The 57,671-nt window shown below is 45.2% G+C and carries 53 protein-coding genes, 2 tRNA genes and 4 pseudogenes (1 of these 59 running past the window's edge); 30 read left to right on the top strand and 29 right to left on the bottom strand.

Translation table 11 applies throughout. The features are described 5' to 3' along the window. Positions 1-637: the beginning of a gluconeogenesis factor YvcK family protein gene (locus QUA34_RS12345; protein ID WP_333081488.1), read on the bottom strand. 764 nt of this gene lie to the left of the window's left edge; 637 of the gene's 1,401 nt are visible here — the first part of the coding sequence; its start codon is at positions 635-637; its stop codon lies beyond the left edge, outside the window. Between the two features lie 170 nt (positions 638-807). Here QUA34_RS12345 and QUA34_RS12340 point away from each other — a divergent pair, with 170 nt between their 5' ends. From QUA34_RS12340 to QUA34_RS12310, 7 genes are all read left to right on the top strand, one after another. Next, positions 808-1,590: an ATP-binding cassette domain-containing protein gene (locus QUA34_RS12340; protein WP_333066584.1), complete on the top strand. Its 783-nt coding sequence runs from the start codon at positions 808-810 to the stop codon at positions 1,588-1,590. A 62-nt stretch (positions 1,591-1,652) separates the two neighbouring features. After that, positions 1,653-2,033 carry a four helix bundle protein gene (locus QUA34_RS12335; protein WP_333325816.1) on the top strand — a complete coding sequence of 127 codons (381 nt, stop codon included), beginning with the start codon at positions 1,653-1,655 and terminating at the stop codon, positions 2,031-2,033. Positions 2,034-2,151: 118 nt separating this feature from the next. Further along, a complete protein-coding gene (locus tag QUA34_RS12330; RefSeq protein ID WP_333386933.1) occupies positions 2,152-3,630 on the top strand; it encodes an MlaD family protein in 1,479 nt (492 codons plus the stop codon). Positions 3,631-3,823: 193 nt separating this feature from the next. Continuing rightward, on the top strand, positions 3,824-4,600 hold the full coding sequence (locus QUA34_RS12325; protein ID WP_333386930.1) for a Uma2 family endonuclease: 777 nt from the start codon (positions 3,824-3,826) through the stop codon (positions 4,598-4,600). 115 nt (positions 4,601-4,715) lie between these two features. Beyond that, positions 4,716-4,868: a hypothetical protein gene (locus QUA34_RS12320; RefSeq protein ID WP_333081485.1), complete on the top strand. Its 153-nt coding sequence runs from the start codon at positions 4,716-4,718 to the stop codon at positions 4,866-4,868. 135 nt (positions 4,869-5,003) lie between these two features. After that, positions 5,004-5,474 (top strand): tetratricopeptide repeat protein, encoded by a 471-nt coding sequence (locus QUA34_RS12315; RefSeq protein ID WP_333386927.1) that lies wholly within the window; start codon positions 5,004-5,006, stop codon positions 5,472-5,474. Positions 5,475-5,600: 126 nt separating this feature from the next. After that, positions 5,601-8,231 (top strand): glycosyltransferase, encoded by a 2,631-nt coding sequence (locus tag QUA34_RS12310; protein ID WP_333386925.1) that lies wholly within the window; start codon positions 5,601-5,603, stop codon positions 8,229-8,231. Between the two features lie 24 nt (positions 8,232-8,255). On the opposite strand, the gene QUA34_RS12305 is transcribed toward QUA34_RS12310, so the two are convergent. From QUA34_RS12305 to QUA34_RS12290, 4 genes are all read right to left on the bottom strand, one after another. Beyond that, a complete protein-coding gene (locus QUA34_RS12305) occupies positions 8,256-9,422 on the bottom strand; it encodes a glycosyltransferase family 2 protein (RefSeq protein ID WP_333386923.1) in 1,167 nt (388 codons plus the stop codon). A gap of 50 nt (positions 9,423-9,472) precedes the next feature. After that, on the bottom strand, positions 9,473-11,692 hold the full coding sequence (locus QUA34_RS12300) for an O-linked N-acetylglucosamine transferase, SPINDLY family protein (RefSeq protein ID WP_445242816.1): 2,220 nt from the start codon (positions 11,690-11,692) through the stop codon (positions 9,473-9,475). 157 nt (positions 11,693-11,849) lie between these two features. Beyond that, the gene (locus QUA34_RS12295) at positions 11,850-12,398 is read right to left on the bottom strand and encodes a type IV pilin-like G/H family protein (RefSeq protein WP_333081480.1); all 549 of its coding nucleotides are present in this window, start codon (positions 12,396-12,398) and stop codon (positions 11,850-11,852) included. A 106-nt stretch (positions 12,399-12,504) separates the two neighbouring features. Next, positions 12,505-13,827, bottom strand: a complete 1,323-nt coding sequence (locus QUA34_RS12290) for a methyltransferase domain-containing protein (protein ID WP_333386920.1) — start codon at positions 13,825-13,827, stop codon at positions 12,505-12,507. Positions 13,828-14,071: 244 nt separating this feature from the next. Between QUA34_RS12290 and QUA34_RS12285 the strand changes: the two genes are divergently transcribed. The 4 genes from QUA34_RS12285 to QUA34_RS12270 all read left to right on the top strand — a co-directional run bounded on the left by QUA34_RS12285 (position 14,072) and on the right by QUA34_RS12270 (position 18,621). Next, on the top strand, positions 14,072-14,260 hold the full coding sequence (locus tag QUA34_RS12285; protein ID WP_333081478.1) for a hypothetical protein: 189 nt from the start codon (positions 14,072-14,074) through the stop codon (positions 14,258-14,260). 81 nt (positions 14,261-14,341) lie between these two features. Continuing rightward, complete coding sequence (locus QUA34_RS12280; protein WP_333386918.1) at positions 14,342-16,516, top strand: O-linked N-acetylglucosamine transferase family protein; 2,175 nt, start codon at positions 14,342-14,344, stop codon at positions 16,514-16,516. A gap of 131 nt (positions 16,517-16,647) precedes the next feature. Continuing rightward, complete coding sequence (locus QUA34_RS12275) at positions 16,648-17,265, top strand: Uma2 family endonuclease (RefSeq protein ID WP_333386989.1); 618 nt, start codon at positions 16,648-16,650, stop codon at positions 17,263-17,265. Between the two features lie 180 nt (positions 17,266-17,445). Next, positions 17,446-18,621, top strand: a complete 1,176-nt coding sequence (locus QUA34_RS12270; protein ID WP_333386914.1) for an AI-2E family transporter — start codon at positions 17,446-17,448, stop codon at positions 18,619-18,621. Between the two features lie 97 nt (positions 18,622-18,718). Here the strand turns inward: QUA34_RS12270 and QUA34_RS12265 are convergent. Next, a pseudogene (locus QUA34_RS12265) lies at positions 18,719-19,369 on the bottom strand (Uma2 family endonuclease). A 303-nt stretch (positions 19,370-19,672) separates the two neighbouring features. On the opposite strand from QUA34_RS12265, the gene QUA34_RS12260 reads away from it, so the two are divergent. Then, the gene (locus QUA34_RS12260) at positions 19,673-20,848 is read left to right on the top strand and encodes a homocysteine biosynthesis protein (protein WP_333036886.1); all 1,176 of its coding nucleotides are present in this window, start codon (positions 19,673-19,675) and stop codon (positions 20,846-20,848) included. Positions 20,849-21,093: 245 nt separating this feature from the next. Here QUA34_RS12260 and QUA34_RS12255 read toward each other — a convergent pair whose 3' ends face one another. Continuing rightward, complete coding sequence (locus QUA34_RS12255) at positions 21,094-22,341, bottom strand: hypothetical protein (protein ID WP_333325794.1); 1,248 nt, start codon at positions 22,339-22,341, stop codon at positions 21,094-21,096. Between the two features lie 583 nt (positions 22,342-22,924). On the opposite strand from QUA34_RS12255, the gene QUA34_RS12250 reads away from it, so the two are divergent. The 6 genes and pseudogenes from QUA34_RS12250 to QUA34_RS12225 all read left to right on the top strand — a co-directional run bounded on the left by QUA34_RS12250 (position 22,925) and on the right by QUA34_RS12225 (position 29,288). Then, complete coding sequence (locus QUA34_RS12250) at positions 22,925-23,833, top strand: tetratricopeptide repeat protein (RefSeq protein ID WP_333386910.1); 909 nt, start codon at positions 22,925-22,927, stop codon at positions 23,831-23,833. A gap of 73 nt (positions 23,834-23,906) precedes the next feature. After that, positions 23,907-24,149: pseudogene (locus tag QUA34_RS12245) on the top strand (Uma2 family endonuclease); the annotation flags it as partial. 65 nt (positions 24,150-24,214) lie between these two features. Then, positions 24,215-24,472 carry a hypothetical protein gene (locus tag QUA34_RS12240; RefSeq protein WP_333386907.1) on the top strand — a complete coding sequence of 86 codons (258 nt, stop codon included), beginning with the start codon at positions 24,215-24,217 and terminating at the stop codon, positions 24,470-24,472. 51 nt (positions 24,473-24,523) lie between these two features. Next, entirely contained in the window at positions 24,524-24,715 is a 192-nt protein-coding gene (locus QUA34_RS12235) for a hypothetical protein (protein WP_333386904.1), read from the top strand. Positions 24,716-24,747: 32 nt separating this feature from the next. Then, the gene (locus tag QUA34_RS12230; protein WP_333386902.1) at positions 24,748-25,794 is read left to right on the top strand and encodes an AAA-like domain-containing protein; all 1,047 of its coding nucleotides are present in this window, start codon (positions 24,748-24,750) and stop codon (positions 25,792-25,794) included. After that, the gene (locus QUA34_RS12225; protein ID WP_333386900.1) at positions 25,791-29,288 is read left to right on the top strand and encodes an AAA-like domain-containing protein; all 3,498 of its coding nucleotides are present in this window, start codon (positions 25,791-25,793) and stop codon (positions 29,286-29,288) included. Before QUA34_RS12230 ends, QUA34_RS12225 begins: the two co-directional genes overlap by 4 nt. 26 nt (positions 29,289-29,314) lie before the next feature. On the opposite strand, the gene QUA34_RS12220 is transcribed toward QUA34_RS12225, so the two are convergent. The 4 genes and pseudogenes from QUA34_RS12220 to QUA34_RS12205 all read right to left on the bottom strand — a co-directional run. After that, positions 29,315-31,042 (bottom strand): succinate dehydrogenase/fumarate reductase flavoprotein subunit, encoded by a 1,728-nt coding sequence (locus QUA34_RS12220; protein ID WP_333386897.1) that lies wholly within the window; start codon positions 31,040-31,042, stop codon positions 29,315-29,317. 134 nt (positions 31,043-31,176) lie between these two features. Further along, on the bottom strand, positions 31,177-31,491 hold the full coding sequence (locus QUA34_RS12215) for a hypothetical protein (RefSeq protein ID WP_333056259.1): 315 nt from the start codon (positions 31,489-31,491) through the stop codon (positions 31,177-31,179). Between the two features lie 352 nt (positions 31,492-31,843). Beyond that, complete coding sequence (locus QUA34_RS12210) at positions 31,844-32,857, bottom strand: pentapeptide repeat-containing protein (protein ID WP_333386988.1); 1,014 nt, start codon at positions 32,855-32,857, stop codon at positions 31,844-31,846. Positions 32,858-32,887: 30 nt separating this feature from the next. After that, positions 32,888-33,004, bottom strand: a pseudogene (locus QUA34_RS12205) (IS630 family transposase); the annotation flags it as partial. A gap of 286 nt (positions 33,005-33,290) precedes the next feature. Between QUA34_RS12205 and QUA34_RS12200 the strand changes: the two are divergent. Beyond that, the gene (locus tag QUA34_RS12200) at positions 33,291-34,016 is read left to right on the top strand and encodes a lysophospholipid acyltransferase family protein (protein WP_333325780.1); all 726 of its coding nucleotides are present in this window, start codon (positions 33,291-33,293) and stop codon (positions 34,014-34,016) included. Positions 34,017-34,123: 107 nt separating this feature from the next. Continuing rightward, on the top strand, positions 34,124-34,945 hold the full coding sequence (locus QUA34_RS12195) for an alpha/beta hydrolase (RefSeq protein ID WP_333325777.1): 822 nt from the start codon (positions 34,124-34,126) through the stop codon (positions 34,943-34,945). 173 nt (positions 34,946-35,118) lie between these two features. Here the strand turns inward: QUA34_RS12195 and QUA34_RS12190 are convergent, their stop codons facing one another. The 9 genes from QUA34_RS12190 to nadA form a co-directional block, all read right to left on the bottom strand. Further along, on the bottom strand, positions 35,119-35,826 hold the full coding sequence (locus QUA34_RS12190) for a DUF2996 domain-containing protein (RefSeq protein WP_333386894.1): 708 nt from the start codon (positions 35,824-35,826) through the stop codon (positions 35,119-35,121). A 183-nt stretch (positions 35,827-36,009) separates the two neighbouring features. Then, positions 36,010-36,897 (bottom strand): hypothetical protein, encoded by an 888-nt coding sequence (locus QUA34_RS12185; RefSeq protein ID WP_333325772.1) that lies wholly within the window; start codon positions 36,895-36,897, stop codon positions 36,010-36,012. Positions 36,898-37,035: 138 nt separating this feature from the next. Next, a complete protein-coding gene (locus QUA34_RS12180; protein WP_333325769.1) occupies positions 37,036-37,590 on the bottom strand; it encodes a hypothetical protein in 555 nt (184 codons plus the stop codon). A gap of 337 nt (positions 37,591-37,927) precedes the next feature. Further along, entirely contained in the window at positions 37,928-38,044 is a 117-nt protein-coding gene (locus tag QUA34_RS12175) for a photosystem I reaction center subunit VIII (RefSeq protein ID WP_333042098.1), read from the bottom strand. Between the two features lie 57 nt (positions 38,045-38,101). Further along, entirely contained in the window at positions 38,102-38,611 is a 510-nt protein-coding gene (locus QUA34_RS12170; RefSeq protein ID WP_333081456.1) for a photosystem I reaction center protein subunit XI, read from the bottom strand. Between the two features lie 113 nt (positions 38,612-38,724). Continuing rightward, positions 38,725-39,441, bottom strand: a complete 717-nt coding sequence (locus QUA34_RS12165; protein WP_333325767.1) for a TIGR04283 family arsenosugar biosynthesis glycosyltransferase — start codon at positions 39,439-39,441, stop codon at positions 38,725-38,727. Between the two features lie 149 nt (positions 39,442-39,590). Continuing rightward, a complete protein-coding gene (locus QUA34_RS12160; RefSeq protein WP_333325764.1) occupies positions 39,591-40,796 on the bottom strand; it encodes a transposase in 1,206 nt (401 codons plus the stop codon). A gap of 392 nt (positions 40,797-41,188) precedes the next feature. Next, on the bottom strand, positions 41,189-41,809 hold the full coding sequence (locus QUA34_RS12155) for a TIGR04282 family arsenosugar biosynthesis glycosyltransferase (protein ID WP_333386889.1): 621 nt from the start codon (positions 41,807-41,809) through the stop codon (positions 41,189-41,191). Positions 41,810-41,965: 156 nt separating this feature from the next. After that, positions 41,966-42,934 carry a quinolinate synthase NadA gene (gene nadA / locus QUA34_RS12150; RefSeq protein WP_333386886.1) on the bottom strand — a complete coding sequence of 323 codons (969 nt, stop codon included), beginning with the start codon at positions 42,932-42,934 and terminating at the stop codon, positions 41,966-41,968. A 211-nt stretch (positions 42,935-43,145) separates the two neighbouring features. On the opposite strand from nadA, the gene QUA34_RS12145 reads away from it, so the two are divergent. Both QUA34_RS12145 and QUA34_RS12140 read left to right on the top strand, forming a co-directional pair. Then, positions 43,146-44,063: a TIGR04168 family protein gene (locus QUA34_RS12145; RefSeq protein WP_333386883.1), complete on the top strand. Its 918-nt coding sequence runs from the start codon at positions 43,146-43,148 to the stop codon at positions 44,061-44,063. A 34-nt stretch (positions 44,064-44,097) separates the two neighbouring features. Continuing rightward, positions 44,098-44,184, top strand: a tRNA-Ser gene (locus QUA34_RS12140). A 108-nt stretch (positions 44,185-44,292) separates the two neighbouring features. Here the strand turns inward: QUA34_RS12140 and QUA34_RS12135 are convergent. The 6 genes from QUA34_RS12135 to QUA34_RS12110 all read right to left on the bottom strand — a co-directional run bounded on the left by QUA34_RS12135 (position 44,293) and on the right by QUA34_RS12110 (position 48,797). Next, entirely contained in the window at positions 44,293-45,696 is a 1,404-nt protein-coding gene (locus QUA34_RS12135; RefSeq protein WP_333386879.1) for a transposase, read from the bottom strand. Positions 45,697-45,714: 18 nt separating this feature from the next. Next, the gene (locus QUA34_RS12130) at positions 45,715-46,569 is read right to left on the bottom strand and encodes a KilA-N domain-containing protein (protein ID WP_333386876.1); all 855 of its coding nucleotides are present in this window, start codon (positions 46,567-46,569) and stop codon (positions 45,715-45,717) included. Between the two features lie 180 nt (positions 46,570-46,749). After that, positions 46,750-46,835: transfer RNA gene (locus QUA34_RS12125), tRNA-Arg, on the bottom strand. A gap of 115 nt (positions 46,836-46,950) precedes the next feature. After that, a complete protein-coding gene (locus QUA34_RS12120; protein ID WP_333386873.1) occupies positions 46,951-47,550 on the bottom strand; it encodes a hypothetical protein in 600 nt (199 codons plus the stop codon). 185 nt (positions 47,551-47,735) lie between these two features. Further along, positions 47,736-48,185 (bottom strand): translation initiation factor, encoded by a 450-nt coding sequence (locus QUA34_RS12115; RefSeq protein ID WP_333308544.1) that lies wholly within the window; start codon positions 48,183-48,185, stop codon positions 47,736-47,738. Between the two features lie 108 nt (positions 48,186-48,293). Then, positions 48,294-48,797, bottom strand: coding sequence for a hypothetical protein (locus tag QUA34_RS12110; RefSeq protein ID WP_333386870.1), 504 nt, complete (start codon positions 48,795-48,797; stop codon positions 48,294-48,296). Between the two features lie 654 nt (positions 48,798-49,451). Here QUA34_RS12110 and QUA34_RS12105 point away from each other — a divergent pair. After that, positions 49,452-49,703: pseudogene (locus QUA34_RS12105) on the top strand (pentapeptide repeat-containing protein); the annotation flags it as partial. Positions 49,704-50,001: 298 nt separating this feature from the next. Here the strand turns inward: QUA34_RS12105 and QUA34_RS12100 are convergent. Next, positions 50,002-50,124 carry a hypothetical protein gene (locus tag QUA34_RS12100; protein ID WP_006633228.1) on the bottom strand — a complete coding sequence of 41 codons (123 nt, stop codon included), beginning with the start codon at positions 50,122-50,124 and terminating at the stop codon, positions 50,002-50,004. A 20-nt stretch (positions 50,125-50,144) separates the two neighbouring features. On the opposite strand from QUA34_RS12100, the gene QUA34_RS12095 reads away from it, so the two are divergent. Together QUA34_RS12095 and QUA34_RS12090 are read left to right on the top strand one after the other, a co-directional pair. Next, positions 50,145-50,756 carry a DNA-3-methyladenine glycosylase gene (locus QUA34_RS12095; RefSeq protein WP_333325737.1) on the top strand — a complete coding sequence of 204 codons (612 nt, stop codon included), beginning with the start codon at positions 50,145-50,147 and terminating at the stop codon, positions 50,754-50,756. Between the two features lie 49 nt (positions 50,757-50,805). After that, entirely contained in the window at positions 50,806-51,105 is a 300-nt protein-coding gene (locus QUA34_RS12090) for a hypothetical protein (protein WP_333081447.1), read from the top strand. A gap of 143 nt (positions 51,106-51,248) precedes the next feature. Here the strand turns inward: QUA34_RS12090 and QUA34_RS12085 are convergent, their stop codons facing one another. Then, entirely contained in the window at positions 51,249-52,745 is a 1,497-nt protein-coding gene (locus QUA34_RS12085; protein ID WP_333386866.1) for a glycosyl hydrolase family 57, read from the bottom strand. Positions 52,746-52,925: 180 nt separating this feature from the next. Between QUA34_RS12085 and QUA34_RS12080 the strand changes: the two genes are divergently transcribed. From QUA34_RS12080 to QUA34_RS12070, 3 genes are all read left to right on the top strand, one after another. Then, positions 52,926-53,654, top strand: a complete 729-nt coding sequence (locus QUA34_RS12080) for an AIM24 family protein (protein ID WP_333386862.1) — start codon at positions 52,926-52,928, stop codon at positions 53,652-53,654. 90 nt (positions 53,655-53,744) lie between these two features. Beyond that, on the top strand, positions 53,745-53,873 hold the full coding sequence (locus QUA34_RS12075) for a hypothetical protein (RefSeq protein WP_333386859.1): 129 nt from the start codon (positions 53,745-53,747) through the stop codon (positions 53,871-53,873). Positions 53,874-53,929: 56 nt separating this feature from the next. Then, a complete protein-coding gene (locus tag QUA34_RS12070) occupies positions 53,930-54,229 on the top strand; it encodes a hypothetical protein (RefSeq protein ID WP_333386856.1) in 300 nt (99 codons plus the stop codon). Between the two features lies 1 nt (position 54,230). Here QUA34_RS12070 and QUA34_RS12065 read toward each other — a convergent pair whose 3' ends face one another. Next, the gene (locus tag QUA34_RS12065; protein ID WP_333325730.1) at positions 54,231-54,380 is read right to left on the bottom strand and encodes a hypothetical protein; all 150 of its coding nucleotides are present in this window, start codon (positions 54,378-54,380) and stop codon (positions 54,231-54,233) included. Between the two features lie 181 nt (positions 54,381-54,561). On the opposite strand from QUA34_RS12065, the gene QUA34_RS12060 reads away from it, so the two are divergent. Both QUA34_RS12060 and glgA read left to right on the top strand, forming a co-directional pair. After that, the gene (locus QUA34_RS12060; RefSeq protein ID WP_333325728.1) at positions 54,562-55,806 is read left to right on the top strand and encodes a transposase; all 1,245 of its coding nucleotides are present in this window, start codon (positions 54,562-54,564) and stop codon (positions 55,804-55,806) included. Between the two features lie 103 nt (positions 55,807-55,909). Further along, complete coding sequence (gene glgA, locus QUA34_RS12055; RefSeq protein WP_333386853.1) at positions 55,910-57,385, top strand: glycogen synthase GlgA; 1,476 nt, start codon at positions 55,910-55,912, stop codon at positions 57,383-57,385. The last annotated feature ends 286 nt before the right edge of the window (positions 57,386-57,671 follow it).

The following is a 57,671-nucleotide window of genomic DNA, read 5'->3' as shown; positions in this document are numbered from 1 at the left end:
TTTCCTCATCTGCCAAAGCCGCCAAACAATTGCGAATGTCTCCGGGTGGCAATACCCCAATTTCCCGCCGCAGCCGGCCGGAAGACCCCCCATCATCCGCCACCGTGACAATAGCAGTGATTTTGGCACTGTAATCCTTCAATCCCCTGAGCAAATTAGAAAGACCGGTACCGCCCCCAATTGCCACAATTTTCGGGCCGCGGTGCAAGCGGCGGTGGTTGAGAAGTCGATCGACCAATTCCTCATTCCCTTCGGGCATCAGCACTTGAGTAATAGAGTTCAAACTGCGAGTTTGCCCCCACAGAATTAACAAAATCCCGCCAGCAATGATGATCGGCCCCGACACGTAATTGGGAATAACTTCCGCAATCCACGCCAAAAAATTTCTCAACAATTGCAATAAGAAGAAAATGGGAGTCATCCCAGTCCAAATTGCTAAACCCAAAGTGGCAAGTACCACGCCGCTGGCACTGATCAGCAGCCACCGTTTCACTAACAGCCCGGGGGCTAACCACTTAAACCACTGGTGAACTCGCCCGTTCCGCAAAGAAGGGGGGTAAGGATTTCTGGATTGGGCAAAAACCTGCTTGGCTTTAGCCAAGACGCGGAGGGCTTTAGGAAGTGAACTAATTGACATGGTTAATTAGTCTTAATGGTATTGGAACAGATCGATCTGACAAATTTACAATACAAGAGAGTTTTGATTTGCCAGTCAATTTTAGTTATTAGTCATTAATCATTAGTCAGGAGTCATTAGTCATTAGGTAGACTGAGGACTGAGGACTGATAACTTATTGATAACATTTTATGGCTGAGCCACTAATCGAACTCAAGGGGGTAAGTAAGTCCTTCGGCCAGAACCCGATCCTCGATCGAGTCGATCTGAGGATTTATCGGGGAGAGGCCCTGGCAATTATTGGCCCTTCCGGGACGGGGAAATCTACGATTCTGCGGATAATTGCAGGTTTGTTGGCCCCGGATGCCGGTGAGGTTTTTGTTCAGGGACAGCGCAGGGTCGGATGGGTGGACGACGTGGCAGATCCGATCGGAATTGGGATGGTGTTTCAGCAAGCGGCTTTGTTTGATTCGCTGACGGTGGAGGAGAATGTCGGTTTTTTACTTTACCAGCATTCTAAGCTGCCGCGCCGCCGCATTCGGGAATTGGTGGAGGAAAAGTTGGAGATGGTGGGTTTGCCGCGAATTGGCGAACGCTATCCAGCGCAGTTGTCTGGGGGAATGAGGAAGCGGGTAAGTTTTGCCCGCGCGATCATGGCGAATCCTGATAATGACAGGGATAATCCAGAGGTTTTGCTGTACGACGAACCGACGGCGGGTTTAGATCCGATCGCTTCGACGGTAATTGAAGATTTAATCAGGGACTTGCAGGCGGCCCAAGGTGTTTGCAGCACTTATGCGATCGTCACTCACCAAGACAGTACCATCCGCCGCACCGCCGATCGCATCGTGTTTCTCTATCGAGGCAAAGTGCAATGGGAGGGAACTGTCAATGACATTGCATCGACAGATAATTTGCTGATCAGACAATTTTTTAGTGGCAGTGTTACTGGGCCAATTCAAGCGCTTGGATAGTCAATTGTCATTATTCCTTAGTCATTAGTCATTAGTTATTAGTCATTAAGGTCGAGGGTAATATGGCAACAAAAAGTTTTCAGGAATTGCGAGTTTATAAATTATCAGAACGACTAGCAGATGAAATTTGGCAAACTGTTAAGACTTGGGAGCCATTTGCCAAAGATACGATCGGCAAACAAATTGTCCGTTCAGCCGATAGCGTCGGTGCTAACATAGCAGAAGGAGTGGGACGAGGCAGTTATCAAGACAACAGACGCTTTGTCAAGATAGCTAGAGGTTCTTTATATGAAACTCAACACTGGTTGAGACGAGCTTACACTCGAAACCTTTTAACCGTTCAACAAGTAAATACATTCACAGCAATCATTAATGACTTAGCCCCTCAATTAAACTCATACCTACAATCTATCGGGTCATCCCCTAAAAATGATGCTCAATGACCAATGACTAATAACTAATAACCCATAACTAATAACCCATAACTAATGACTAATGACCAATGACCAATGACTAATGACCAATGACTAATGACCAATGACTAATGACTAAGGAGGTAATATGCGATCGCGAACTGTAAGAGAAGGTTCTGTCGGGTTCTTAATTTTAGTAGGAATCGGTTTATTTGGTGGCTTAGTGCTCTGGCTGCGGGGCGTGCAGGTAGGGAACCGCAGCTACAAATTCGCCGTAGAATTTGGCAGCGCCCAAGGAATGCAAATCGGCACGCCCATCAGGTATCGCGGGGTGGCAGTCGGTAAAATTACCGCCCTCAAACCGGGTTCCAACGGCGTAGACGTGACGCTGGAGATTTCCCCCGGTACTTTAGTGATTCCCAGGGATGTTACGATCGAAGCGAATAAATCGGGTTTAATTGGCGAATCGTCGATCGACATTACCCCCAACTCGATTTTGCCAGAATCATTACTTACCGCCAATCCCGTTAGTGCCGACTGTCCCTCGGAGATTATCTGCCAAAATTCGCGCTTAAAAGGTCAAGCTGGAGTCACTATCGACGAACTAATTAAATCCACAGTCCGCCTAGCTAATTTCTACACCGACCCCGCGCTGTTCAACAATATTAAATCTCTTGCCGAGAATACAGCCAACACAGCTAAAGGTGCAGCTAAACTTACTCAAGATTTATCGACTTTAACTAAAACTGCCCAAGCGGAAATAAAAACTTTAAATCAATCAGTAAGGGGAGACATTGGGAGTTTAAATCAATCTGTTAAAACCGAAATAGCAAGTTTAAATCAATCATTAAAGGGGGAAGCAAGCACCTTAAATCAATCATTAAAGGGAGAAGCAAACACCTTAAATCAATCGCTCAAGACAGAAATATCAGCAGTCGCCGCTGATGTGTCTAAAGTGGCAGCTACGGCGGACACTTCCACAAAAGCCGTATCTGCCGCTGCGATAAATTCTGCTAATTCAGTAAGTCAAGCAGCCAATCAAGTTACATTAACAGCCAACCAACTCAATTCTTTAGTAACAACCAACCGCGCCAGTTTAGTCTCAACTCTGAATAACATCAATCAAAGCAGTCAGGAACTGCGCGTAGCTGTTAGCAGTTTGAGTCCGACAATAAATCGCATCAACCAAGGACAATTGCTGAACAATTTAGAAGTTTTATCAGCGAATGCTGCCCAAGCTTCTGGTAATTTGCGAGATTTATCCAGCCAGGTAAACAATCCCGCCACTTTGCTATTATTGCAGCAAACTCTAGATTCTGCACGAGCTACATTTCAGAACGTGCAAAAAATTACTTCCGACGTGGATGATTTGACGGGAGATCCGGCTTTCCGCAACAATATTCGCAGGTTGTTCAACGGATTAGGAGGCTTGTTAGGCTCGACAGAACAACTGCGACAGCAAGTTAAAGTCACTCAAACATTAGCTCCCCTTTCTGAGAAAGTAAATGCGAGTACGCCTGCCAGAAATCAATCAGTAGAGCCGGGATTTCCCAGCTTGCAAAAACAGCCCAAATTGCCTGTTATACCTTCTAAAACGGCCAGGTCAGCAGAAGCAGTAGATCCATAAAATACCCCTTAAAACAGGGTATCATTGAATAACCGCAATTGCACAAGATTCGCGAGCTACTCTAGTTAATAATCAGCGCAATACCCACCCCGATTACAGCTAGTTAATAAGGTGCGCCTTTCGCACCCTGCCTTAAAGTTATTGTCCAACTCCTATTAACAAAAAACTCTTTTACTCGAAACAAGGAAAACCAATGACGCAAACATTATCGAAACCGAACGCAACCAGACTTCAGTATATTGTGACTTGGGAAAAATTGCCAGACGACTTTAAATTACCCGACGAGCCTGTGGAAAACATCGACCAACCACTTTTAGCCGCCGCCCTCCGAGAAGCCTTGGATCTCGCAGGATTTATCCTAGCTTCAATGCTAATAGCTTCCAATTTTGGACTGTGTGCCAAAGTTAACGACAAAACAGTAGTAAAAGCCCCGGATTGGGTGTACGTTCCCTCGGTATTGCCAGCAGAACCAGGAGAAGTTCGCCGCAGTTATACGCGCAATGCTGAGGGAGAAGTACCTGCTGTAGTGATGGAGTTTTTATCGGATACTGACGGCAGTGAATATTCAAATAAACCGACATATCCTTACGGAAAATGGCGGTTTTATGAGCGAATTTTGCAAGTGCCGATTTATGTAATTTTTGAACCGAAATCGGGAGTAGTGGAAGTGTACAGACTCTCGACTTCGGGAGAATACGAACTGCAAGAACCGGATGCTAATCAGCGATTCTGGATAGAATCGATGGGTTTATTTCTGGGGGTTTGGGAAGGTGAAAAATCTCAGAGAACGGGTTATTGGTTGCGCTGGTGGGATGAGAATGGCAATTTGCTGTTGTGGGGTGCGGAACGGGTGGAACAGGAGCGCCAGCGTGCCGAAGAGGAACGCCAGAGGGCCGAAGAGGAACGCCAGAGGGCCGATCGACTAATGGCATACTTGAGAAGCCAAGGCATCGATCCTGATGGCATTTGAAGGTGTGAAAGGTCGATCGGCCTTTCGGCCCTTAATCCAATCCCATTTTGATTGCACAATCCAGTCAGCAAGGGCGTTTTAGATTAAAAATAACCATAATTAAGGAGCGATCGGCATGACTGCAACAAAATTAGAAGAAAAATTATATCGGCTTTCTGAGGAATTAGCCTCAGCACTAGAAGCGGAACGCCAGCGTGCTCCTGAACTCACATCTTTGCTACCGCGTTACCGATCTCGGTTTGGCGAAATGTCAGAGAGTAACGGCTAAAAAGTAAGGGTGCGATCGCGCTTCATCGATCTCGATCGTCCGCGTGTTATTGTCACCTAAATGTCCTTGACAAATATGAGATTTTGTGTGGGGCTAAAATTGGTTTCCAATTTTAAATGGTGAGGGGCGATCGTTTTGCGATCGAACTTGGGCATTCTAGACATAGGTGCTTTGGGAGTACCGGGAAAACAGCGAGGCCAAGAGTTAGCAATGGAAAGTACACAGAAAAAATCTAGCCCTCGTCCAGTTAATAAGGGCGATCGAACTAAGCAGATTTTTGCGTTTGTATCAATGGTTTCGTTTGGTGGTTCTGCGATTTTTGGTATTTTCAGTCTGTTCAGCAGCGGTTTGAGCAGCCAGCACCAGCAAAAATCTGCTCCAGTAGCTGTTTCCCAGGAATCTTTGCTGGGGGCCCAGGAACGGGGATATGAGACGGTTTTGCAGCGGGAACCGCAGAATCAGACGGCTCTGGAGGGGTTAGCAAATGTGCGGTTGCAGATGAATAATAAGGTGGGGGCGATCGAGCCTTTGGAGAAGTTGGTGAAGCTAAATCCCAACAGAGCTGATTATAAGGCGCTGTTGGGGCAGGCGAAGGGGAAAAAGTAAGAGGCAGGAGAATAGGGGGAGAGGAGGGCGATCTTTAAGGAAAGTTGAGTGATTCTAGTAGGGAAACATACCAGCTCCCTAAAAATAGAAAAGATAAAAAATTGTTATTCCAAAAAAGAAGAAATTATGAAGCAAAACGACAACTTAGTAAAGTTACATATTGGCTGTGGGACACACATCAAGGAGGGATACTCTAATATAGACCAATATGTTTATGCTTCAGGCGTTATTCAAATGGATATCTTTAATCTGTCCTTTGAAAGTGACTCTGTAGATGAAATTTTTACAGAACATATGCTGGAGCATATTGGAAAATTTGAAGTGCCACTAGCTCTTCAAGAATGGGCAAGAGTTTTAAAGCCAGACGGTAAATTGGTGATGAATTTACCAAATCTAGAATGGTGTATGCAGCAGTGGTTAGCTAAGCCAGAAGATGAACGATGGGGTTGGCAATTAGATACTATATTTGGGTTGCAGACCCACCCTGGCGAGTTTCACAAGACGGGCTTTACTGCGCCTCGACTGCAACAATTGCTGAAAGCCACAGGTTTTCAAAATATCACGATTAGTAATTACTGGTCTCATGCTCAGAGCTGCTTTTGGGTTGAAGCAAGTAAAGGTTACTTCACGAGTGCAGTTAAGTGTTTAGCGAGCATAGTTGTACCTTGGTGGGATCACAGTGAATTGTTAGAACTGTGGGAACAAAATCTCCAATACTTACCCGATACCGAAATAATATTTATTGATAATGGTAGCGCACCAAAAGGAAAAACAGCATTGGAAGAATTTTGCAGGCGACAGAAGATTAAGCTGCTACGAAATGAGACCAATAGAGGCTTTGCGGCAGCAAACAATCAGGGAGCGAAGGTAGCAAATGGTGAGTATATTATTCACCTAAATAATGACGTGGAAATAATAGATTCACCGATTGAATATTTGTGTAATTTGGCTGCCGAAGGTTTAGCTGGACCTTTAGCGCAAAATGAACTAGGAGAATTTTATTTAGAAGGTTGGGCGCTGTGTATTAAAAGATATTTGTTAGAGGCGTTGGGAGGATGGTGCGAAGACTATGGGCCTGGATATTGGGATGATGTGGACTTGTCTCATCGGGCAAGATTGGCAGGCTATTCATTGACCCCTGTTCCTGATGCAAATCGGTTAATTCGCCATATAACAAACGCTACAGGTCGAGACGGACGAATCGATCAACTTGCTTTACATTTTAAAAATAGAAAAATTTTTATAAGAAAGTATTATAATTCTTGTCCCAAAATCATTGTTGATGGCGTATTCTTCCAGCTTTACAGAACAGGGATAGCTCGTGTATGGTCCTCATTGTTAGAAGAATGGGCAGAAAATGGTTTTGCTAAGCATATTGTAGTTCTTGACAGGGCTGGAACAGCGCCCAAAATCTTGGGTATCAGATACCGTACTATAGCAGCTTATAACTACGGAACAACCGATGCTGATCGCGAAATGCTGCAAGCAGTCTGCGATGAAGAAGAGGCTGTTTTATTTATCTCTTCCTACTACACGACACCGCTATCAACACCTTCGGTGTTTATGGCATATGACATGATTCCAGAAGTTTGGTCGACGAATTTAGATGAAGCCATGTGGAGGGAAAAGCATCACGGTATCCGCCATGCTTCTGCATATGTTGCTATCTCAGAAAGTACAGCACGGGACTTAACAAGGTTTTTCCCAGCCCTTGCCCAAGAATCGGTAACTGTAGCTCATTGCGGAGTTAAAAATCTTTTCTCGTCAGCGAGTAAAGAAGAGATTAGTAGTTTTAAAACGAAGTACGGAATTTCAAAACCATATTTTATTTCGGTTGGTGGTGGAGCTGGTTATAAAAATTCTATTTTATTCTTCCGCGCATTTGCTCAACTTGCAAGTAAACAAGGTTTTGAAATAGTATGTACGGGGAGTGGAGTTTTATTAGAAGGAGAGTTTAGAAATTATACATTAGGTACTGTAGTTCACAAGCTTCAACTTGATGATGAGGAGTTGAGATTAGCTTATGCCGGTGCTGTTGCACTGGTTTATCCATCGAAATATGAAGGATTTGGCTTGCCTGTACTGGAGGCACTCTCCTGCGGTTGTCCCGTCATTACTTGTCCTAATGCCTCGATTCCTGAAGTGGCAGGAGAAGCAGCTTTATATGTGGATGATGAGGACGTTGAGGGTTTAGCCGATGCACTTTGCGAGGTACAAAAACCGAAGGTTCGCAACTCATTGATTGCGGCTGGGTTGGAACAAGCCAAAAAGTTCTCTTGGTCAAAAATGGCGAAAACGGTTAGTTCCGCCCTGATAGACGCAACTCTAGTGCGTTTAAACTTGAAAGAGATTAATCTAATTATTTTTCCAGATTGGACGCAGCCAGAAGAGTCTCTTGGTTTAGAATTGGAACGAGTAGTGAGGGCGATCGCAACTCACCCAGACAAAAGCAAGATGACTTTACTGGTAGACAATAGTAACATTTCTGACGAAGATGCTAATCTCGCTTTATCAAGCGTGGCGATGAATCTTTTAATGCAAGAAGATTTAGATGTTTCCGACGGCCCAGAAATTACACTGATTGGACAGTTGAGCGAAATTCAGTGGTTAGCTTTGACACGTCGACTTTACGGTCGAATTTTGTTGGAAAATGAGAATAAAGAAGCGATCGCACTTCTGGAAGCAAAAGGTATTAATTGTTGCGAACTAGAAAAATTTAACCAACAGGCATCAGCCCTAAAAGTAGAGGATAGCTAACCACTTCTCCACCTATCTCCATCCTTACACTTCTTGATTAAGCAAAGCCTTAATTCCCTCTAAATTTCTTTGAGCGTCTGTACAGTTTTCATCAAAATTAAGCGCTAGTTCAAAAGCATATATAGCGGCTTGCCAGGACTTCATCTGAATGTACGCAGCACCTAAACCACAGGCCGCATCAGTTGTCATAAAACTGATTTCAAAAGGCTCTCCTGTATAGTAACTGACATCTTTACCAAGTTGCAAGCACTTCTCAAAATAAGCAATAGCGCCCAGAGGAAATCCTAAACTAATTAAAGTCATTCCAGCTATGTAATTTATAGGCGGATAGTTGGCGCACCACTCCAGACCGCGCTGACAAATTAACCGTGCCGTTTCATAATCTTGATTCTGCAAGGACTGCCCCGCCAATGTAAAAATCAGGGAGGGAATAAAAGCAAAATCATCCGGCGGGTTCCCTTCCATCAAGTGTGGAAAAAGTCGCTCAAATGCTTCAGCGTAGCATTCTTGAGCTTTCTCAGCTTGCTGAGTAGCCCCGTAAACATTAGCAAGGCTGTAAAGAAGTCTTAAGCTAATACCTTCCTCTTGCTGGATTCGTTCCAAAATAGCAATGTCACGCTCTATCAATTCTTGCTGGATTTCTTCAGGAGCGGTTTTAGGATGGTGCAGAATTTTCAAACTTTCTAACTGACTTAAAAAGTTTGAACGATCGTACCATTTTTTTAAGTCTATATATTCGTGTAGGCGACTTACATATCTAAGTTCTGGAAGATTGCGAAATAGCCTGGGTGTGTGTAATGGGGTTGTCCCCTGTACAGCATTGGCTTCGCTTAGCATCAGTAAATAGGCTATGACTTCCCTTTTTGAAGTTAATTCCTCTTTCAACGCATCAGTATTAACAACTAATTCTTCATCAGCATCCAAAACTAAAATCCAGTCGCCCGATGCTAAGGAAAGAGAAAAATTTCGAGCGGCTGCAAAATCATCGCACCATTTGAAGTAATCGACTTTTGCTCCATATTGAAGAGCAATCTCCGGCGTACCATCCTGAGAGCCAGTATCTACCACTATCATTTCATCAACGTAAGGTTTAGCGCTCTCTAAGCATCTCGGTAAATTCTTTTTTTCATCTTTAACAATCATGCAAAGGGACAATCGAGGCGCAATCACCTCATCTAAAGCATCACTCACTTAACTATCCTCCACAGTTCAAGTTATGTCATACATTGCTATCAGTCGTTTTACGAATGATGTTTCTCCAGATACATTTGCCACATTTGTTGGTAAGCTTTCTCCATCTCTAGCGTAAAATGCTTAGCATTCCACAGGGGAGCAGTTTGCCTCGAATGTCGCAATTTCCAAGCAATTTGTTGCCTCATAGCCGTATCTTTCCCTAAGCGTATCCCCCACTCGACATATTCCTCATCCGTCCAAGCTATTCCCTCAGTTATACCAGCATTGATCATCATCGTGTAACTGTTGCGAGCCGCAAATTGCTGTCCTACCCGCGTCACGAGGGGAATGCCCATCCACAAAGTTTCTAGGGTAGTTGTAGCACCGTTGTAAGGATAAGTATCAAGAACTACATCTGCAATGCCTAAGTTTGCTCTATGAACAGATTCGGCTCCTACCTCTGGCAAAAAACGCAGGCGATCGCCCGCCACACCTTCTTCTTCTGCTAACTGAAAAAAGAAGTTTTTAATTGATTCTTCATCAGCAGAACCTTTGATTAAAAAGTAACTATTTGGTACTTCTGCAATAATTTTTATCTGTAGTCGCGCTGTATCTGGATGGCGTTTATAGCCCCTCTGAGCACTAAGATATACAACAGCATCACTCGGAATACCCAACCTATCGCGCCTCAAATCTGGAATACCCACCTCAAAACCATCCACAGCTATATAAGTTTGAGGCAAACGCCAAATTTTTTCACTGTAATATTCCTCAGCAGACTCCGGCAGAACATAGGGATCGGCAATAAAATAGTCAACCGCCGGCAACCCTGAAGCATCCCAACCCAGCCAAGTGACTTGAACGGGTGCAGGCTTGAGTGCCATCACCTCACAAGTCACATCGAGTGTGATGCTGTCGAGATCGATCAGAATATCAATCTCATCGTGATAAATTTGCTCAGCCACTTCAGTACCGTAAAAACCGCCTTTGTGGGCTTTATCAACATGATTGACAAACCATTCCTGTAAAGAGTCCTCCGTCTTTCTATAGATCAGGAAATAACCGTGTATTTCAAATTGAGCGCGATCATGATGCTGGAAAAGCCATCGTGCTAGCCAGCCAACTGAATGTCTTCTGAGGCAATGCGATACATAACCAATCTTCAAACGCTTAGTAGCAGTACCATTGCTTTTACTGGATGCCACTCGCTGTCTGTATCGATCTGCCTGCTCCTTGGCATAGGTTTCAACATTAGTTTGACATAACTGAGAGACTTGATTTTGAATGGGTTTATTAATTTTTGGACTGTCTTCAAAGTACGGTAAAAAGAAGGTAGTAAGAAACAGATTTTGGACTGTAGTCGCGTGAAGTGATGTTGGTTGTTCGCCGATCAGTGACTCCAACAGTGATTTGTGTCTCTGGATTACCGGTAATACCTGTTCCCAATATCCACCTGCACTCATCAATCCCCGCATAATTTGATGATTAGAAAAAACTTTATCTGCTAGTTGCTTGCATAAGGAATAGCGCAATTTGGCAATTTCTATACCCCGAGCATATTGCTGAGCATTTTGATAATAAGTACCTAACTGTAGCAAAATTCCGAGATTATTAATATCTAAAGTGCGAGCTAACTCTGCAAAGCTTATTGCTAGTCCCGGCATCAATGCCGAGTGAGCAATTTCCACCGACGCTGCGATGACAATTTCAATAAAAACTAGAGGTTCCCGGACATGGGCTAGACAGGCTTCCGCTAGTTCGAGCGACGAAGGGTGCAGGGGAGCATAATGTAAAACACTGTTGAGCACTTGCATTAATAGCTCAGAGTCTGCCTCTGCGAGTTGCTCTGAATGGAGATGATCGATTAAGCCCAGAGCATTCAGTTCCTCTCCTGTATAGGTCTCAAGCAGGATGCACAAGCCAATCAAGTGCAAGAGGTTGCTAATATCTGCGGGATTAATTTCTCGGATGTGCTGCCGAATTACCCAAGCTACTGAATAGTCTGCTATACCTCTACGTCGCTCTGCTTCCGCTTGCAACACTTGTATCAGTTCTGCTGTCCACTCCTCCACTTGTTCTGGTTCCCCTTCTGCCATGCCTAGCAGCCAAGTAGTTTGAGCTTCTGCTTCTTGTTCCTGCAACAGAAACATCAAGCCCAAATGCCAGTAATTAGATTTGGTGTCTGGATTAACTTCTATTGCTTGCTCGTACAACTTTGCTGCTTGAGCATAATGTCCCTGCATTGCATATTTATCTGCTTGCTGCTGAAAAGTTTGTAGTTCAGGCAATCCCGGGTTGTCTAAAAAGTTAGAGGGTGTCAAATTTTTAATATGGGAAACTAATATTTCTAGAAACTATGCAAATGGGTAGTGTATACAAACACTACCCACTTTTGGAAAAAGTTAAGACTACATTGATCGAACCTTCCTAGCCGTAATACCTTTTTTACTTGGCGACTTCTGTACCACCAGTTTCACACCGAGAACCGATCGCCGCGTTCGGATCTGGCTTATAAGCAGTAGCCTCACCATCATATGCACATAAAACGGCTGACGTGGTTTTGTCCTGTGTAGCCGCGCCTGCTCCAGTTTGTGAACCTATAGCTACCCCACCAGCATATAATTGGAGGGACTTTTTATTTACAGGTGTTGCGAAGTTGGTCGCTTTTGTATCCGATGCAAAATCTGACTGTTGGATTGAGTATAGATAGTTAGTAGTTTGAGTTTTGATGCCCAAACCCAAATCATTAACGTCCTTTACAAAGCCATTATCCTCTGCATATTTAGCTTGCTGAGCTCTGTTCATGGAACCGATATACTGCTTGGCTTCTGACTGCTTGGCTTTGTTGGCTTGGCTGAGGAAGGAAGGCAGAGCAATCGCAGACAAAATACCGATGATGATAATAACGACCAGCAGTTCAATCAGGGTGAAACCCTTATCCTGTCTTTTTTGATTGAGGTGTTGCAGGAATCTGGCTTTAAATTCAGTTTTCATTGGTTGTTTCTCCTAGAGGGGTGGGATGCTTGATTTCTAACTCTTAGAGATAACTTACCCACTTCTGACAGGCTTCATATCACTCGCGGGATTTTTTTTTTCGTTCTCAAGCCGATCGCTCCAAAAGCACGTATATAAAAGCTTCTAGCATTTTCAAAAGTTCCTTGACCTCCTCAAACGCTGTCTCGTGACTCGCGGGCTCTAGGGTAACGGGATGGATGGGTCTGAGCTTTAGCCAGCGTTCGGCTAGGTCGGTGACAGAACAACCTCCTTCCCAAAGCGGCAGCAAACAAGCAGCCTTAATACTCTCTATTAGGATAGGAACTTTGGTTGGCAAACGCACATAACTGCTGATCTCGAATGGTCGGTAACCATTGATACAGTTAATCAAGTCTTCTTGTACCTGAGCAGTCCTTAGCTGGGGATGCAGATACACCCGTGCAGTCTGCCAATCAGCAAGAGTCCATTCCGAAACAGGTAACAACGGCTCTCGCGCGGGATGAGCGCACCAAAAGTCAATTAAACGATGAACTGGTTGTAACAGTTCAAACATATGCAGCCTCTCTTCTATAGAAACTTCTGGCAAACTCATCTCCAGAAATGCAGGTAAGTTATCTGGATCTTTGAACAAGTCCGTCAATTCCCAGTGTCGCCAATTCACCATGCTCACAAACTGTAAATCAGCAACTCTCAGCGCCGCGAACATTTCAGAAATCGTATAGCCTTTATCACCTTGAAACAAATAATTCATCAGTATGGACTGTTCCTTTTCAGCAAGGTTACCTTCCCAGGTAGTTACTTTAAGTCTTACGTCATCTTTCAAAGCATTCATAATATCACGGGTTAATTGGATCTCCATTTCTTGCGGATTTTCATCCATCAACCCCATCATCCTGAAAAGTGCTTGGGCGCGGTAAAAGTTAGTGCGCTGAAGAGAACTGTGCAGGTTGGTACGGATGATCCCCTCGGATTTGAGGACTGATTTCATCGCTTGCAATCCCACCGCTATGTCAGGTAAAATATAAAGCACCTCGTCGTTATTAATGTAGTCAAATGTGAGATTCAAGCTGGGTAAGTCTTCGATGGCTAAAACATGAAACTCGGCCTTTTCAAATCCGTGATGTCGCAGCCGTTTTTGAGCTAAGTTAACAGATTCTTCAGAAAGGTCTATGCCAACAATTTTTGCTCCGGGATTTGCCTCTGCCAAAATTAAGGATTTATAGCCAGTGCCGCAGCCAGCGTCTAAAATAACTTTACCTTCAGTCTCTATAACTTTTTGATTTCTTAAATAGTAAGCTGTTACCAGATTATGAATGTAGAGAGATTGATAGTCTGTTTTGGGAGAGTAATCGAGGGCAAATTTAGGGTAAGGAGCATTGTCAAATTGTTGACGAATTTTCTCTATCAAGTCTGATTCTTGCTTATCCATTCTCTCTCAAGCCTAATATTAGTAAATTAGCTGATGGCACATTCCTATTCTAGAATGGAAAGGCATCTGAGCCGCGCTATCTGGGGAAAAATTGATCGCCCCCCAATCCTCCGAGATCCTGCAATAATGGTGTCTCGATGGCTTCTCGGCATATTAGCCAAGTCCGCGCGACCGAAGCTATCCCGAAATGAAGCGCCCCTCTTCTCCCTCCCAAAACCAGATTATATAACCAAAGACCAATTCTATGAACACCAACACCGGATTTATCCTGAAAGTATTCCTGATCTCCGCTGTAATCTCCCTCATCATCAAGTACGGTGGCCCCATTATCTCTATACCCTTAACCGCATTCAACGCCCTAATCGCCGTCTTTACCCCCAGTATCATCCTAGCTGCCGTCCTCGGCTGGCGATCGCGCCAACAGCCAAGATAGGGGATGGAGGGCGATCGCCAGCCCCCAAAGACGAGTTAAATTAAACCAGGGGCGATCGAACTTTCACACCAAAACCCCTCCATGCCCAGCAATATAAATGAGACAGACAATCACATGGATCTAGCCACCTTAAATCTGAAACCCTTAAATTTGCTGATTTTTCCTGATTGGAACCAACCAGAAGAATCTCTTTATTTAGAGTTAGAACTAATTATTAGGAGTCGGGTAAATCATCCCGATTGCGATTTTATCACTATTTTAATATATGTGAGCGAAAGTTTAGAAAAATCCGAAATAGATCCCAATCTAATTTTATCAGCGATTGTGATGAATCTTTTTATGGAAGAAGATTTAGATACTAGCTGCGAACCAGAAATTATTTTATTAGAAAACCTCAATCGAAGCCAGTGGCAGGATATTTTGCCACAGATTCAATATCGAATTAAGTTGAATGCGGAAAATCACCAAGCAATAGCAGAGTCTGGAACCGCAGAAATTCCAGTAGTGGAACAGGAACAACTTAGCGAGATAACTGTTGATTCCCAAGCATTAGCGTTGAGAGAATTCGGCAACCAATTCTATCGTCAAGGAAGATACGAAGCTGCCATTAAGCACTATCAAAGGTTTTTAGTATCCCAGATAGGAGATATAGAACTGTATAGTAACTTAAGCGAGTGTTTAAGAAACCTCAACAGAATCGAAGAAGCGATCGGGATTCTTGACTCAGGCATCCACCATTACCCAACAGCAGGACAAATGCACTTTCAAATAATCAAAATTTTTCAGCAAAACGGACGCACTCAAGAAGCTATATCAAGTGCAGAAAGAGCAACGAAACTACTGCCCCATGAATATGTTTTTCAACTATTCAAACACTTGATATTGCCGATCATTTATAACACATCAGATGAAATCCTATTTTACAGGAAAAGATTTGTCCAAGGATTAGAAAACGTAATTCAGCAAACCTCCCTAAAAACTCCCGAATACAAAATTAATGCTTTGCGGGGTTTTAGTAGTTTTACTAATTTTTACCTAGCATATCAGGCTTACAATGTTGTGGAATCGCAATCAAAGTATGCTAATTTAGTGCATCAAGTTATGGTCGCCAACTATTCGCAGTGGGTGCAACCGCAATCAATGCCTCCCCTGCTGGAAAATGGCAAAATTAGAGTCGGTTATATTTCTAGTTATTTGCATTCTTACAGCGGCACTTTATGGTTAACTGGCTGGCTGCGTTATTGCAACCACCAACTATTTGAAATTTACTGTTACTATACGGGGGACGAACCCGATCCAATTACAGAAAGATTTCGCCAATACAGCGATCGATTTCGCCACATTCCTCACAACCTAGAAGGCGTATGCCAACAAATTATTGATGATAAATTGCATATTCTTGTCTTCCCGGAAATTGGCATGGACGCACCAACTATACAAGTAGCAGCTTTGCGCCTTGCCCCCGTGCAATGTTCGGCGTGGGGACATCCTGTAACCTCTGGTTTACCGACGATTGATTATTTTATTTCCAGTGAATTGATGGAACCGGAAAATGCACAGTTGCACTACTCAGAAACCTTAATTAAGTTGCCTAATATTGGCGTTGCCTACCCAAAACCGATTGTTGGTCAATTAACCCAAACTCGCTCAGATTTTAACCTGCGAGAAGATGCCGTTATTTATTTGTGCTGCCAAGCTCCTTTCAAATACTTACCACAATATGATTTTATTTTAGCAGAAATTGCTCGCCGCCTTCCGCAAGCTCAGTTTATTTTTCCTCGCGGCGAATTACTGCGGGAACGGTTAAAGCGTGCTTTTGCTGCTGTGAATCTCGACAGTGAAGATTACTGTCTGTTCCGAACTATTCCAACTCGACAAGATTACATAGCAATTAACTTTCTGTCTGATGTTTTTTTAGATACTTTTACTTGGTCGGGGGGGAATACGTCTTTGGAGGCGCTCGCTTGCAATTTACCCATAGTAACTTGTCCGGGAGAATTTATGCGGGGACTTCATGCTTATAGCTTTCTCAAAAGGCTGGGAGTAACAGACACAATCGCCAAAAATGAAGAAGAATATATTCAAATAGCTGTCAAGTTGGGTATAGATTCAAAGTGGCGCCGAGACATTGCACAACGCATGAGTCAGCGACAAGGTGATCTGTTTGACGATAAAGTTTGCGTGACAGCTTTAGAGACTTTTTATCAAGAAGTTGTTCGAGAAAGGCTTGAAGGTAACAAGAATTCTATAGGTTAGGGCGATCGCGCCAGCAGCAGTAGAGACACAATCAAAAAGTGCGATCGATCTACACTAGGTCTAAAAACTATGTTTTTGCCAAAATCTTAATTCCCCGTACAGCTATCAAAACCAAAGTTGAGGCACTCACCATGATTCAAACCATCACAGAATTAGTAACATTCGATGAATTCATTGATTGGTATCCTGAGAATTCAGAACACCGCTACGAACTGCACAATGGAGAGATTGTTGAGATGCCAAAAGCAACAGGTAAACATTCTAAAGTGGCCGGTTTTACCAGCGGCTGGTTATTTCTCGAAATAGAACGCTTAAACCTACCCTACTTCATCCCCAAAGAATGCGTCATCAAACCCATGGGCGAGGAATCCGGGTATGAACCAGATATTATTGTACTTAACGAACAAACCATTGGAAACGAGCCGCGATGGGAAAAATCATCAATTATCACAATGGGTTCATCAGTCCCCCTAATCGTCGAGGTAACTAGCACTAATTGGGGTGATGATTATGCCCTAAAGCTTGAGGCATATGAGTCAATGGGTATTCAAGAATATTGGATTATAGACTATCTAGGATTGGGCGGCAGACGGTTTATTGGAAACCCCAAACAACCCACTTTTTCGATTTACCAACTAATTGAGGGGGAATATCAAGTCAAACTGTTCCGAGGGGGCGAGGGTATTGAGTCCCCAATTTTCCCAGAATTGAAGCTGACAGCGCAGCAGGTGTTCGCCAAAGGGAATTGAGGAGGCTGCTTATACTGATGTCCGAGTAGGGGTATCTGATTAAAGATGCGATCGCGCGCATCTGCTGTATCTTGATATAAAGGCGATTTATCGCTTCTGGGCTGCTGAGCAATTAGCAAGCAGTAATTTCCCATACCGTATTCCTCAATCTAAAATCTAATATCTAATATCTAAAATCTAATGAAGCTAGGACAGTGGATGGGCTTATTAGCCCTCATCGCATCTTGTTACATTTTGTGGCAAATCAGGCAGGCCCTACTGCTGCTGTTTGCGGCCGTCGTCTTAGCCACAGCCTTAAACAGACTAGCACGCTACTTGCAAAAATTCGGACTCAAAAGATCGATCGCTGTACTCTTATCAGTTAGCTTCCTAATCCTCGTATTCGTAGGCTTATTCCTGATAATTGTACCGCCATTTACCCAACAGTTTCAACAACTTACCCAAAGAGCCCCTCAAGGAATAGAAAGATTAAATCAGTGGATAGATCAATTTGAAGGTCGTTTTTCTGGACAATTGGGTCAGCGGCTGCCCAATCTTGATGTTAACGACATCATGCAACAACTGCAACCTTTATTCAACCAACTCGTTGGCGGTGCAGGAGCCTTTGTCGGTAACACATTAGGCGTTATTCTCAGCTTTTTGCTAGTCATAGTTTTGACATTGATGACATTAGCAGAACCTCTATCTTACCGCAAAGCATTCATCCAACTATTTCCATCTTTTTATCGGCGACGAGTCGATGGCATCTTAGATGAATGCGAAATAGCTCTCGGTCGATGGGTCATCGGCGCTCTCATTAGCATGAGTGTGATTGCTTTTTTGAGCTTAATTGGTTTGTCGGTCTTGCAAGTCCCCCTACCGCTAGCTCACGCTGTAGTAGCAGGATTTCTTAACCTAATTCCCAATATAGGCCCCACTTTGAGCGTCATCCCCCCAATGACGATCGCACTTTTAGATTCTCCCTTACAATCAGGTTTTGTCCTAATCCTTTACTTTCTAATTCAACAGTTTGAAAGCAACGTCCTCACCCCCTACGTCATGGCACAGCAAGTATCACTGCTGCCAGCAGTAACATTAATAGCTCAAGTATTCTTCGCCACCTTCTTTGGATTTTTAGGCTTATTGCTAGCTCTCCCCCTCACCGTTGTAGCTCAAGTTTGGATTAGGGAAGCCCTCATTAAAGATATTCTAAACCAGTGGAGTGCCAGCCCTAAAACCTTAGCAGCAATCGATTCTGCTATCCATGAAAAACATGAAGCTATAGGAGTCGCCGAAAGCCTACCAGAAAAATATTTACCAGAACAGAAACCAGACATCCCCGATCATGCTGAAAATGAGGCTCCTGAAAATCAATAGTTAAGGTTCATAATGACTTCAGTTCTGATTCATTGCCAGTTATAGTACAGAAGTATTCACTATAAAATTAGGAAAAATGTGGTACTAACACTCTCAACTAACTATCTTCAAGCCTCGCATTTTTTACCGTATCTCTGCCGGCTATAAAAAGCTGTTGAGCACTCAAATTAAAATGCCCAAATGTGGGTGACACAACCCTATTACTACCCCGAAACTGACTGACTTGATACTCACCGTCAATCAACTGGTAAACAGAAAAAGTAGGTTTTTTCGGGTTGCCAATATAGCGTCTGGCACCAAGTCCCAAATAATCCGCAATCCAGTATTCAGAAATGCCCAAAGCTTCGTAATTCACCAATTTTTAGCCATAATCATCCCGCCAATTGGTACTGACAACTTCGACAATTAGCCGGACAGAACTACCCATTGTAATGATAGATTCCTTTTTTCATCTCGGTTCGCTGTCCGTTCCTTGCCTGTCTAAAACGATCGCATCCGGTTCGTAACCAGATAGCTCGTTATCAGCTTTGACAACGCATTCTTTGGGAAGGAAGTAAGGAAGTCCTAGTCGTCTGATTTCAAAGTTGAGTTCAGCGACAAGGAAGCCAGCTACTTCTGAATATTCTCCGGTGGCTTTAGGAATTTCAACAATAGCTCCATTGTGCAGTTAGTAACGGTTTTCAGAATTTTTAGGATACCAGTCAAGAAATTCATCGAAGCTGACTGGTTTTAATATCGCTTGAGTCATGGCGATCGCCCTTTATTTTATTTATGATAGTGTTATTGTATCCGTTATAATTTACATCTTGTATCATTATCCAGAACAGGCCAGATGCCTGTTTCACGAAGAGTGAATTTTCCTGCGGAACAGGCATCTGGCCTGTTCATAAAATCCTTATTGAGAATAGTGCAACATCTCAGTTATAATAATATATTGCTTTTATCTCAAACAACCAGCTCTATCGACCTTCCATCAATCCAAAATTAATTTAAAATCAAAATCCCTCCAAAATCAATCAATTCAAAATCTAAAATCTAAAATCTAAAATATATGAGATCGATCGACGAAATCAACGATAAAATCAGCCAAGGCAAAGCCACAGTCTGGACAATCGAAGAACTCAAAACTAGAGTTCAAGAAACCAGCATTACCCAAGCCGCCAAAGAAGTCGATGTGATTACCACCGGCACCTTCGAGCCGATGGAATCCTCCGGTGCAATCATCAACCTCGGCCATACCGACCCGCCGATAAAAATCCGCCAATGTTGGCTGGACGGCGTTTTAGCCTACTCCGGCTTCGGGGCAGTAGACCTGTACCTGGGAGCCACCCAAGTAGCCGAAGACGGCGAAGAATCCCGCGAACGGGGAGGCGGACACGTCATCGAAGACCTGATTGCCGGGAAACCCGTGCAGTTGCGTGCCTTGGGGCAAGTAACAGACTGCTACCCCCGCGCCTCCTTTGAAACCACGATTACCCGCGATACAATCAACCAGTTTTATTTATTCAATCCCCGCAACGCATATCAAAACTTTATTGTTGGAGTCAACGGGGGCGATCGCCCGCTGTTCACCTACCTCGGCCCCCTGCAACCAAACCTCGGCAACGCCGTCTACTCGAACCTTGGAGCCATGTCTCCCCTGCTCAACGACCCCGACCTCGAAATCATCGGCATCGGCACCCGCATCTTCCTAGGAGGCGCTCAGGGCTACATCACCTGGGAAGGAACCCAGCACTTCCCGCTGCAAAAACGCCAGCCCAACCGCACCCCCATCGGCCCTGCCGCTACCCTCGCACTCATCGGCGACGCCAAACAGATGAACTCGAAATGGGTGCGTGGCTGCTACTTCAAAAACTACGGCCCCTCCCTGATGCTGGGAGTCGGCATCCCCTTTCCCGTCTTAAATGAAACAGTCGTCGCCCACTGTGCAGTATCAGACAAAAAAATAGTAGCGCCGGTGGTAGATTTCTCTATCCCCCGGCGCGTTCGTCCCACATTCGGTTTAGTTAGTTACGCTCAATTAAAGACTGGCCGCATCCTGATAGAGGGCAAACCTGTGCGGGCAGCCCCCCTTGCTAGTATGTTTCTCTCCCGGCAAGTAGCATTGGAATTGAAGCAGCAAATTGAAGCGGGTCAATTTACCCTCACGGCCCCAGTTGCTCCCCTACCCACCGACAGAGTATTTCTCCCGCAAGATTTGTGGGGCGCACAAGTGAGGCTCGAATAAAGGATTTGAGATTGGCGATTTGGCGGTTTTAGATTATTTGTGGACGCACCAGGTCCCAGAAACCGGGTTTCTTGTCCCTAGCGCGGGCCTGAAAGCTTAGGTTGTTGGTCAAGAAACCCGGTTTCTGCTCCTCGCGAGTGCGTCCAGGATTCTAGATTTTAGATTCAAGAATTCTGGTAAAAAACTGCACACATGGGAAAGTGATGCACTCACCTAAAATCTAAAATCTAAAATCTAAAATGGGTTCATTCCTCGATCGGCTTAGGCTTCTTAACCGGCTTAGGAAGAGGTTCCTTCGGGACACGCGGTGCTGCTGCTGCTGCGGACTTGATGGTAGGACGCCCTACAGGAGCACCGTCACCGCTGGGCCTAGGAGTAAACGGACGCTTCCCTCCTCCTTTGAAGCCACCGGGCGGCTTGCTACCAGGGGGGAATTTCCGCTTTTTAATCGGCAGGGCACCAATATTATTAGCCTGCTCAATCATCAGACTGTCAGCTTTCAATTTGACGTGGAAATCCCAAAAAAACCCGATCGCCTTTGTAGCTAAATCTCCCTTGAGTTTCAACTTAAAAAACTTCATCTTGTCGTCATTCTTGCGGGGAGCTTGCTTGATTTTGACGATGACATACTTTTCTTGGTCTTGGGATTGATAAATCACCTCACCTCTAATCGAAAAATAGCCATCTTCAACATCAGGTTCCGAGGGAGGCAAAGATGCGGTCGATGCTTCGTCACTAGCCTCAATCTCCGCTGCTTCCTGATTTTCCTCATCAGAGGAAGGTTCGGGAGGTTTCTTGAGCGTTTCCGGCTCCCAAACTCCCATAATCTGGGCGTGCAAGTTGCCGTCTTCTTGCCGGGTGCGGGGATAGACCACCCACAGGTGTTCTTGTTCCAGCTCCAGGTGATTTTTGACTAAACTCATGACTCTACCCAGCAAAACTGCGTCGATGGCAGTTCCGTCGGCAGCTATCAGCATACCCCGGGTGAATTGCTCTTCTGATGGTGTGTAGCGACCCCGCACCAAACCAACAGCTCGGTACTGCCTGGGTTCGCTGGGGGGGGGAATGGGATGTTGGCGCATGACGGAGGGTATGTCCTCGGCTGCCTGACTTTCGTTAGCGGCAGGCTCGGCGTTTGCCGGCGGTGCGACTGCTAGGGCTGGAGTATCGCTGACAGGTGTCGAAGACGCTGCAGGCGCCGGGGGTACAGGAGCATTGCTGGGCTGGTCTTGTGGCTTTGTTTTGTCCTTGTCGGGGGCAGAACTGTAGCGTGGTCGTTGCAGGCTATCCTTGGACGCTGGGGCGTCTGTTGGCGTTGCCGGTTGATTTTGGTCAACAGGTGCAGCCAACGCCGAAGGCACCGAACTTTCGTCTGGTGTCTCAGGAATGGAATCTGTATCTTTAGGCGGATTGACGGCCAGTTCGCTCGGCTGATCCTTGCGAGTTGAAGTAGATTTGGACGATTTGGAAGACCGGTTGGGAGAGGGGTTCATAAAAACTCCTTGCAGCGGAGACACATCCCTTAAGGGAAATTAGGAATAAACTGAAGAAACTGCTTTAAAAACTACTAGCACCTGACAGGCGGGCTTGCGCCCGGAGGTCTGGTTGTGACCCGTCAACGCCAACTTTCAACGCTACGAGTGCCGATCGGTTCGCTGGCTGCTAAAATCCTTGCGAGGAAGGACTTTGGGAGTTGCTGACTGATCGATCCTGCGATCGCGCTGATCTGGAGTTGCTGGCTAATAGCATTTAGGATATTCAGCTTGCCTATTTTACTTAATCCAATTACCTAACGGCCTGATCCGCCATATTTTCGGTAATTTTTAGCTTGACCAGACTAAATTGGACAGACACCGCAGTCCGTGGGGCTGCAGGTCTGAGTGTCCAAAATTGTTTAGCTAGCATGGAGTTATGGGTCTGTTACCATATTAGCTGCAAGTAAAAGGCTGCTTTGTCCGTTCGGACTTTGAAGTTAAGAACTTTTATGGTTGCATGGATCTAGTTAAATGGCAGACGCCCCTGAGCGATGCGTTAATTCTTAGAAAATAGTAGATTTTAAGCTGGGATAGTTGAATTATGGAAAAAGCAAATAAGCGTCGTGGGTTGATTACTGTGGTGGTGGTGCTGTCGCTCATCGCTTTTTTGGGATTTTCTCTGGTTCCCATTTTGGACAGTATTCTCAAGGCCAGCCAAGCCCAAAGTACGTCAACTCCAACACCTACTCAAACGGCGCAGTCTGGGGAGAAGCAATCAGAGTTGCTGCAAGCTCAGGCGAGGGGGTACGAATTGGTTTTGCAGCGAGAACCAGACAACGTAACGGCTTTACGGGGATTGTTGCAGGTGCGGCTGGAGTTGATCGGCCAAGGAGTGGGGGACATTAAGGATGCAATCGCTCCTTTGGAAAAGTTGGCTTCGCTGAATCCTGAGACTACTGAATACGGGATTTTGCTGGCTCAGGCTAAGGAACGCACGGGCGATCGCGAAGGGGCTGCTCAAGCTTACAGGTCAATTTTAGCGTCTAAGCCTGGGGAAATTAAGGCTTTGCAGGGGTTGGTGAATTTACTGCTGGTGCAGCAGCGACCAGAAGCTGCGATCGGATTGCTGCAAGATACGCTGAAGGCTGCTCCGGCTGCGAATCTGGCGAAACCGGAAAGTGTTGATGTAACTTCAGTGCAGTTGATTTTGGGACAGGTTTATGCTGTGCAGAAGCGCTACGAGGAGGCGATCGCAATTTACGACGAATCTGCTAAGGCTAATCCCAAAGATTTTCGCCCGACTTTAGGAAAGGCGATCGTGCTGAAGGAACAGGGCAAAACAGATGAGGCAAAAACGCTGTTTGATCGAGCTACTGAGTTAGCTCCTCCTAACTATAAAGACCAAATTAATCAGTTAGCTAGTGGGACTCCTTTGCCTTCTCCTGCGGCTACGACGACTCCCGAACCGGCTGCTTCTCCTAGTCCAGAAGGCGCGCTACCGAAACCTTAAGGAAAGTTTTGAGTTTTGAGTTATAAGTTAAAAAGTTTAAAATTCAAAACTTAATACTTATAACTCAAAACGGCTGCGTTGGTGGGACGAGGAGGGTAATTTACTGTTGATTGGCGATGAAAGAGCAGAATTAGAGGGAGTGCCAGAGGAGCAACAGCGGGAAAGGGCCGGGGGTGCAGAACAGGCACGACAAGCTGAATTTCTGGGAAGAAGGGATGCAATTCCCCGGTTGTTGGGAATGGGTTTGAGTGCCGAACAAGTGGCGGAGGCGTTAAGTTTATCTGTGGGGGAAGTGACGGAGAATGCTGGACGGTGATGTCTGGCAATTTTATTGGGTTTATGAATGAGACTTTTATAGAAGATCGCAGGAGTTAGAATCAAATGACACTAAGCTCAAGGTTAGCAGCAGCAGAAAAAGTATTAGAGTTGCGGTATGAGACTCTTAATGATGCGAAAAAACGCCTTGCCATCACTGACGACATCTTGGCCAAAACCGCGCTTAGGCAAAGAATCCGGGAAGAAGTTCTACCAGAACTTCGTCAGTGCGAGACTGAGTATTGGGATCTTCTGGCTCAAGAATCTGCCTTCTCTACGGTAGAAGAAGTCGATGCACGAAATGCGATCGTCGAAGTTGTCTGAGAAGTTGAACATATTGAGAAGCAACCCGCCACCAACTATCCCGATGAACTGATGCGATTGTTGCGAGAAATTAGAGACAAGCTAAACGAACCAGGAACACCTGCTGCTGCTAAAGCAAAGTTGGCTCTACCTCTGATTCCTGGAATTCTAGCTTATGAGGTGGAACTGGATACAGAAAATACTTTAAGAAAAGTCTTGCAACCAATTAAACGACTCTTTAGAGATCCTACTCAAAAAAAGTAGGTAGCCCCGATGTAGATTGCCCATATCGGGGTTTGTCAGCATTTCAAGGGGCTGTAGTTGCAGAACTAGAATCACCAACAGGGCAAGTTGCTCTAGATTCTGCCTTTTATGTTGCTCATCTTCGCATCGAATCTGACTGCTATAAGGAAATTGTTAAAGCAGGGGCATTAATCCGAGTTAAAGCCCCACGGCAAATGGGCAAAACCTCGTTAATGGCACGAATACTTCACTGTGGAACCGAGCAAGGCTATCAAGCAGTGGCGATTGATTTTCGACAAGCCGATGGAAATGTGTTTGCTCACCTAGATCCGTTCTTGCGGTGGTTCTGTGCCAACGTGGGACGGAGGCTGAAACTACCGAACAAGTTAGCAGATTACTGGGACGAGATTTTTGGCAGCAAGGATAACTGCACGGTTTATTTCGAGGAGTGTCTTCTGCCCCAAATCAAGCACCCTTTGGTTTTGGGATTGGATGAACTGGATTGGATTTTCTCACATCCACCGATCGCTAATGACTTTTTGCCATTGCTGCGATTTTGGCACGAGCGTGGCAAAAATGAGGCTATTTGGAAAAAACTGCGGTTGGTGATTGTGCATCAAGATGTTTATACTTTGAACGCCAATCAGTCGCCGTTTAATGTAGGTTTCCCTATTGAACTACCCCAGCTAAATCAGTCACAGATTCAAGATTTAGTAGGGCGACACGGACTCAAGTGGACGAGCAAGCAAGTCGAAAAACTGATGGCGATGGTGGGCGGGCATCCTTATCTAGTACGGATGGCTTTATATCGAATTGCACGGGGTGAAATGACACTGGAACAACTGTTGCAAATTGCCCCTACCGAAGAAGGTTTGTACAGCGATCATCTGCGCCGTCATTTATTAAATTTGGAGGAAAATCAAGAACTGCTGACCGCTATGAAGCGAGTAGTTGCCCAGAACTCCCCAGTACGGATAGATACACGAGAAGCATCTAAGTTACTACCTATGGGGCTAGTTAAAATGAAAGGTAATGATGTTCTGCCTCTGTGTGAATTGTATCGCCAATATTTTTGTGATCGCTTGAGGATTAATCAATGAATCCAGTACCTCAACCAGCTTATGAATACCAAGTCGGGGGCAATTTACCTGCTGATTCTCCCACTTATGTCACGCGACAGGCAGATCGAAACTTGTATCAAGCGTTGAAGGCGGGAGAATTCTGTTATGTCTTGAATTCACGGCAGATGGGTAAATCTAGCCTGCGGGTGCAAACGATGCGATCGCTGCAAGCCGAGGGAATTGCCTGTGCTGCGATTGACTTGACGGGTATTGGCAGCCAAAATGATTCAGCAGACAAGTGGTATGCAGGTTTAGTTCGGAGTTTAGTAAGCAGTTTTGAGCTTTCACAAAAGTTTGAGCTGCGAAAATGGTGGCTAGATCGGGATCATCTCACCGCTGTGGATCGATTGAGTGAGTTTATCGAAGAAGTGCTTCTGGTCAATATTTCTCAACCCATCGTCATTTTTGTGGATGAAATCGATAGCGTTCGTAGCCTGAGTTTTCCAACTGACGATTTTTTTGCTTTAATCCGATACTGCTATAACCAGCGTGCCGATCGACCACAATACAAGCGTATTACCTTCACGCTATTGGGGGTGGCGACTCCCTCAGATTTGATTAAAGACAAAAAGCGCACACCGTTTAATGTTGGTCGAGAGATTGAACTCAACGGCTTTGAGGCAGATGAAGCCGAGCCATTAGCCCAAGGATTGGTGGGAAAAGTCAGCCATCCAAAAGAAGTATTGAAAGAAGTATTGAATTGGACTGGTGGACAACCGTTTCTTACTCAAAAAATTTGTAAAATTATCCGGGTTAGCAATGAGGTATTGAATATTGAAAAATTGGTGCGATCGCGCATTATCAAAAATTGGGAATCACAAGATGAGCCAGAGCATTTGAGGACAATACGCGATCGCCTTTTGACAAATGAGCAGCGTGCTGGTTATTTGCTGGGGCTATATCAACAAATCTTGTGCCAGCAAAAAGGGATTCTAACTGATGATAGTCCAGACCACATGGAACTGTGGCTGACAGGGTTGGTAGTCAAGCGACAGGGTAGATTAGAGGTTTACAACCGAATTTACAGGCAAGTTTTCAGTCAGGGATGGGTTAGCAATGAATTAGCGTATCTCCGCCCAGATTTTTACAAAAAAGCTATACAAGATTGGCTGGCCTCGAACTGTCAGAGTGATTCATGCTTGTTACGGGGGCAGGCGCTACAAGATGCCCAAAAATGGGCAGCAGGCAAAAATTTGAGTAGTGAAGACAGTCGGTTTTTAACTGCGAGTTTAGATATTGAGAGGCGAGAATTTGCCGAAGCTCTCAAGCCACATAATTTTAAATTTAAATATGGAGAAGCATCCTCAATTTTTGATTTAATTGATTTATGTGATAAATATCCTGATGAAGCAACAGATTACTTGTTTAGCGGGTATGTAGAACGCTGGCTGGTAGCACGTTTAGGAAAGACAAATTTAGCAAACGTGTCTCGTAAAATTGTCAATTTATACGAGGGCAAAAAGCGTAGAGGTTTAGAGATGTTTGTGCGGGTTATGTGTGAAGATATAGGACACGACCCATCTCCAAAAATTGTTATCTTACCAAATGAATTAGACCTTGGTGATATACCACTTGGCTATCACCAAACATATACATTAAAAATTATCAATAAAGGGCGGGGATTTGCTTGGGGAAATGTAAATATTGAGGGCAATAGTCGAGGTGTGAGCGTACCAGAAAAATTCGATTCTTCTACTGGCAAATTAGATATTGAATTGAATACACTAGAGGTAGAACCTGGCAATTACTATTGTTATATAGTGTTTCGCCTAGAAGGCGTTGAGGAACCCTGCAAAATTCCTGTCCACTATGAGGTAAAAGAACTTCCTGTCAATATAGAACCAAGGAAACTAGACTTGGGAGTCATTGCAGATGGCATACATTCCATTCCTACCTTATTGAAAATTACCACTGGTGGGGGAATACTTAAGGGAAGTGCTTCAACTGATATGGCTCAACTTGAACTAACACCGAACAGCTTTGAAAGTTCATCCTTAGAATTAACCTTGACCTTAAATACAACTACTCTAGAAGCTGGTCACTACCATGCTCAAATATTACTAACAACAAATACAGGAGAGTTTCAAATACCTGTTTCCTTTAGGAAACCCATAAACTGGGGAACCCTTGTCTGGTTTACGGTTAGGAATGGTATTCCTACAGGATTATGTCTGTATTGTATTCGCTTAATTTTGGGTCAATTTTTATCAGTAGGTTTAGGTGATAATTGGATTTTGTCATACCCGCTTGAAGTCAGTAGATCTTCTGTTTTACAAGTAGTTTCCCCTTTGAGCCTAATGGGGATACCCGAAGTTCAGTTAGTCTGTTCGATATTTGGGTGCCTAATGATTTTGGGTACTATTTTAGCTTTGAAATTTCTCTTACAAGAGCATCTTAACCATTTTCAACAACAATTAACATTGATCGTAGAATTTGTGTTACAGCCCCTAAATAAGTTAAAAGAAAATTATAGCAATAGGAATCCAAAAAATAATCAATTTTCCTATAGTTATCAACCTTACCAGACAATAAACCGCAGAAGAGTTTTGAAATTTTTTGTATTCATAAAAGTGGTTGTCGCATTATTACTGATTTGGGTGTTCATAGGAGTTACGCTAAATTTTTTGCTCAACATCTTGGCATGGTGGGGAGTTAGTTTTATTGTACTTGGAGATCTAGCGGCATATTCACTAACATTAATTAATATCAAGCAACCAGAAATTGCTTGGTTGCTCTTAGGTGGACTCACAGGCGCGTCTTTCGGAATAATTCAGGGTCTAAAAACTATCAAACAATATTCCGCTCTATCTAAAGTATATAAAATTATTATCACCCTAGCTGCAATACTTGCCTTGACATCATATTTGACATGGGAGCTGAAACCCAACACAGAATTTTTTCCTAAAGTTTTACTTAGAGAAGATTTTAAATCTCCATCAACCTGGAAAACTCCACCCTCCGCAAAGATAAAAAATGGGGGACTATTTCATCAAACGAGTGAAGATGAAATAAATCGTCCCAGCTTATCCCTATGGGATATTAAAGAAAATAAAATAGCCAACTTTGATTTTTCTGCGGATGCGAAAAAAGTTAAGGGTTCTGATAACTCAGAATTTGGAATAATAGCTCGATATAACTCTCAGAATCAACCTCGCATAGTGGACAATTATTATTATTTGCTAATTAAAGGCAATGGAAACTTTGCGCTGGGAAAATTATCATCAAGTAATAAGTGGGAACATAAACTTGGCTGGAAGTATTCTACCACAATCAAACAAGGTAACAATTTGAATCGATTGAGGATTGTATGCGATGGGAAAAGGGTGATTGGATGGATTAATAATCAAAGAGTTGGGATGTTTGAAGATGACTCTTACAAATCAGGAAAAATTGGAGTCATTTCAACCAGAAGCGAGAAAAATGCGATCGCCGTATACTTCGATAATGTGATTGTGAAGAGTAAGCCTGAATAAAGGTGGGCATCGCCCACCCGTACAAATCAATACTTCCTCTCCTGCGGCTCAAACATCGTAATCGCCACCGGCATATAAGCCAAATCAATCCCCGCAGGCGAATAATACGCCATTGTATGCTTCAAGAAATTCCCATCATCGCGCTCAGTAAAATCTTCCCGCGAATGAGCTCCCCGACTTTCCTGCCGGTTCAAAGCAGAAGTTAAAATCATTTTTCCGACAATTATCAAACTCCGCAACTCCAAAGCTTCCACAATTTCCGTATTCCACAACTTGCCTTTATCGTCTAAGTAAACCTCCTCATATTGTCGCTCTAAATCAGCCAATTTCTTTAAACCTTCCTGCATCAATTCGGCGCTACGAAATACGCCACAATACTCAGTCATAGTATCTTGATACTGCTGCCGGATTTGATTGATGCGGTATTTTCCGGGACGTTCTAAAAGTGCCTGAATTTGCTCTTTTGCTTCCGTAATATAACGCTGTTCGTCTACTGCAGGCAACTTGCGATTTTGTACAAATTGTGCTATGGTTGCGCCAGTAACTTTACCGTAAACAACGCATTCCAACAGCGAATTGCTGCCCAAACGGTTAGCGCCGTGAACCGACACGCAAGCTGCTTCCCCCGCTGCAAAGAAACCGTCTACCAAACTGTCAGGACTGCTGCGAACTTGCCCACTAACATTAGTAGGAATTCCCCCCATTGAATAGTGAACAGTAGGGCGGACGGGCATCGGCTGATTTACGGCATCAATTCCTAACAAACGGTGGGCTTCTTCCCAAGCAAAAGGAATTTTGCTCATAATTTTTTCGCGTCCCATGTGCCGCAAATCGAGGTAGATAAAGGGGCCGCGGGCACTACCATCAACATTAATTCCTCGACCGGCGCGAATTTCTATGGAAATTGACCGCGAGGTGATATCTCTGGGCGCTAATTCCATCCGCGACGGGGCATAATTGGCCATAAATCGATCGCCCTCTGAATTAATCAAATAAGCGCCTTCGCCCCGCACAGCCTCGGAAATCAACACTCCCACGGGATACAAACCCGTCGGGTGAAACTGCACGAATTCCATATCTTCCAGCGGCAATCCAGCTAAAGCCGTCATCGCCAAACCGTCTCCCGTCGAGGCGTAATCGTTCGACGTGGTATTGTAAACTCGACCGTAACCCCCCGTAGCAAACATCACCGCCTTAGCACGGACAACCTCAATTTGACCGTCTAGAAGGCGGTACATAACTACCCCCTTGGCTTGGCCTTCTTCCAAAATCAGGCGGGTGACATACCACTCCTGATAGATGTGAACTCCGTAACGGCGCAGATTGTTGACTAATTCGTGGAGGATGGCGTGACCAGTTTTGTCGGCGGCGTAGCAGGTGCGGCGGTGAGAATGTCCGCCGAAAGCGCGCTGGGCAATTCTGCCGTCTGGGAGGCGGGAGAAGAGGACTCCCATGTGTTCTAAATCTATGACTACACCGGGGGCTTCCCGCGTGAGGATTTCTACCGCGTCTTGGTCGGCTAAATAGTCTGAACCTTTTACTGTGTCGAAGGCGTGGGCTTTCCAACTATCTTCAGGATCGACATTTTGCAGGCTGGAGGCCATGCCGCCTTGGGCTGCGACGGAGTGCGATCGAATCGGGTGAGTTTTGGCGACGACAGCTACCTTTAAACTGGGGTCAGTCCGAGCAATTTCTACTGCGGCGCGGCAACCTGCTAAACCGCCGCCTACAATGATTACGTCGTGTTCTAGCATTTTTTTGAATTATTTTGAGTGTTGTGCTCAACTTATGGTGACGCAAAAAAAAACTTCCTACCAAAAGCGCAGGAAGTTTTTTAACTTTTGAGTTGAATGGAAAATCAAAAGTTAAATCAAAATTTCACATTGGACTAGCCGGCGCTTTCGACAGGCTGCTGATTGGACTGATTGCCCGTTGCAGAAGGTTGAGTTTCCGTACCGGGTTCTACGGCAAGCACTTCAATGTTATTTAGCAGAGTTGTAACGAAAGCAAACAGCAAGAAGGGCAGAGACAGCACTAAAATCAAGCCGACGGTAGCCAAGGCGAAGATTTGGCGGGCGCTACTCCACAAGGCGAGTGCCGACGCTAGACTTAGGAAGATGACTATCAGCCAAACAATGATTTGACCGTAAATGTCGCCAAAGGTGAGGGTACATTTAAGGCGATAGTTTTGGATATTATTCATTTTGCTCCTGGCGAGATTGCTATTAAGACTTGTGCAAAAATACTTTGACAGTGCGTCAATCCCCACTGTAGATTTATCAGTTTAGCTACCCTAGCTTGGTTTGGGGGCTATTTTAAGCATTTTTACAGAAGTCGCAACAAGACTTTATAAATTGTTGCTTTCCCTCAATATAGCAACCGCCCGTGTTAGGACGCAAGGCGTAAGACATCTGCGATCGCATGGAGTAAGTAATCAAACTCATCTAGCTGTTTACGAATTCGACTTTTGGGCGAAGATCGGCATTGTTCCATCCAAGTTCAAATCAAATGAATCCACTTAACTTTTCTCTTTTGGCGACAGTTAGAGTTCGATATCAGTTGCCACAACCTTCTTTAGTTTTTGTGCCATCTGGCATTGTGACATCACAGAGGTTATTTTTACTCATTTCCGCACCGCTGAGGTCTGCCCCCATTAAGTTAGCTCTACTCATGTTGATATCTACCAATCTGGCTGATTTTAAAATAGCATTTGTTAGGTTAGCATCAACAAGTTTGGACTTCACAAGATCGGCATTACTGAGGTTTGCCTTAATTAAAGTTGCTCCTTCCAGGTTTGCCATCCTTAGAGAAGCCTTCGTTAGATCGGCTTCCGTTAATTGAGCCATTTCCAAGTTAGCATAACTAAGGCTAGCATTAGTTAAAATGGCATTATTCAAATTAGCTCTAGACAAAGTAGCATCATTCAGCCTAGCGTTACTTAAAAGGGCATTCTTCAAATTAGCTCTATATAAATTAGCGCGATTTAACGTAGCCTTGTTAAGATTGGCGTTTCTCAAGTTAGCACCGCTGAGATAGGCAGAAGAAATATAGATTATGTTCCCCGCACGATAACGGTCAGGACTCAGATCTGCCTCGTTAAGGTTGGCATCTGCGAGATTTGCACCTATAAGCGATACTCCCTTGAGATCGGCCTTAGTCAAGTTAGCTTTTTTGAGGTTGGCATAAGTCAGTCTAGTTCGAGTTGTTTTATTACACTTTAAAATAGCTCCAGATAAGTTGGCATTTTCTAAGTTAGCGCCCGTCATATCGTTGCCTTTAAGATTGGTATCTGTCAAGTCAGCACCGCTCAGGTTAATTCCTTTCATGTTGACATCTCCTAAGTCAGCAGATCTGACATTAGCACCGCTAAGATTAGCATTGACAAGATTAGCTTTGTACAAATATACATTTTCTAAGTTAGCTCCTGCCAAATTAGCCCCCTCCAGACTCGCACCCCTTAATTGAGCGTTTGTTAAATCGCAACCTTTGCACTGTTTAGTTTCTAACAGTTGCTTGATGTGTTCCGGGTTGGCGGCCTGAGCTGGGTTTGTCAAAGTCAGGGAAGCCACAAGTAGAGCAGTAGCTTCTGGCAACCAAGCTAGAAAGCTTCCTGTTTGGTCTTGTCGCTTTAGCCATAGGGCAATAATTTTTAAGCAATCGAGATTGATTGCTGGAATGACTTTCTGGCGTAGATCGTAGCTGTAGGGTTTTGCCATGAGTGGTGCGATCACTTTGCAACAAACAAGATCGTTCTTAGTTTACACCACAATTGTCTGAGGAGTTGCTATACCAAAGAAGCTGGGTTTTTTTGATCGGTATTCAAGGAGCGAATGCAATTTTTATTGAAAAAACTAAGTGTCTGACTATCCCATGCGTCCTGAACTATAAAGCCCAGGTAGATGGGAAAGTCTACTTTTTGAGGGAGCCCTGCCTTGGTAAAGTAATGTTAAGCTGCGTGAGAATGGAATCAACCTTTATAGCGTCGCACCTGTCTTTTCGCCCATGTCTTCAGAGAGCAAATTGCTGATTTCGCGCTGTTTCCTGGCTGGTTTGGGAACGCAGACGTTTGTGTTCCGGGAAGACCGGATTCCCCAAGAGAGTCCGGTGCTGGTGGTGAGCAATCACCGCAGTTTCTTAGATCCTGTGCTGCTGACGGCGGCTTTGGGTCGATCGATCCGCTTTGCTTGTCATCATTACATGGGTCAAGTTCCGCTAATGAGGGAAGTTGTCACGACTTTCGGCGCTTTCCCCTTGGAAGCACCAGAGCACCGACAGCAGCATTTTTTCTCTCAAGCGACAGCGCTGCTGCAAAGCGGGGAGATGGTGGGGGTGTTTCCAGAGGGTGCAGAACCGATGGTGAAGCTGACTGGACCCAATACTGTGGGGAAGTTTCAGCGAGGATTTGCTCATTTGGCTTTGCGGGCGCCGGTGCGGGATTTGGCGGTTTTGCCGGTGGCCATTAGTTCTTTTGAGGAACACTCGGTAAGATCGGGTGTACCGCTCAAGTTGTTGAGTTTGTTTGATCCTTCGGAACCGCTGTTCGATCGCTCTGGGTGGCATCCTGTGATAATTTATCAGCGAGTTAATGTTTTAATCGGCCAGCCTTACTGGATTACTGTCGAGAGACAGCAGCAATATCGAGGCAAAAAAGCCAAAGCAGTTGTGGCTGAACTCACAAACCACTGTCAGGGAGAAATTGCACAATTACTCCAACAAGGTTATTTGTAAGTTTGTAAGTTTGTTGACTGTTGGCTGTTGACTGTTGACTGTGGGCTGGTGTCAGATTTCCAATCTAAAATCTAAAATCTAAAATCTAAAATCGATTGACTTGAATCATGGCAAATGCTAACAACAAGGTTCGTTTCCTAACCCCCAAACCGCCGAAACCAGAGCGCCCTTTATTTGTATTTCTGCCCGGTATGGATGGCAGTGGTTTGCTGCTGAGGCCCCAAATTGCTAAATTAGCAAATCATTTCGACATTCGCTGCTTAACTGTACCGGCTGACGACATGGCTAGTTGGGAGGTACTGGTTAGCGAAACAATTGCCTTAATTGAAGCAGAAAAGCAAGCGGGAAAGCCGAAGCGGCCGGTTTATCTGTGTGGCGAGTCATTTGGGGGCTGTTTAGCGATGAAAACTGTTTTAGAAGCTCCTCAATTGTGCGATCGATTAATATTAGTCAATCCAGCTTCTTCGTTTCGACAGCAGCCTTGGGTGCAGTGGGGATCGTACCTGACTCAGTGGCTGCCGGCAAACCTTTATCCGCTGTCGGTAATCGGTTTATTGCCGATATTAGCATCATTAGGAAAGATTGGGCGCGACGATCGGCGCGCTTTGCTAGAAGCGATGCAAGCAGTACCGCAAAATACGTCTGTGTGGAGATTGGCGTTAGTGCGATCGTTTAATGTTGACGAAAATCAGTTGCGCGGCATCAAACAGCCGACGCTAGTAATTGCTAGCGGTGCAGATCGGCTGCTGCCTTCCCTAGTAGAAGCGAAGCTTTTAGTCAAGGTAATTCCCAAAGCTGAAATGGTGGTGCTGGCTAACAGCGGTCACGCTTGTTTGTTAGAAACAGATGTTAACCTTTACGGGATTATGCAAGCTCGCAATTTTTTGACCAAATCCGAAGAAAATCTGTCATTAGTCATTAGTCATTAGTCAATAGTCAATAGTCATTAGCTATGAGTTCTCACTTCTGAGTCAGTCGGGGCAAAATTAGAGATGGGGCGAGGGGTAAAGTTTATATTACAATTAACCCGCCCTGACACTCATTAGTAAGTCCCCGAAGACAAGCCACTAACGACTAATAACTAATGACTAATGACTAATGACTAATTAAGATTTAACCATTTTTGAGCGTTAAGCCGCTGGACGACGCCAAACACCATGAGGTCTAGTGTTACCTTGCGCTCATCTATCAAAAAAGGCTCTAAAGTGCTGGTTTGGGTCTTATTTTCCGCGCAGGAAAATGCTCTTTGACTTTGAATATTTTCTTGAGGAAAATACAGGTTAAATTGGCGCTCTCCTTCTTGGAATTTACCAATTACCTGCCAGCAATCCCCGGCGGAACTCATGCCAAAAACGGGGAATTTTTGCTTGGTAAAACTCACCTCTAAATCCTTAACGCCCTGCTTAGTCAAAGCAGTTTGCAAAGCGGGCAAATAATCTTGTTGAATAAATTCCGCAAAGGGCTTGTCTTCAACAGCAGGTGCTTTTTCCTTTTTAGCTTTAGCTGGGGGCTTGTCGCCTTCGGTCTTGGCTGCGGGCTTTTTAGCAGCCGCTGGAGGCTTGTCAGTGCTGGGGAAGTCGCTTGTCTCGGCAGTGTCGGAACTCGGGGCGTTCTCGATCGACGCACTGGGAGTTTCCGATTCGCCAGCGGTAGGATTTTTCGGTTCTTTGGGCTTTTTAGCAGCCGGCTGAGGCTGGTCAGCGCTGGGAAAGTCGGTTGTCTCGGCAGTGTCGGAACTCGGGGCGTTCTTGATCGACGCACTGGGAGTTTCCGATTCGCCAGCGGTAGGATTTTTCGGTTCTTCTGACATTAACGCTTCCTGTTAAAAGTGATTCGGTAAGGAGTTGGGAGTTGAGCAAGCGGGCGATCGACTTTCTTGAGGGCACACATTTTATCGCAAACCAACCAGAGAGAATGGCTAGTCAAAAAAATTTGAACTGAAAACACTCTCACAGGGCGATCGACCGCCAATATCACAACTCCTTTGGTTATTCTAAATCTCAGCGACAGCTCGTTCAATCAAACGGCGGGCTAGAGTTTGAACACCGGTGTGTTCGTAGTAGTTGGTAGTCATGTCGAGGAATGCGCCCACGTAGTCCACCTTGTCAGCAGAAATTTCCACAAAACTCTGCAAGTGGCCAAGTACGTTTTGGGGAGTCAAACCTCGATCGCTCACAAAAGAGCTCATCCAGCCAGAAACCGAGTTAAAGCTTTCGCCGATAAAGCCGAGTTGGCCTGCGGGAGAGCCCCCTGGAATCATGCTGCCGATCGACTTAAAGGCCGAATTATCTTGCAAATCGCTGGGGGAGAGTCTCTGAATCCAAGACTGAGTTGCCATGATAAAGTCTGGGCCCAGGGGAATCAAACCATCGAAACAAACCAAAGCAGCCATCCGCATCAGGGATTCGCCGCCGTAGTCGCCCAAGGAAGCAGCAAAATCGCCAATGCTGTCGCCGGGAAGGCCGTTAATTTGGCAAAAAGCTAGCAACTCTGTGACTAACTTCAAAGAAAGGTCGATCGTTTGAGCTTTTTCCGGCTTGGGAGTGAGATTGCCCAGCAGGGACAAAAACGGCACATTTTGGGAGACTTTGTTAGCGAGGGCTGCGGTACCGAGGGCGCTAGAGGCACTGTCAATAGTTTGGTAGAGCCAGAGAGCACGCTGGTAGCCCTCAGATTTATCGTTGTAGAGGTAGATGGCGCGCTCGCCAATTTGCTGAATCAGTTCTTCGTCTGTTTCGCCAGTAACGGTGCGAATGGTATTTTCAAAGCCAACTAAATTGTTCCACTCACCGGGAACCACAAAGTCAAGCGCTCGCAGGGCTTTGACAGTCATGTTGTCTTGAGGCAGTTGATCGACTAATTCAAAGACTGTTTTGCTCACAAAAAACTCCTTTTGCTGGAACTGGAATCAAAGGTATTACTTTTGGCAGATGCCAAGAACTTCACAGTCTCATTCTGGCAGACTTAGTGGTGATAGCGCCAGACTTGAGTCGGGCGCGGAGTTTGACAAAAGACGTTGCTACTTGAGGCGCGCGAGGCCGCCCAGGTTAAATTTTGACAGCCAAGCTTCCCTATCGCTAGCGGTAAAAGAGGGATTGCGGGATTGAACTTTCACCTGATAGCGATTTGCCACTAAAACAGCAGTGATATTAGCACCCTGATTAACGGCGGGATAGCCGCTGATTTGCTTGGTACTTTGCTTAAATTTTGCACCTGCGCTGGGGTTGCCGGCGATGTCATTAATCGACAGCACCGCGACATTTTTACCGCCTTTGTTCAACTTAGCTTCCGCAAAACCGGATTTTTCTTGAGCGAAGACGCGATCGAATCCACCGCCAGAAGCCGGGAAGTATTTATTTAACTTACCGCCTGCCACTGCCTTCTTGGGCAGGTTTTGATTACTCGCACTTGATTTATCAGCAGTTGTCTGCTGTGCTTTACCAGGTTTTTGGGTGCTTTCCTGCTGGGCTTTGTCCCAGCGGGAGGGGGCTTGGGTTTGACCGCAGGCGGTCACTAACAGCAGTACCGAGATCAGGAATGGAGCTAAGATGCGGCGTGCGGGGGAAAATTGCATCGCTGTCTCCTCATTAGTAGGTTTCCATAACAATTGTGGCTCAGAATTTAGCAATTTGTGTGCTCTGAGCGGATGATTTGTCTTCTTTGCAAAAAAATCCTCTGCCTGCAGGCAGAGGATTTTTTTGCAATTACGAGTTCTGAAGGAAGAAAACTCAAAGATTGCTCTACAGATAAATTCTGGAGATGGGGGTAAAGAAACTAAGTTTTATGATCGCCAGCAATCTCAAAACAATTTTTGCTGATTTTCCCTAGATTTATCTAGAAATGTCAGAGCAATTGTTCCTCAATGGTCTTACTTCGGCTTTCCAACTTAGGTCTTACTTTAGGGGTAAGGCTCAGGCGTCGCTTTCAATGTAGATAAACAACAAACCCATTACCACAACCGGCATCACCCAGGTAATTAGGGGAATCAAAATCCAAGGCAAGAAAGAGGCAGCGTAGGAACCTGTCATATCAAATTCTCCAAACTAAAGTTAGTGTGTTCCAACAGGGATATTTGGGAGTCGAGTCTAATTGTTGACTAAGCCCCGGAAAATGGCATCAACGCCGTTAAAGTTTTCGAGTAAGAAGTAGGCAACAAAGACACCACCCATTCCACCAATGAAGAAACCACCGGTAAACTGGCTCCAGCCTTCAGCATTTCTGAGGGCATCAGGGGTCATGGGATTAGCGCTAGGGTAGCTGGTGTTGTCTTGTTTGAAAGAGACTAAACCATAAGCAGACATACCTAGTGTGCCAAGCAGAACTAAGACGAGGGCTGTATATAATCCTCCGAGATTAGCTGCTTCTGGATAATCCCGCAGGGGGCCGAAGACGATTTCGGGGCCGACGAGGAAATAACCGTGTGCCAAACCAATTTCTAGGCCTCGAATTAGGGGCGAGAGTCCTTTGCGGTAGACGGGCAAGTTCCCAATGAATGCTTTTGTGAAATCAGAAGCACTGATGGGAGTTGCTAGATGACCCGTGAAGGGGTCGCCGTTAAAGGGTTTAATAAGCTCTGCATCTCTGGGATCGGCCATATTCTGTTTGTCCTCGCAGTTTAAAAAGTTGAGGCGTTCAAGTCATATTTTACGCAGGGACGTGTTTCCTATTTACATAATTAACGGCGAGCTTTAGAAAAGTTCACTATTCTTTAGTTTTTGGAAGAATTTTTCTTTTGCCTCTTATACCAGAAAGCGAGTCGATCGGGCGACACTCCCAGGAAATAAGCGATGATTACTATTTGATTAATGGCGGTGGTTTTGATGACCCCAAGCTGCTGCCAGCGACGGGCGGATGTCAGGACTGGCTGGGGTACTATTTCAATGCGGCCTTGTTTTTTCAATCGGCGCACGAATTCAAAGTCTTCCATCAGTGGCAAGTCGGGAAAACCGCCAATTTTGTCAAAGGTAACTGCGTGGAGGAAAATAGCTTGGTCGCCGTAGGGCATTTGCAGAAAGTTCGATCGCCAGTTTACCCCTGTTTCTACCAACCGGAGGCTGAGACTGCGGGCGTCAATCTTGAGTTCAAAGGCCCCCGCTACCGTACAGGGATTAGCTAGTACCCGACGCGCGCTATCGTCGTACCCGCTAGGCAAAAGAGTGTCGGCGTGGAGAAACAGCAATATCTCTCCAGTAGCGGCGGCGGCACCTACATTCATTTGGGCTGCACGGCCTGGGGCGGTGGAGATAACTCGGACGCCCAAAGATTTTGCTATATCTGTAGTACCGTCACTGCTGCCGCCGTCAGCGACAATTATTTCGACATTTTGGGCCTCAAGCGCGGTGGAGATGACTGGGGCAATTGTAGATGCTTCGTTTAAGACTGGAATGATAATGGAAATTTTGAGATTGGGATTTTCTGGCGACATACAGAATTAAGCAGCCCGTGAGAGAGAGCGGGTTTTGTACAAAGCTGATTTTGCCCATTTTTGACACCGGGCTCGCCCCTACATTTGGCCTTAACGTGGGAGAGTTTGTTGACATCCTCACCGGGCTAAAGCCACGGTGATTCTAAACATCACTGTTTAGACTTCCTCTTTCTACGACCCGACTTATTTGAAGGAGTTTCCTCACTCAAACAGAGGTCGATGTCTCCAGAGACGTTTGAGGTTCCCGTGTGCCCCACGGTACGCAATCCTAGTTCTAATATATTGCGAGCGGCGTTCCAATCTCGCTCTAAGACAAATCCACAATGTGGACCAATATGTGTTCTTTGACTTAACGATTTCTTCGCGACTTTCCCGCAACTAGAACAATTTTGACTTGTATAGTGTGGCGGCACTGCAACAGTCGCCACCCCAAATACTTTGCCAAAATATTCAACCCAATTTCTAAAAGCTGTCCAAGCTGCATCGGATATAGACTTAGACAACTTTCTGTTTTTAACCATGTTACGCACCGACAAGTCTTCGTAGGCTACCAAGTCGTTGGACTGGATTACGCACCTTGCTAATTTCACGGCAAAGTCTTTACGTCGCCTACTTACCTTGAGGTGTTTTCTGCTTAAACGATTCCGAGCCTTAACTCTATTTTTAGAGCCTTTCTGAGTTTTAGAGAGTCTCCGATTAAGCTTTTTAAGTGATTTTTCAGACTTTCTCAGATGGCGTGGATTCTCTACGGTATTTCCGTCAGAGTCTGTAGAGAAATGCGTTAGCCCTACGTCTAAACCAATGGTTCGTCCAGTAGGTTCGCGCTTCTCATTTCGTTCAGCATCAATACAGAATTGCACGTAGTATCCATCACCTCGGCGAACTACGCGCACCCGCTTGATTTGATTTAACTGATAGAAGTGTAGGTCACGAGTTCCCCATAATTTAAAACTTCCTGCTTTAAATCCATCGGTGAAGGTTATATTTCGCCTGTCTTCAGAAAGTTTCCATCCACAAGTTTTGTATTCAACAGAACCATGTGTTTCATGCTTTTTAAATCGCGGGAAACCTTTTTTACCGGGTCTTGCTTTCTTGCAGTTGTCGAAAAACCGCGCCATCGCTGACCAAGCTCTTTCCGCAGAAGCTTGCCTTGCCATTGAGTTGAGCTTGGCTGCCCAAGGAAACTCCTTCGCTAAGACTACGCAATAAGTGCTTAAGTCGTAGCGACCTACATCTTTTGTGTCCATCCAGTACCTGATGCAGCTATTCCGAATAAAACGAGCAGTACGAATGGCTTCGTCTAGCCGTTCGTACTGCTCGTTTTTTCCTTCTAGCTTGGCTCCAAATACTAACATTTACGTCGCTGTGATGGATATAAAGACTAATTCACAGTTTTGGCTAAATTAAAGCCGTCCTATAAGGACGGGGCTTTAGACCCAGTTTTGCGGTAAAAAACCCAGCTATTAGTTGCTCATTTTTTACGCCGGGCCCGCGCCTACATTGGGCTTTCCTGTGGCATGGCGGGTTTTGTACAAAGCTGATCTGTTAGTTGCTAATTTAATTGCTAATTTTTGGCTTGTTCTCGCGCCTGGGACTATTGTCCCAAGCGCTGTCTAACTGCTACTGAAATTCAGCATTTGGTTAGACAAATACAATTACTATATTATGACGTTCCGGTTTTACAAGCAAGCATTTTTATTAAAAAGCATATGATTCTTTCTAATAGTTGAGAAGCCTTAAATAGAGTTTAGTTATTCAACATATTAATATCTAAACCAAGGAGGTCTTCTGGTCGATCAATATCTGTAAGAGTGGGAAGATAAGCAATATTGAGCTCGAGCTTTTGGGCTATCGCCCGCGTACAAGCAAATACTTCACTGGTTCCCCAGGGAATGCCACCGAACAATTCCGGTATCGATCGCCGCAACCCGATCAGATAATAACCTCCGTCTATTGCGGGGCCCAAAACTACATCGTGCTGGCTCAGTTCCTCAAAAGCTTGTGCCATGATTTCGGCTTTCAAATCAGGACAATCAGTGCCGATAATTGCTGTTTTCTCAACTCCTGAATTAAAAGACTTTTGAAACGCTGCTGTCATTCTTGCGCCCAAATCACCGTCTATTTGATTTTGACAAGAAATATCACTTCCCAACCACTCTTGCATCAGTTGTTGGCTGCCGCCGGCTCGGTGAATTTCTACGGATAATCGGCGGGATGTTTGGAGAGAGAGCGCGCAGGCGATCGTTCGTTGGGCCATCAAGCGGTGAAGGTTGGCAGCGCCTGTTTTTCCCAGCACCGGAATTAGTCGAGTTTTGGTTGTTCCCGGTTCGGGATAGCGGGTGAAAACAATCAGTTTTTCTGGTATCATTTATTGTTGATGAGTTTTAAAGGAATGAACCGTAGAGTAAGAGAAAGAGTTAACCACTGCTTCACGAAGTGCCGAGTGGGTGGGTTAGGCAATGACTTAATTTAATCGCCGTGCCCAACCCAGCATACAATGTATTTACTGAAAAATAGCCACCAGTTAGCTCATTTCTAGCATTCGTTGGATGGGCTGCAAAGCTGCTAGTTGAATATCTAGGGGCATGGTAATTTCAGGCGTTTGATTTTTCATAGCTAGATACAATTTTTCCAAGGTATTTAATCTCATGTGCGGGCATTCGTTGCAAGCACAACTATTATTGTTGGGAGGAGCGGGAATAAAGCGTTTGTGCGGAGCTTGCTTTTGCATTTGGTGAATGATTCCCGGTTCAGTCGCGACAATAAAAGCTTGGCTGGAACTAGCTTGAGAATATTTGAGCAAAGCAGTGGTGGAGCCTATGTAATTAGCGTGGCGCAGCACGGGAGGTTCGCATTCTGGGTGAGCAATTATTTCGGCTTCGGGATTTTCGATTTTGAGTTGAACTATCTTTTTTTCTGAGAAGTTTTCGTGGACAATGCAAGCTCCTTGCCAAATCTCCATGTTTCTGCCTGTTTGTTCCATGACGTAGCGGCCGAGATTGCGATCTGGTCCAAAAATTATCGGCTGATTTTCAGGAATTTGGTTGACAATTTTAACGGCGTTAGAACTGGTGCAAATTATATCGCTCATTGCCTTAATTGCGGCGGTACAATTAATGTAAGAAATTACCAAATGTCCTGGTCGATCGGCTTTGAAAGCTGCAAAGGCTTCGGGAGGGCAACTGTCGGCCAGGGAACACCCCGCATTTAAGTCTGGCAACAATACTAATTTGTCGGGATTGAGAATTTTTGCGGTTTCTGCCATGAAATGAACTCCGGCAAAAACTATGACATCGGCGCTGGTGTTGGCGGCTTTGCGGGCAAGTTCTAGGGAGTCGCCAATGAAGTCTGCGATGTCTTGAATATCGGAGTCTTGGTAATAGTGGGCGAGAATGACGGCGTTTAACTCTTGTTTGAGGGCGTTAATGGCTGCAAACAAGTCGTCGGGCAGTCGGGTTTGAGTAAAGTTCGGAGCAGGTGCGGTGGTAAACACAGTTAGAATATTCCGGGGAAGGTGGCGAAGACAGCTAAAGTGTATTTTGAATTATAGTTGAATTCACCAAAAAGTGCTGGCTGTTGAGTGGAGCCAATCTAAAATCTCAAATCTCAAATCCAAAATATGCTGCGGGAGAGTGCAAAAATTGGTCGCTGTTTCTTATGCTGAGTAAGAAGGGGCTAGGGATCGATCGCACATGACAAATCACATGAATAAAGCTAAATCTATAAAAATTGCGGTGGTGGGGGATGTTCACGATCGCTGGGAACCTGAAGACGGCGAGGCCCTGAAGCATCTGGGCGTTGATTTGGTGCTGTTTGTGGGGGATTTTGGTAATGAGTCGGTGGAGGTGGTGCGGGCGATCGCCCAATTGGACATTCCGAAAGCAGCGGTGTTTGGGAACCACGACGCTTGGTACACGGCCACGGAGTGGGGCCGCAGTCAATGCCCTTACGATCGCACTCAAGAAAATTGGGTAAAACAACAGTTAGATTTAATGGGAGAAGCTCACGTCGGTTACGGGAAACGGGATTTTCCCGAATTGGGCGTAACTGTGGTGGGAAGCCGCCCGTTTACTTGGGGGGGATCGGAGTGGAAGTACGGGGATTTTTACTCGGAGTGGTTTGGGGTAGAAAGTTTTGCAGAGTCAGCACGGCGCATTGCAGAAGCTGCGGCGGAGGCGGACTGCGAAAATGTGATTTTTTTGGGTCACACGGGCCCGACTGGGTTGGGAGAGGCTCCTGAAGACCCCTGCGGGCGGGATTGGAAGCCCTTGGGAGGGGATTGGGGCGACCCGGATTTTGCGGAGGCGATCGATCGAACTCGTACCACAGGAAAGCACATACCGCTGGTAACTTTTGGTCATATGCACCACAAACTGCGGCACACGAAGCAGGAGTTGCGGAAGTCGCTGGAGGTGAGTGCGGAGGGTACAGTTTATTTGAATGCGGCCAGCGTACCGCGAATTGTGGAGAGAGAGTGCTCGAAACTCCGGAATTTCTCGATCGTCCTGCTGGAAAATGGAGCAGTGTCGGAAGTGTCTCTGGTATGGGTAGGCGAAGATTTCGGGGTAGAAAGAGAACAAATTCTTTATCGGCGCGCTGAATCTGCAGCTATTTGTAGTTAGAGACATTTGCTGGTATGATAAAATTTATGCGCCAGGAGAGGTGGCAGAGTGGTCGAATGCGCTCGGCTTGAAACCGAGTGTGGCAGTGATGTCACCGTGGGTTCAAATCCCACCCTCTCCGTTTTTGAGAAAATGCCTAATTTTTGGGCGATCGCAACTTGGTTAGACACACCCGATTTCAATTGACAGCCATCAAGGCTGAGAGTTGATCGCTCAAACTCCCCTCCACTCAAATAACTCCCATTGCTGGAACTCTCTTAGGGTTCCCAGGCTCACCCACCAACGCGGATGATTTTCCCTGTCTTCCAACAGGCTCCTCGGGCGTACTTTTATCCTGTTTCCGAGGGACTCTCGGTACAGCATCCAAATAAATTCCCAGTCCATCCAGACCGCGCTGCAAAATAACTTTTGCAGCATCAACATCGGCATCCTCATGATGACCGCATTCTTCACAGATAAATTTTTCCTGATCTCGATTTGTGGGACTGACATACCCACACTCGCTGCATTGCTGAGAGCTAAAGTGAGGCACCGCTTCATGAACCAGAACGCCCGCCCTTTCGGACAAAATCTTGACTTTCTGTTTTAAGGAACCCCAAGCAGCATCAGCAATGGCTTTGTTCAGTCCAGATTTAGCAGACTGACCATTAGGCAGATACTTTCCGTTTTCATCCTGCTTTGGTTTGCAGCGTGCCATCATGCCTTGAATATTAAGATTCTCGAACACAATCAGGTCAAACTGCTTGACCAAGCTATTAGCTATCTTCCATTGGTAATCCTCTCGTCGATTAGCAACTTTTTGTTCCAGTTTTGCTAAGCGCTGGCAGGCTTTTCTTCTGCGGCGGGAACCTAAAACCTTGCGGCTGACAGCACGGTTTAGTCGCGATCGCTTCGGCTCCATCTGTTGATAAAATCGGGGATTGGCAATGGTTTGTCCCGTACTGAGAGACATTAACTTCTTGATACCCAGATCTACTCCTACTGCTGTTTTAACTTTATTCGCTGCAGGAACATCTGGAACCGACTCATCTTGCAACAGAACAGAGATATAAAAGCAATCTGCTTTTTTCCGCACAGTGACGGAACGAATGCTGAAACCATTAAGAAACGGTCGGGACTGAAAAAACGACATCCAGCCAATACCGGGAAGTCGGACTTTATTCCCTTTAAAGGCGACATCTCCCGGCGGGTAGGTGAAAGAGCGAAATTTACCCTGCCGCTTTGTTTTCGGATATTTGCCTAATCCTCGGAAAAAGCGCCCAAAAGCAGCATCAACCTGTTTCAGCATTTGTTGCAAAACATGGTGATAGATTTCTCTATACCAAGGACGCTCCTGCTTCAGGTCAACCAAATTGGCATCTTGTTGAGCGAGCGGAGTCCTTTTCTTGCCTTTTGCTGTCCAAGGATTGCCGTACAAAGCACCTTTGCTTAACGAGCAAGCAAAGGGGCAACACTCGGCTTGAGTTTCTATGAAGCAGTAGTTCCCCATAACAGGGAATCTTGCTTGCTCGTAGGCTTCTGTCCGCTCTCTGACTCTGAAGTTGTATTGCAAGCGAAGCAAATGAATCCACCGCTCGATTGTTTGAGCTTGTTTGGGCGATGGATTCAGCTTGTAAACGTAAGCAAGCAGCATGACTCTCAATTAACTAGGCTACTGATTCAGCAGATTAGCAACTTGCTGCGCTGTGGAATGGGAGATGCTAGCGCATGAGCTCACCCCATTAGGATTAAGCGTGTTGATCCGCTTGGCACTGAGAACTTTGGCAAAATCTGTAGCAGCCAGTTCCTCCATTGTCATGCCATCTTTGCAATTTTGTCCTTTTTTCAATCCTCTTGCTGTTCGGAAATCTTCGGTACGGCCAATGATCGGCTGATACACCCTCGCCTTGCACTGAGCAAAGTGCAGTGGAACCTGAACCCCATGTTCATACAAAGCTGCCTCGTAGAAGTCTTCTTTGGGAATAGAGTCAAGACGGGCTCCAATATATTCACTGCTTTTGCCTTGCTTTTCCCAATTTTTAACTGCCCTTTGGCGACTACGGCGAACGCCGAGTTCTGGATCTACTTCTTCTTCAATCCTTTCTTTGACAGCATTTCGCGCCCAATCACGAAACTCTGTAGACAAGGATTCGGCATATTCGATGGCTATCTTGTCTATGGCATAAGTTCCACCGCCTATACCTCCCCGAGTTGATATCAGACCAACATCTTTAGCTAATTTTCTGACTTGGCTTGCCCAAGCTCTGTATTTTTTACATGCAGAGTTAGCGACTGGTTGTTCTACAAAAGTTCTCTCGACAACGGGTTTTAACTCAAGCTTAGCTTCAAGCACTAATTCCAACAGCCGTTCACAGATACGCTTCTGTATCAACCACTTATCTAGCTCTTGGGATTTAACAGACCCGGCAGCTTTCCACATATCGGTCAGGCAGATTAGCCCACCGTTTTGCTGACAATGAATCACTAAACCTTTGTAATTCATGCTCTTATTTCGTAATTTGCCCATAAGGAAAAACTCTCCACTAAAATCCAAAACAGTCTTGACATATTTTTGACCGTGTGGTATGAGCTAAGGGTTGACAAATGTGCTATGATAAAAGCACAAGAAAGTCTAGACCGCAAGAAATTAAATTCTTGCAGCTCAGGTGTATAGCCCAAAGCCACTACCGAGCAAGGTTGTTATCTGTGGGGATGGTGGGACTCGAACCCACAAAACCCTGGCAGGTTGTCCGGTTAGGAGCCGGATGCGTTTTCCAGTTCCGCCACATCCCCAAGTAAAATGCAGCGGCGATACTTTGAATTAGGAACTCAAAGCATCGTCGCTGTTTGTTAAGGAAAATCTCATTTGCGGTGTCATCATCGTGTTCCTCGTATTATTTGACGCTGATCATTCCTTGCACAAATTTGAAGCATAAAGATTTCTACCAAGCTTCTTCCACCTTTTATATTCGTTGTGTGCACCCCGCCGCAATTCTCCGCTCAAGGAATTTTTTGCTCTAAAGAATTCCTCTCCAGGTTCCGCGTCAAATATAGCTTCCACAATCCGATCGACTAGCATTGGCTCTTGACTATCGTTCAACACCTTTTCTATGGATTCTACAAAGGTCAGCCCCACGTACTGAGGACGCTTCATTTCCACAGGGTTGCGCTGAAGTCTGTTTTGAGAGCTTGCTTTTTCAAGATCGGCATCTTCAGAAGCAAGATTAACATTGGGTAGACCTCCTTTTAGATGTCCGTCTCCACAAAAAGAACTTGTTGAAGCTACTTGGCTCCCATTCAAAGTCAGTGTTTCTGTTTCGGAAAACACCTCTGTGGGTGTTGATGCCACTTCATCAGGAGCCACCAGCGCCAGCATACCCTCGTAATAAACAATACTTGCTTTTAGTTGTACAGCTTCCGCCTGTACTTCAGCAAGTTCCGACTTCCGCTGGGCAATTTGCTCTTTGAGCCACTTAACGTGCTGTTCGTGACCAACATCCTGTGCCATAACTCCTAAAATTTTCTGTCCTTCTCAGACGTTAACACAAAAGAAAAGAATTTTGAAAAAAGAAGAAAAGAATATAAAGATTTTTTTATCTGTCAATCACAGAACATATGCTGCTAGTTCTCAAGAAAAAAAACACCCCCGCAGAGGTGCTGTTGCTTACCAGGTAATTTTTCTTGCCAACTGACTTAACTAAACCCTTCCTCATCCGCCGGGTCGCCGTAGGGGTCTTCGCTGGCCGGGCTCACATTGCCGAACATTCCAGCATCCGCTACGTAGTCAGCCGGGTCGCCGTAGGGGTCTTCGCTGGCCGGAGTCAGGTTGCCGAACTGTCCGTAGTCGGTACCAGCGTAGTCTGCGGGGTCGCCGTAGGGGTCTTGGCTGGCTGGAGTCAGGTTGCCGTACTCTCCAGAACCGGCGTAGTCTGCGGGGTCGCCGTAGGGGTCTTGGCTGGCTGGAGTCAGGTTGCCGTACTCTCCGTACTCAGCCGGGTCGCCATAGGGGTCTTGGCTGGCTGGAGTCACGTTGCCGTACTGTCCGGCATTGGAGGCATCTTGGTAATTGCCATCAGGATCGAGTTGCTCGCTGTCTGGCCCGACGATCGCATCTTTTAACTTCCGCAAAAATCCGTCTACCATGATAAAGTTCCTCTTTTTTATGTGTTGAAAAACGACTGTTTTAGATTGGGAATCCCAGATTTAATTGAAAGTCAGGGAACCTGCAATCTAAAATCTCAAATGCTTAGACTACTGTGCCGGAACAGGACTTGTAGCTTCCGGCAAGGTAGTAAGGTCTCGACCGGTATTTTGGTTGTTGTACCCCTGGAATTCGCGGTAACGCACTGCCTCGGACTCCGGAACTTTAATTCCTCCAGGCGGGGGCGTTACCCAGTGAGCGCGATTCTGGGCATCGCGGTAGTAAACGCGACCGTTTTTGGAAAGGTAATGTTTTCCCTGCGGCCCCTTTTCTTGTTTATTTTTGTGCTGATTGTAGATGTAGTAAAGGGCGGCGGCTCCTGCTAAAGTAATCCCTACTTTTTGAGCATTGCTCAGTCCTTTTTTCGCTTGTGGCGAAGGAGTGGAGCCACGATTAGTTTGCACTCCTCCAGCGCGAGTATCGTCAACAGGAGGCGGGGGAACGGAACTTTGCTGGCTAGCACCGCAAGCAGTCACAAAGGGAAATGTCAGCAGCGTTGTCAGCAGCAGAGCCATGAAGCGCGATCTTTTTGGTTCGGGTTTGATTGTGTTCATTGCCGCTCCGAATTGTCGGGATTATAGGTAGGGTATATTCTGGCGAGGTTTAGGAACCTGAGCTGCTGCCAACAGTTTTTAGAGTAAATTAATTTCTCAAAGCAATTTTTTTGACAAAAGTAGTTGCTGAGAACTTAACAGCGCAGGTACGGTATTGCGTTTCTATTTAATCATGCTGTAATCTCTCGATGATTTACTCATTCCAGGGATATAAATAAAGTTTCTTTTATTTCAGTCTGGAGGTATATGCAAATGCGCGCCTTCGGGTAACAGTAAATTCCGTTTGTGGGCTGGTTAAAGCAAAGTGAAGCAGACGGAGGGGGGGAGTCCGAAACTCAAAGCAGCACTGGCGGGGCAGAGGAGGCGGGATTTATAAGCCCGGCGGTGTTTAATTGCGGCAGAGTGCTTGTGGGAGATGCCTGCTTTTTTTTGGGAAATTCTGGAGAGGTTGATCGCACTCTTGGAGAAATCTATTAACCGCGACAGAAAGCCCCCCAAGCTTTTCGGATATTGATGAAATTAAAGAATTTATTTACTGCTGGGTTGTCCATCGCAGTTGTATTTAGTGTGGTCAAGTATCTAACTTTTTTAAATCAACAAAACCAAGTCAAGGAATTGCTGCAAACCAAACAGTGTCCGTAATGCAATTTCAGCAATGCCAACTTAAAAGGATTAGACTTGCATGGAGTCAACTTGCAGGGAGCCAACCTAGAAGGCGCTAACTTATCAGGAGCCAATTTTACCAATCCCAACCTCAAAAATGCAAACTTAAATAGAGCCAACATGACGGGAGCTGATTTGGGCTGTGCTGGCATCACTTTCAACTTTGATGCGAATGAAGAAGGAGCTAATATGGATTTTAAAGTGAGTGCCGTCCCCAAAATAATAACCCAGAAAATGCAGTAGTTGGTTTCAATATGAAAGCAACGGAGCAAGGAGCGACAATGCGTTTTAACCTGATGGGATGCGCTGATTTCTCAAATGCTAGCTTGCAATAAGCTAAAATGCTAGATGGAAAAATTTACCCTTAATGGCAGCCCATAAAGCAATCTGGTGTGTCATTACTTGCCAACTTCTTTTCATTCTTTCTGCTCTCTCTTTTCTCTTTCTCTGTGTCCTCTGTGGTCTGTGTGGTGCATTAAAAAAAAACCGCCACCTGTGAGTCAGCCGGCGGTTTTTTTAAGCAACTAAGTGCAGCCTAAAATTAGTGAGCAGAACCGTTGCCGTGATACTTGTCAGTATCGTAGAATCCGTTTTTTGTACCAAAGAACAGACAGCAAACGGTGAAAACTGCTGTCAAGACTGCTAAAACTAACTTAACGTCCATAATTTACCTGCTGTTGTTGAGTGAGTGCAAATACTCAGATTGTAGAATCTTTTTGGCTGGCGCGGCCATCTACCAGCGTAGCGCCAGATTTGCTCGGCTGTACTCTGGTGCGGCAGTTTCCTGACGGCGAGACAATTCGGGGAATGATTGTCGAAACCGAAGCTTACGGCCCGGGAGATCCCGCTTGTCACGCTTACCGACAGCGCACTCCTCGCAGTGAGGTGATGTTCGGGCCTCCGGGTATGAGCTACGTTTACTTAATCTACGGGATGTATCACTGTTTTAATGTGGTGACGGATGCAGAGGGAGTTGCTAGTGGTGTGCTGATTCGAGCTTTGCAGCTAGATGCGCTTCCCCAAGAATTCGCTGGAATTCCCGAGAAGAAGCGATCGCGCCTCGCCGCCGGGCCTGGGAAACTGTGTAAGGTGCTGCAGATCGATCGAACTTTAAGCGGTTTTCCCTTGGGTGCAGGCCAACCGCTGCGATTGGAACACCGGAGCGATAACTTTCAGCAAGCTGTGGAGGAGGGTACAATAAATTTTGTGCAAACTACGCGGATCGGGATTTCTCAAGGAATGGATTTGCCTTGGCGGTGGTATGTAGGGAACTCTACCGCTGTGTCACAACTCTAGTAATCTCAAAGGTATCAGTGTAAATTTTGTCGCTTATCTCAGTGAAATTATGGCTTACTCTTCTGAAAATCCGATCGTACAACTCAAAAAATGCCTAACCCTGGTTCAGGATGTTAGCACTCACAACGAAGCCAACCGGGCCTTCGAGCAATTGTGCGGGATTATCGATGCTGAAAACCCAATGGCCGCGCAACTTTTGGAGATGCTTTGGGAAGAAGCAATTATGGCGAGGCGATCGGCTTTATTTTGGCAGCAAATGAGCGATGTTGAGAAAGATATGGCTAATAGAATGATGGAAAATATGACGCAAATGCGGCAAAACTATTTGCGGTTGATGCAGGAAATGTAGACAGTAATTGATAAGTTCGTGTTTGTAGTGAGGACTCTAGTCCTCTCTTTATCAATAAACTTTTCTAGATGTAGGGTGCGTCAACGCTGATATTTGAGGAAGCTCAAACAGTTGGTTTCCGGGGCACCCTACAATAAATTCTGCTACTTCATTAAAGCAGCGCCGCGGTTGTAAAGTTCGCGCGCGTAATCAGTCCAAGTTCCCTGTCCCCAATAGCGGAAACAGCTTGTTTGCACCAACAAATTGTAAAGCAAAGCTTGTTGGTATTCAAACTGCTTAGTAACGGCGGCATCTTGCTGCACCAGCGGGTCGTATTTTTTGTGGAATGCAGCGCTGAGTAGATTCATCGGTTCCAAGACATTTTCGTAGCCTTTCACCCAACTCAAATCGTTAGTCCAAGAAGCACCATCCATGTGAAAATTGTGGTCTGTTTGCTTGAGTTGGGCGATCGCACTTTCCACCTTTTCCGGTGTAGCACTATCAGGATCGACTAACTGCCAGATTTTGTGCTGGTTAATCCCCTGACAAACAGGATAATCATCAGGATTAACGCCCGCCGCTTCAATTATCTCCAAATATTCAGTGCCGTTTAAACCAACAACACCGGATTTTCCCCCGCCTTGTTCGCGGTTTTCGTGCCAAGCTTTGACAAAAGCGCTGGGGAATTCATTCATCATCACGCCACCATTTTCGCCGTCGGCAATCTGAGTAACTAAAGAAGGAACTGTGACATTGCCAATTTGCTGTTTATTGCGTCCTTTCGCTTCGTAATAAGGCTGCATTTGACCCACCAATTTTGTATCCGAACCTTGGGTTTTAATCAAAGCAGTGATACTGATGGTTTCGCCGTGAGAATTGCGGGCCACCAAACGGTTGGGAATATATTTTTGGTCTTGCGACAATCCCGAACCGTCGGGATTTTCTACAGAATGTTCTTGCACCATCAACCAGCGATAGCCGCATTCTTTCAAAGCTTTGATGTATTCGTAAAGTGTATCTGGGTGATTGGGAAAGTGCATTTCAGGGGGCGAAAAACCTTTAACCCGCTTCAGGGCATCTATGCCAAAAATGGCGGCAAAATGATGTTGCCATGCTTGAATTTGAAGTTTAATATCGGGAATGGGAGTTGAGGGAATGACGGCGTGACTCCACATTGTACCCAGCCATTCTACGTGGGGTTGATATTGAGGATTGCAGGTGATGCGCTTGAGATTATCAAAGATATCGTCGCGTCCCATTTGGCGCAATCCCCACAATAAATTGCCCGAATAGTCGAGCATAATTCGCGGGTTGCAGCCTTCAGCAATCAGTTGGGGAATGAATTCTCCCATGCGAGAATAGCACCAAGCGAAGACTCCGGCATTGTGGTTATCTCCTTGGTTGGGATGTTCAAACATATGCTGGAGATTGCAGATCAGTTCGCCGTTTGCACCGGCAGGAATTGTGGGTTGGTGCATATGGAGGGCGCAGGCGAATCCGGCTTGAATGTTTTCGAGGCGCAGATTTGTGGTAGGTAGAAAGATTGGTTCGTTGCTATTGGCTGCGGCACTGATTTCTGCTTCGGAGCCGCAAATGTTGGGCAATCCTGAGTTGATTTCTTGTAAAATCGGTAAATTGGGAGATTGTGCGATCGCAGGCATAAATTTTTCTCAACACTTGTGGAGGGGCGCTGTCTGCTATTGCTAATATAGCTAGATACTTTAACAGTAGCAGAGGATGTCTGCCAAAGAGAAATTCCACCGGATAAGTCCGGGATCGCGACAGCCCCAAATCACGGGTCAAATGTTTAACACATTTCACGTAAATAGGCGAGGTAAATTATGAAATACGAAATAAAAGTTTTGGAACCAACAGCTTTGTGGTACATCCAAAATAACATCAATCCTGAAACCAATAAGTTTTACCATCCCACTAAGAATATTCCCCTCGTTCAGCAAGCGGAAATTAACTTAAACAATTCGGGAGTGATAATTCAAAAAGGTGCGCTGCATTGGTGTATGGGAAAATTGACTTCCGGTGTTTATAAAACGGATAACCGTTTAAAAGATATGTGGGTATCTTTGACAACGGAAATGGATTACAACGCTCCCGTATATCAAGGAACTGGTACGGTGAAACTGGAACCGAGACAAAAAGGCTATTTCCTGCATTATACGCCGATCGAGCTTTCGGATGCAGAGCAGTGGGAGTTTGATGACGGTATATTTCAGTTTTGTTCGGACAATGTAGTTATCGGTGCTAAAAAACTGAAATTCCGACAAGTGGCTGCTTCTAATGACGGTAGGTGGAGAATTGCTGTTACAGCTTTGCGCGAGCAAAAAGCTACTGTTGTAGCAGCTACAAATTCACCTGCTAAGATTGTCGAACTCAAACAAGGTGAAACTTTGATAGCTGATTGCGATTTGGTTAAAGGATATACCAAGGGGATTGAAGAAGATTATCGAAAATTAGGTCATTTTGGGAAAGGCGGTGGAGAGGGTTATGTTTGGTTTTATCAAGGGAAAGGTAAATTATTAGTATGTGAAAATGATGCTATGGGTTTGGGTTGAGTTGTTGCATTTTTTTCGATCGGTATGAGAATGATGAGTGGGATTTATGTAAGATAAAGAGGAAGAAAGATCGCACACAAATTTGCAGGCATGAAAGTGTCTGAGATTCTCAAAGGTAAAAAAGGTAGTATAAAACAAGCACAGCTTCCGGCAAATTCGCCAAGTTGGGAAGAATTTAGCGAAATGATATGGGAGCAAATAGAAAGAGGTGGTGAATAAAATATCCCAGGCTTTAAGATGGTTCGCAAATTGTTGAGCGATCGGAGATTTGATAGATGAAAAATAATGGATTTGACCAAGTAATATTATTTTTGAAAAAATTGCAAAAACAGGCTATCGATTACAGTTTAGCGCATCATCGCGATGAAGCTCTGATGGTAATTGTAGCTGTACCTGGGGAACGGTGGGAAATTGAATTTTTGAGTGATGGTTCAGTGGAGGTAGAGAAGTTTGTCAGTAATGGAGAGATTGCTGGAGAAGAAGCTTTGAGTGAGTTATTCGATCGATATTCGGAACTAGACGAGACAAATGGCGATTTGGCTCAAAAGATTGAGTTGACAAATGCGATAAAATGAGTTAAATTTTGCGGAATTTGCGATCGAGTTGCAGCACTTTCGACTTGCTCAACCGATGATTTTTCCTTTGAAGGAGAGCTTGCAGCTTCGCCTCGATGATATCCTTCCCCGTTGGGCTATTGCCAGTTATCGCCCAAATCCGTCTCAACATCCGCTACCAGCGCCTATTTTCCCTGTATTCCCAATGGCCGACTTGCTTATCTGCCTAGAAATCATCATAAAATATGGGTGGAAACCCCGTCCTTCTAGGACGGCTTTGCATTTTTGCCACAATTTAAGCAGAAAGCTGAGAGGTTTCGCTGTAGAATAGAATATGCAGCGAGACCAATAGGATGTACCTGACTCAAAAGAACCAAATCCGCAATCTAAACAAGTCTGAGTTTTTGGCACTGCGAGAGTTGTGTCGTCTTAGCAAAAATCTCTACAATGTAGGGCTTTACACTGTTCGACAATACTACTTTCAGGAGCGCAAACACTTGCGTTACGAATCTGCCTACCATCTGTGCAAAGAGAACGAGAACTATCGTTTGCTAAACACGGATATTGCTCAACAGACTTTGAAAGTAGTAGACAGAACGTTTCACAGTTTCTATGCCTTGACTAGCGCTGTTAAATCTGGCAGCTATCAACCGAAGGTGAGATTGCCTCACTACTTACCCAAAGATGGCTACTTTGTATTGATAATTCCTCGGATAGTGGTTAAGGATGGACGGTTTAATGTACCGATGTCGAATGCTTTCAAGAAGCTGTTTGGAGCGGTATCTATTCCATTCCCTGAGAGACTCAATCCTGAAGCTATCAAAGAAGTTCGGATACATTCTAAGTACAATGCTCGATTCTTTGAAGTCGAGTTTGTTTCCCAGGTTGAACCAGAACCTGTTGAAACAGTCGTTGATAGCGCTATTTCGATTGATTTTGGATTGGACAATTTGGCTACTTGCGTTGACACCAATGGGGCATCCTTTATTGTGGATGGTCGTAAACTTAAATCTATTAACCAGTGGTTCAATAAAGAAAATGCCAGATTGCAATCTATCAAAGATAGACAAAAGATTGAGCGGATCACTGAGCGTCAAGCTAGATTGCTTGTCAATCGAAACAATCAAGTTAGGGACTATCTCAACAAAACGGCAAGGCTGATTATTGACCATTGCATTGCCCAGAAAATTGAGCGCGTGATTGTCGGGTTCAATTTGGGCCAGAAGCAGGAAATCAATATTGGCAGTCGCAACAATCAGAACTTTGTCCAAATTCCTTTTCACACTTTGAGAGGTAAGCTGAAATCGCTTTGTGAGCGTTACGGCTTGCTCTACCTTGAACAGGAAGAATCGTATACAAGCAAGGCTAGCGCTTTGGATGGTGACGATTTGCCCGTCTACAATGCCGGCAAACCAGCAACTGACCAATTTTCTGGCAAGCGTGTTAAGCGCGGATTGTATCAGACTTGGGAAGGACATTTGATTAACGCTGATTGTAATGGTGCTGCAAATATTGGCAGAAAAAGTAAGCAGAATGGTTTTACCGGACTGTCTAGAGGCTGTTTGGCACAGCCATTACGAATCAAGATCCACGCTTGATTGCGGTTCTTAAGAATCCCCTCGGCTTCAGGCAGGGGAGTGTCAAATACTTTGTCAAGTTAAGAAAATATTTTTTTGATTCATCCAGGAGCGAGAAAAAAAAATGTACATTGTACAAATTGCCTCGGAGTGCGCCCCCGTCATCAAAGCAGGGGGTTTAGGCGACGTAGTTTACGGTTTGAGTCGGGAGTTGCAGAATTCCGGCCACTGCGTCGAGATTATTCTACCCAAGTACGACTGCATGAGGTACGACCACATTTGGGGACTTCACGAGGCCTACCGGGATCTTGCTGTGCCCTGGTATGGTGGCGAAATCCTCTGTGATGTCTTGTGTGGCTGGGTGCATGGGCAGTTGTGTTTTTTCATCGAACCTCGCTCTCAAGATAACTTTTTTAATCGCGGCTGTTATTACGGCTGCAATGACGACAATATGCGGTTTGCATTTTTCAGCAAAGCCGCTTTGGAATTTTTGCTCAGAAGCAACAAGCGTCCCGATGTGATTCACTGTCACGATTGGCAAACTGGTTTGGTTCCAGTCTTGCTGTTTGAAATATACAAATACAATTGGATGGAATATCAGCGAGTCTGCTATACCATTCACAATTTCAAACATCAAGGCATGGGAGGTAGCGATATTTTGCAAGCAACGGGTTTGCACAGACCGGATTATTATTTTGATTACGATCGCCTCCGAGATAACTTTAACCCTTTTGCCCTCAACTTTATGAAAGGCGGCATTGTTTACTCGAACTTTGTCACCACAGTTTCGCCGCACCACGCTTGGGAAGCTCACCTGGGCGAGTTTGGCTACGGTTTGGGCCACACATTGCATTTATATCAAGATAAGTTTCGCGGGGTGCTCAACGGCATCGATTATGATGTGTGGAATCCCGATAGCGATCGCTATATTCCGCAGCACTACAATCAGGATGATTTGGCAGGAAAAGCCAAAACTAAAAAAGCTTTGCGCGATCGGCTGTTCCTGCGCGATGCTGACAAACCTATTATTACCTTTATCGGTCGTTTGGACGACCAAAAAGGCGTTCATCTCGTTCACCATGCAATTTATTACTCTCTGAGTAAGGGAGCGCAATTCGTACTTTTGGGTTCCGCGACGGAAGCGGGAATTAACTCTCATTTCCAGCACGAAAAATACTTTTTAAATGACAATCCAGACTGCCATTTAGAACTAGGTTTTAATGAGGAACTGTCGCACTTAATTTATGCGGGTGGGGATATGATTGTGGTTCCCAGTAATTACGAACCCTGCGGGCTGACTCAGATGATTGGGTTGAGGTACGGTACTGTTCCTGTGGTGCGGGGAGTTGGCGGTTTGGTGAATACTGTGTTCGATCGAGATTACGACACCCGCCACCTCCCGGAAGAACGCAATGGTTACGTGTTTTATCAAACCGACTACTCTGCTTTAGAGTCGGCGCTCGATCGGGCGATCGGATTGTGGTATGACTATCATGATGAATTTGAAAAACTCATGCTTCAAGGCATGAATTGTGACAATTCATGGAAATATCCAGCTAAAGACTATGTGGAAATTTACGAGCTAATTCGACACAAATAATCCGCAGGGTGTCCAGTGTGCAAATTACTAACTGTAGGGTGTGCACTGCTAGCCCGCGTCTTGGTGGCTGTTGAGCCTGGTCGAGAATTCCGGCAGTTGATACATGGCGGTGACGCGAATCGCTTGGGAGATGGCTGTTGCTTTTTTTTTTGGGAGTGCGAGGTTGTTTAAGGAATCTTTTTAAATTTACCTATGGGCTAAATCTAATAACTGGAGTTTAGACTAAAGAGTACGATCGCCCTCAAGCAAAAGTGATCTCCCCACAGCACAATCGAAGGGATGAGAG

It is taken from the genome of Microcoleus sp. POL10_C6, from assembly GCF_036701585.1.
Taxonomy (GTDB): Bacteria; Cyanobacteriota; Cyanobacteriia; order Cyanobacteriales; family Microcoleaceae; genus Microcoleus.
This window is presented reverse-complemented; position numbering and strand designations above follow the sequence as displayed.

What these genes read in the sequence shown, in the direction of transcription:
- QUA34_RS12160 (WP_333325764.1), bottom strand. Translation starts at nt 40,796, where the DNA reads ATGTTAGTATTTGGAGCCAAGCTAGAAGGAAAAAACGAGCAGTACGAA.
- QUA34_RS12325 (WP_333386930.1), top strand. Translation starts at nt 3,824, where the DNA reads ATGACGCAAACATTATCGAAACCGAACGCAACCAGACTTCAGTATATT.
- QUA34_RS12290 (WP_333386920.1), bottom strand. Translation starts at nt 13,827, where the DNA reads ATGGATAAGCAAGAATCAGACTTGATAGAGAAAATTCGTCAACAATTT.
- QUA34_RS12130 (WP_333386876.1), bottom strand. Translation starts at nt 46,569, where the DNA reads ATGGGCAAATTACGAAATAAGAGCATGAATTACAAAGGTTTAGTGATT.
- QUA34_RS12255 (WP_333325794.1), bottom strand. Translation starts at nt 22,341, where the DNA reads ATGAACCCCTCTCCCAACCGGTCTTCCAAATCGTCCAAATCTACTTCA.
- QUA34_RS12090 (WP_333081447.1), top strand. Translation starts at nt 50,806, where the DNA reads ATGGCTTACTCTTCTGAAAATCCGATCGTACAACTCAAAAAATGCCTA.
- QUA34_RS12110 (WP_333386870.1), bottom strand. Translation starts at nt 48,797, where the DNA reads ATGAACACAATCAAACCCGAACCAAAAAGATCGCGCTTCATGGCTCTG.
- QUA34_RS12220 (WP_333386897.1), bottom strand. Translation starts at nt 31,042, where the DNA reads ATGCTAGAACACGACGTAATCATTGTAGGCGGCGGTTTAGCAGGTTGC.
- QUA34_RS12060 (WP_333325728.1), top strand. Translation starts at nt 54,562, where the DNA reads ATGTACCTGACTCAAAAGAACCAAATCCGCAATCTAAACAAGTCTGAG.
- glgA (WP_333386853.1), top strand. Translation starts at nt 55,910, where the DNA reads ATGTACATTGTACAAATTGCCTCGGAGTGCGCCCCCGTCATCAAAGCA.
- QUA34_RS12145 (WP_333386883.1), top strand. Translation starts at nt 43,146, where the DNA reads ATGAATAAAGCTAAATCTATAAAAATTGCGGTGGTGGGGGATGTTCAC.
- QUA34_RS12100 (WP_006633228.1), bottom strand. Translation starts at nt 50,124, where the DNA reads ATGGACGTTAAGTTAGTTTTAGCAGTCTTGACAGCAGTTTTCACCGTT.
- QUA34_RS12285 (WP_333081478.1), top strand. Translation starts at nt 14,072, where the DNA reads ATGAACACCAACACCGGATTTATCCTGAAAGTATTCCTGATCTCCGCT.
- QUA34_RS12165 (WP_333325767.1), bottom strand. Translation starts at nt 39,441, where the DNA reads ATGTCGCCAGAAAATCCCAATCTCAAAATTTCCATTATCATTCCAGTC.
- QUA34_RS12335 (WP_333325816.1), top strand. Translation starts at nt 1,653, where the DNA reads ATGGCAACAAAAAGTTTTCAGGAATTGCGAGTTTATAAATTATCAGAA.
- QUA34_RS12180 (WP_333325769.1), bottom strand. Translation starts at nt 37,590, where the DNA reads ATGCAATTTTCCCCCGCACGCCGCATCTTAGCTCCATTCCTGATCTCG.
- QUA34_RS12115 (WP_333308544.1), bottom strand. Translation starts at nt 48,185, where the DNA reads ATGGTAGACGGATTTTTGCGGAAGTTAAAAGATGCGATCGTCGGGCCA.
- QUA34_RS12155 (WP_333386889.1), bottom strand. Translation starts at nt 41,809, where the DNA reads ATGATACCAGAAAAACTGATTGTTTTCACCCGCTATCCCGAACCGGGA.
- QUA34_RS12190 (WP_333386894.1), bottom strand. Translation starts at nt 35,826, where the DNA reads ATGTCAGAAGAACCGAAAAATCCTACCGCTGGCGAATCGGAAACTCCC.
- QUA34_RS12280 (WP_333386918.1), top strand. Translation starts at nt 14,342, where the DNA reads ATGCCCAGCAATATAAATGAGACAGACAATCACATGGATCTAGCCACC.
- QUA34_RS12340 (WP_333066584.1), top strand. Translation starts at nt 808, where the DNA reads ATGGCTGAGCCACTAATCGAACTCAAGGGGGTAAGTAAGTCCTTCGGC.
- QUA34_RS12215 (WP_333056259.1), bottom strand. Translation starts at nt 31,491, where the DNA reads ATGAATAATATCCAAAACTATCGCCTTAAATGTACCCTCACCTTTGGC.
- QUA34_RS12170 (WP_333081456.1), bottom strand. Translation starts at nt 38,611, where the DNA reads ATGGCCGATCCCAGAGATGCAGAGCTTATTAAACCCTTTAACGGCGAC.
- QUA34_RS12080 (WP_333386862.1), top strand. Translation starts at nt 52,926, where the DNA reads ATGAAATACGAAATAAAAGTTTTGGAACCAACAGCTTTGTGGTACATC.
- QUA34_RS12120 (WP_333386873.1), bottom strand. Translation starts at nt 47,550, where the DNA reads ATGGCACAGGATGTTGGTCACGAACAGCACGTTAAGTGGCTCAAAGAG.
- QUA34_RS12135 (WP_333386879.1), bottom strand. Translation starts at nt 45,696, where the DNA reads ATGCTGCTTGCTTACGTTTACAAGCTGAATCCATCGCCCAAACAAGCT.
- QUA34_RS12200 (WP_333325780.1), top strand. Translation starts at nt 33,291, where the DNA reads ATGTCTTCAGAGAGCAAATTGCTGATTTCGCGCTGTTTCCTGGCTGGT.
- QUA34_RS12085 (WP_333386866.1), bottom strand. Translation starts at nt 52,745, where the DNA reads ATGCCTGCGATCGCACAATCTCCCAATTTACCGATTTTACAAGAAATC.
- QUA34_RS12065 (WP_333325730.1), bottom strand. Translation starts at nt 54,380, where the DNA reads ATGTTGAGACGGATTTGGGCGATAACTGGCAATAGCCCAACGGGGAAG.
- QUA34_RS12270 (WP_333386914.1), top strand. Translation starts at nt 17,446, where the DNA reads ATGAAGCTAGGACAGTGGATGGGCTTATTAGCCCTCATCGCATCTTGT.
- QUA34_RS12250 (WP_333386910.1), top strand. Translation starts at nt 22,925, where the DNA reads ATGGAAAAAGCAAATAAGCGTCGTGGGTTGATTACTGTGGTGGTGGTG.
- QUA34_RS12275 (WP_333386989.1), top strand. Translation starts at nt 16,648, where the DNA reads ATGATTCAAACCATCACAGAATTAGTAACATTCGATGAATTCATTGAT.
- QUA34_RS12175 (WP_333042098.1), bottom strand. Translation starts at nt 38,044, where the DNA reads ATGACAGGTTCCTACGCTGCCTCTTTCTTGCCTTGGATTTTGATTCCC.
- QUA34_RS12260 (WP_333036886.1), top strand. Translation starts at nt 19,673, where the DNA reads ATGAGATCGATCGACGAAATCAACGATAAAATCAGCCAAGGCAAAGCC.
- QUA34_RS12310 (WP_333386925.1), top strand. Translation starts at nt 5,601, where the DNA reads ATGAAGCAAAACGACAACTTAGTAAAGTTACATATTGGCTGTGGGACA.
- QUA34_RS12225 (WP_333386900.1), top strand. Translation starts at nt 25,791, where the DNA reads ATGAATCCAGTACCTCAACCAGCTTATGAATACCAAGTCGGGGGCAAT.
- QUA34_RS12295 (WP_333081480.1), bottom strand. Translation starts at nt 12,398, where the DNA reads ATGAAAACTGAATTTAAAGCCAGATTCCTGCAACACCTCAATCAAAAA.
- QUA34_RS12235 (WP_333386904.1), top strand. Translation starts at nt 24,524, where the DNA reads ATGCGATTGTTGCGAGAAATTAGAGACAAGCTAAACGAACCAGGAACA.
- QUA34_RS12320 (WP_333081485.1), top strand. Translation starts at nt 4,716, where the DNA reads ATGACTGCAACAAAATTAGAAGAAAAATTATATCGGCTTTCTGAGGAA.
- QUA34_RS12240 (WP_333386907.1), top strand. Translation starts at nt 24,215, where the DNA reads ATGACACTAAGCTCAAGGTTAGCAGCAGCAGAAAAAGTATTAGAGTTG.
- QUA34_RS12195 (WP_333325777.1), top strand. Translation starts at nt 34,124, where the DNA reads ATGGCAAATGCTAACAACAAGGTTCGTTTCCTAACCCCCAAACCGCCG.
- QUA34_RS12070 (WP_333386856.1), top strand. Translation starts at nt 53,930, where the DNA reads ATGAAAAATAATGGATTTGACCAAGTAATATTATTTTTGAAAAAATTG.
- QUA34_RS12330 (WP_333386933.1), top strand. Translation starts at nt 2,152, where the DNA reads ATGCGATCGCGAACTGTAAGAGAAGGTTCTGTCGGGTTCTTAATTTTA.
- QUA34_RS12075 (WP_333386859.1), top strand. Translation starts at nt 53,745, where the DNA reads ATGAAAGTGTCTGAGATTCTCAAAGGTAAAAAAGGTAGTATAAAACAA.